The sequence below is a fragment of the Polaromonas sp. P4_H1 genome (assembly GCF_056400945.1).
This window is the reverse complement of sequence record NZ_JBFUKG010000026.1, coordinates 1-41,994: the sequence shown is the minus strand read 5'-3', so window position 1 is coordinate 41,994 and position 41,994 is coordinate 1. Positions and strand designations below refer to the sequence as shown.

Below are 41,994 nucleotides of genomic sequence, written 5' to 3'. Positions count from 1 at the left end.
CCGGCGGCACCACGTTCGGGCTGCCGTCGTAGCTGTAGCTGCCGTTGGCCTGCAGTGTCAGCGTGCCGAAGCTGCCGGCAATGACCGTGTTCACGCCCGTCTGCACCGCCGTCGTGGTGTCGCCTCCGGCCACCCGCACGCCCACCACGCCGCCACCGGCTGCCGCGCCGTCGGCGCCGAACACGTCGTCCGTGCCGTCCGTCAGCACGTTGCCGCCCACCACAGCGCCTTCGGTCACGCTGTTGCTGTTCGAGAAGGCTGTCGGCACATCGTCCACGATGTCCACCGTGATGGTGCTGGTCACCGTGTTGCCGTTGGCATCCGTCGCCTGGTAGGTGAAGGTGTCGCGGTTGTTCTCGGTGTTGGTGCCGTTGTTGGCATCCGGGCTGGTGTCAAAGCGCTGCGTCAGCGTGTAGCTGTAGCTGCCGTCCGGGTTCAGCGTCAGCGTGCCGAAGCTGCCTGCGGCCGGACTCGTCAGCGCGTAGCTGTAGCCGCCTGCGCCGCCGCTGACGTTGCCCACCAGCGTGCCGGCCGCCGTCTCGGCCGTGCTCGACGGGTTGCTGCCCGTGGCCAGCGCCGCTTCGTTGACCGTGATGTCGTCGTTGCTTGCCGCCAGGCCGCTGTCGGTCAGCGTGATCGTCAGCGTCGTCGTGCTCAGGTCGCCGTCGCCGTCCTTGATGGTGTACACRAAGGTGTCGGTCGCACCRGCCGGCGGCACCACGTTCGGGCTGCCGTCGTAGCTGTAGCTGCCGTTGGCCTGCAGGGTCAGCGTGCCGAAGCTGCCGGCAATGACCGTGTTCACGCCCGTCTGCACCGCCGTCGTGGTGTCGCCTCCGGCCACCCGCACGCCCACCACGCCGCCACCGGCTGCCGCGCCGTCGGCGCCGAACACGTCGTCCGTGCCGTCCGTCAGCACGTTGCCGCCCACCACAGCGCCTTCGGTCACGCTGTTGCTGTTCGAGAAGGCTGTCGGCACATCGTCCACGATGTCCACGGTGATGGTGCTGGTCACCGTGTTGCCGTTGGCATCCGTCGCCTGGTAGGTGAAGGTGTCGCGGTTGTTCTCGGTGTTGGTGCCGTTGTTGGCGTCCGGGCTGGTGTCAAAGCGCTGCGTCAGCGTGTAGCTGTAGCTGCCGTCCGCGTTCAGCGTCAGCGTGCCGAAGCTGCCTGCGGCCGGACTCGTCAGCGCGTAGCTGTAGCCGCCGGCGCCGCCGCTGACGTTGCCTACCAGCGTGCCGGCCGCCGTCTCGGCCGTGCTCGACGGGTTGCTGCCCGTGGCCAGCGCCGCTTCGTTGACCGTGATGTCGTCGTTGCTTGCCGCCAGGCCGCTGTCCGTCAGCGTGATCGTCAGTGTCGTCGTGCTCAGGTCGCCGTCGCCGTCCTTGATGGTGTACACAAAGGTGTCGGTCGCGCCGGCCGGCGGCACCACGTTCGGGCTGCCGTCGTAGCTGTAGCTGCCGTTGGCCTGCAGTGTCAGCGTGCCGAAGCTGCCGGCTATGACCGTGTTCACGCCCGTCTGCACCGCCGTCGTGGTGTCGCCTCCGGCCACCCGCACGCCCACCACGCCGCCACTGGCTGCCGCGCCGTCGGCGCCGAACACGTCGTCCGTGCCGTCCGTCAGCACGTTGCCGCCCACCACAGCGCCTTCGGCCACGCTGTTGGTGTTCGAGAAGGCCGTCGGCACATCGTCAATGATCTCGATGGTGATCGCGGCCGGTGCGGAAGTTCCCGTACCGTCCGACGTGGTCAGCGTGAAGACGTCGCTCTCCGTACCGGCGGCATCCGTGGTCGGGCTGGTCAGCTCGTAGGTGTAGCTGGCGACGCCGCCGCTGTAGGCGGTGACCGTCAGCGTGCCGTTGGTGCCGGCGAAGCTCTGGCCCACCAGGCTGCCAATCGCGACGGTGACGCCGTTGATGGTGACGCTCTGGATGTCGTCCAGGCCGTCCGCATCCGATACCGTGAAGGTGCCGGAGGCAAATTCGCTGCTGGCCGCCGCATCGGAACCGATGGCCAGACCAGCCTCGTACACCACGTCGTTGCCGCCTTGATTACCGGGATCGACGGTGATCGTCGGCACGTCGTTGGTGCCGTTGATGGTGATGGTCAGCGTGGCGATCTGCTGATCGCCGTCCGCGTCTGTCATGGTGTAGTTGAAGGTCTCGGTCAGGCTCTCACCGCCATCGAGTGCCTGCACCGCCGGCAAGGTGTTGTCCAGCGTGTAGCTGTAGGTGCCACTGCCGGTGTCGGTAAAGGTGCCGTAGCTGGCCGTGGTGCTCGCCCACGAGACAAAGCTGGTCGGCGTATCCGCACCCGGCTGGCCATTGGCATGCAGGTCGTTGGCCAGGACGTCGCCTGTGATGGCTGCCACGGCGTCTTCGCTGGTGCTGTTGCTGTCATCCACCGCGTTCGGCACATCGTCAATGATCTCAATGGTGATCGCCGCCGGTGCGGAAGTTCCCGTGCCGTCCGACGTGGTCAGCGTGAAGATGTCGGTCTCCGTGCCGGCGACATCCGTGGTCGGGCTGGTCAGCTCATAGGTGTAGCTGGCAACGCCGCCACTGTAGGCGGTGACCGTCAGCGTGCCGTTGGTGCCGGCGAAGCTCTGGCCCACCAGGCTGCCAATCGCGACGGTGACGCCGTTGATGGTGACGCTCTGGATGTCGTCCAGGCCGTCCGCATCCGATACCGTGAAGGTGCCGGAGGCAAATTCACTGCTGGCCGCGGCATTGGAGCCGGCTGCCAGACCGGACTCGAACACCACGTCGTTGCCGCCTTCATTGCCGGGATCGACGGTGATCCTCGGCACGTCGTTGGTGCCGGTGATGGTGATGGTCACATCGGCCAGGTTGCTCAGGTTGGCGCCATCGGTCACCCGGTAGACATCGGGGAAGACCATGTTGATGGTTTCGCCGTCGTCCAGTGCCTGCGCGGCGGCCTGGGTGGCTTCGTTCACCGTGAAGGTGTAAGCGCCTGTCGCGCTGTCGATGACCAGCGTGCCGTACGCATTGGTCACCGTGATCGAGGGGCCGACCACGGACAGGGTCTGGCCGTCTGCATCGGTATCGTTGGGCAGCACGTTGCCCGAGACGGAGATCTGGTCTTCTGTCAGGCTGTTGCTGTCGTCGACCGCCACCGGTGCGTGGTCGTCGTCAATGATGGTCACGGTGGCCGTGTCGTTGATCAGGGTGGCGCCGATCGGGTTGCTCAGGACAATGGTGAAGGTTTCGTTGCCTTCGACCAGGATGTCGCCCACAATGTTCTCGGTGACGAAGAAGCCGATGTAGCCGGCCGGAATGGTGACCGTGCCGGTGGCCGCGCCGTCGAAATAGTCCGCCGGATTGCTCGCGCTGCCGGGCACGATGGTGTAGGTGACCGTCACATCGCTCGTGGAGACCTTGTCCAGGGTGATCAGGAAGGTGACGGCCTTGCTGCCGCCGCCGGAGCCCTCGATCACATCGGCCGCAGAGACCGTGCCCTGGATCATGTCGCCGGTGATGAGGCCGGGGCCGCCCTCGCCGATACCGACCTGCGTGCCCACGGTGACGCCGACGTTGACCGTGGGTGGCAGTGCCTCCTCCGGAATCTGCTGCACATCGGGCTGCAGTTCGGGCGGGACAAAGTTGTACTCGTAGGCCAGCGGGCTCACGCCCTCGGCGATGCGCAGCAACTGCACAAAGGTGCTGCCGCCGTCCACGCCGCCGCCGGGGGCCAGACCCGCCGCCGTGGCCTCGAGTGACTGGTTCAGGTCGGTCCCGCGTTCGAGTGCCTGGATGACGGTGTCGGCCGTGGCCGGGGTGGTGACCGCGCTGTCCTGGGCCGTGGGTCGCTGGTCGGACTCGGCCACGTTGTCATCGAGCCGCACGCTTTGCGCGGGTGCGACCGCCAGATGGTGGCCGTCTTCCATGATGAGCTCGACGCGAACGTCGCCCACGGTGCGCACGGTCTCGCCTTTTTGCAGGGTGTCACCGACCTTGAGCGCGCGGGTCTTGCCCTGCACGTCAACAGCCAGAACGGTGCCATTTCCTGTAATGGCGGCGACGGTAGCGAATTGGGCCATGATGCTCTCCGGTAAAAAAAAGCCTGGGCCCGCGAGCCCAGGTTATCAACATTGATGACCCGAAGAGTAAGGTGGCGTCGCCAGCCCGTCTATTGGACTTAGGTCCATATCTTGGGCTATCCGGTAATAATCCCGCAATTCCGCGACTATGTGGAGCGGCGCTGCCCCGCAGCGCGCCGCATCAAAGCGGGAAGCTGTCGCCGTCGTCGGGCAGCAAATCCAGCCGGTTGGCCAGGCTGGCCCGGGTCTGGCGTCGCTCAAGCAGCTTGGCTTGGGCCGCAGCGGGCAGGTCGGTGAACTGGATCAGCCCCCGGTTGATGAGTACGTCGATCAGATCTTCCAGCACGCGGGCCAGGCCGGCATCGGTCTGGCTCAGTGGATTGGTCTGGCTGGAGACCTCGCGTACAAATTCTTCCACCCCGGGATCAGCCCCATGCACGGCCTCCCAGCCTGCGGCCAGCGCATCTTGCGCGCTCATGGATTGATGGGTCAGTGCGACGATGCGCCCCGCAGCATTGCGACGGCACAGCAGGGCGCTTGCGGGTGGCGGTGTATCAGTCATGACAAGAGCTCCCGCTCAGGGGTCTGCGCCGCGTCGGTGGAGGCGGAAAGGCGCAGCACGAGTTGCAGACGATCGCGCACGCCAAGTTTTTCGAACACCGCACCGAGGTGGGCCTTGACGGTGCGCTCTGAAATGTGCATCAGGGCGGCCACCTCCTTGTTGGAGCGCCCGGCCGAAACAGCCTGGGCCACTTCGGCTTCGCGTGCGGACAATTGGGCCCAGACGTTTTGGCCAGGGGCAGCCGCGGCAGCAGGTGCCGCAGGAAGTCGTGCGAGCGCCGCATGGGTCGAGGCGACCAGGCGACGCATCAGGTCCGGGCCCACCCACAGGCCGCCATGCTCGACGACCAGGGCGACCTCCTGCAACAGCGCAGGCACGGCATAGGCATGGGTGTAGCCGCGCGCGCCCTTGTCGAGAGCGTCAAGGCCTTCGAGTGGATGGGGCAGGCCGGACACCACCACGACAGGCGCCCCAGGCAGGACCTGCAGAATCTCGCGCAGATGTACAGCCCATTGCGCATCGGCGGTGCTGATCCAGACCAGGCTTGTGTTCGCGGGCCGGCCCCGCAAACTGGTCAGCATGGCCGGCGCCTTGTGCACTTGCCCTGCGGGAAACGCCTCGCACCAGCGCTCCGGTACAGGCGCGGCAGGCGTGGTCAGGAACAGGTGCTCGATACTCATCGCTCGCTCAGCGCTCACTCAGTGCGTTGGCTTTGGCACGCAGTACGGGCTTGAGCAAATAAGCCAACACCGATTTCTTGCCAGTGAGGATGTCAACCTGCGCCACCATGCCCGGAATGATGGGGAGGTTCGGACCCAGGCTGGGTTTGTGCGTGCGCACCCGCACGTGGTAGAAGGCGTTGCCTTTTTCGTCAATGACCGAGTCGGCGCCGATGTTGATCACATCCGCCTCCAGGCCACCGTAAATGGAAAAGTCATAGGCGCTGAACTTCACCATGGCCTGCTGCCCGGGCCGCAGAAAGGCAATGTCCTTGGGGGTGATTTGCACCTCCAGAATCAGCGTGTCGTCCAGGGGCACAATCTCAACCACTTCCTTGCCGGGTTGCACCACCGCCCCCATGGTGTTGACCAGCAGGCGCTTGACGGTGCCGCGCACGGGTGACTTGATATCGGCATGCTTGACTTTGTCTTCAAGCGCCCGCCCGCCCTGCGACAGGCTGGCCAGCTTGTTCATGGTCTCCGACAGCTCGCCGCTCATCTGGTTGCGGCTGGTGAGCTGCACTTCCTCTATCTTGCGCGTAGCCTCCAGGATGGACGACTGCACACGCGAGATCTGCGCCGTGGCCTGCTCCCGGTCACCGCGCAGGCGAGCCACGTCGCGCTCGAGGCGCAACACCTCCACTTCAGAGACAGCGCCGGTGGCAATCATGGGGCGTGTGGCATTGAGCTCCTTGTTCATCAGTTCCAGGCTGCGCTCGGCCTGGTCACGGCGGGCAAGGACTTCGTTGAGCTCCTGCTGGCGCTGGGACAGCTGGGCCTGAGATATGTAAAGCTGGGCGCCGATTTCGGCCCGGCGTGATTCATACAGGCGCAACTCCTGCGCGACGATGTCGGGCGCTTCACGTACCAGTTCCGCGGGCGGGTTGAACGGATTGCCCCGCGTCAGGGCCTCCAGCCGCAAGGCCTTGGCCTGGTAAGACAGCTGGGCGGCGCGGCTTTCCTGCATGGTGGAGACAAAGCGCGTCGGGTCCACGCGCATCAGCAGCTGGCCGGCGTCGACCACCTGCCCCTCCTTGACGAGCAGGGCCTCCACCACACCGCCGTCGACACTCTGGATGATCTGCACCTGGCTGGTCGGCACCACGCGGGCCTCGCCGCGGGTGACTTCGTCGAGCTCGGCAAAGTAGGCCCAGATCACCAGCAAGCCCAGGACGCCCGCGGCCAGACGCAGCAGCCGCTTGGCGCGCAAGGGCTCCTGCTGCAGGCGGGCCCAGTCGGCATCGCCTGCCCAGTCGAGCGAGTCCTGCTCCTCAACCGGCGTGAGCCGCTTGACCAGCGGATCGAACGCCTTCTGGCTGGATTTAGTTGACCGGCTGATCCAGTCGCCCAGGCGTTCAAAGGCTTTTTCGCTGAGCCAGGCCATCATGCAGCCTTTCCAACGCGCCCCTGGCGCAGTGCGGTGACCACTTGATCCTTGGGACCGTCGGCCACGATGCGGCCACCGTCCATGACGATGATGCGATCCGCCAGTTCCAGCACCGAGGTGCGGTGGCTGATCAGCACCACGGTCTTGCCGACCGAAAACTCCTTCAGGCGGCGCTTGATATCTTCTTCGCTGGAGTAGTCCATCGACGAGGTGGGCTCGTCCAGCAACAGGATGGGGGGATCGTTGATGACCGCACGCGCAATGGCCACGCCCTGGCGCTGCCCGCCAGACAACGATTCACCGCGCTCGCCGACCAGCATGTCAAAGCCCTGGGGGTGCTGGTTCACCAGCCCGATAATGCCGCCGATTTCGGCCGCCTTCACAATGTCGGCATCTTCTGCCAGCGGTGCGCCCAGGGTAATGTTGTCCCGCAGGCTGCCATAGAACAGCATCACGTCCTGCTGCACGTAGCCGATCTGGCGCCGCAGTTCGGCGGGGTCAAGCTGGCGCAGGTCGACGCCATCCACCAGCACAGCCCCGGTCGTAGGCCGGTACAGGCCCAGAATGAGTTTTTCCAGCGTGGTCTTGCCCGAGCCGATGCGTCCCAGGATGGCCACCCTTTCCCCCGGCTTGATGCTCAATGTCAGGTTGCGCAGCGACGGCGTATCCTGGCCCGGGTAGGAGAAGCTCACATCGCGGAAGTCGATGGCTCCCTTGAGGTGACCACGGCTGATGAAAGTGGTGTCCGCCGGGCGCTCCACGTCGCGCGCCATCATTTCATTGAGCGACGTCAGCGCGGTGGCGGCCGTGTGGTACTGAACCAGCAGGCCCGCCACCTGCCCCACCGGCGCCATGGCGCGAGAGGCCAGCATGGTGCAGGCAATCAGGCCGCCTACGGTCAGCTCGCGTTCGGCAATCACGTAGACGCCGATGATGACGATGACCAGGCTGACGAGTTGCTGCACAAATGCCGAAGTATTGCTGGCGGTGGACGACAGCAAACGCAACTGCGCGCCCACCCGCGCCAGCAACGCCGCGCTTTTTTCCCATTTGCTCTGGATGGCTGACTCGGCGCCCAGGGCCTTGAGGGTTTCGAAGCCCACGAGTCCTTCGATCAGGGTGGCATTGCGCTGCGCCGCCGCGCGGTAAGTGGTTTCTGCCAGTTCGTGCATCCGGCCCTGCACGGCCAGCGCGTACAGCAGCATGATGGCCGCGCCCACGCCGAGGGGAATCAGCATGGGCCAGGAGATCCAGCCAATCACGATCATGAAAATGAGTGCGAACGGCAGGTCAATGAATGCCACCACGGTGGCCGAGCCGATGAAATCCCGCACAGACTCAAACGCCCGCAGGTTGGATGCAAACGAGCCGGCGGAGACCGGCCGCTGCTCCATGCGCATGCCGAGCACGCGCTCCATGATGAAGGCCGACAACTTGACATCGGCACGGCTGCTGGCGAGGTCGACAAACCGGCTGCGCAATGTGCGCAGCACTAGGTCGCTCACCAACATCAACATCAGCCCCAAGGCCAGCACCCACAGGGTTTCAAACGCATGGTTGGGCACCACGCGGTCGTAAACGTTCATCGTGAAGAGGGGCAGGCCGAGCGCAAACAGGTTGGCCAGCAAGGCGGCCAGCAGCACGTCGCGGTAGAGCGGCCGGCTCTCGGCCACGACGCTCCAGAACCAGTGGCCATGACGGCCGGCGCGCACTTCGGGGGCGCGAGCATCAAAGCGCAGGCTGGGTCGTACATAGATGGAGACGCCCGTGTAATCTGTCTCCAGGTTCGCCAGGGGCACCGTCACCGGCGCGTCGCCGAGCTCGGGATAGACCATCCGGGCGGCGCTGCGGTCTTCATTGAAGCCCAGCAGCACGCACGCCTTCTGACCATGCATCAGCACGATGGCGGGCAGCAGGGCATCCTTGAGCCGGTCGAGGTTTTTGCGGACCAGCTGACTGCTGAGCCGGGCACGCCGGGCCGCGCGGACAAACAGGCTGGGCGTCAGGCGCTGATGTTCGGCCGGAAGGCCCGCCATGACGGCGTCACGCGTCAGAACCTCGCCATGGGCTCGCGCAACAATCAGCAAGCAAGCGAGCAACTCATCGTGCGCGGAAAGCACCGCGGACGATTTTCCATCTCCTGAGATCTGGCCACTGGACATTGGTCCTCCCACTCACACCGACACACCTTGTACCAATTTCAGTGTAACAAGATATGTCCAGAGTATCCAGAGGTGTAGCCCGTGTGGCGCAGTGGCCAGAAGCCTGTCGGGCTTGGGGCGCCAAAAGCGCAAATCGCCCCCGAAGAGGACCGTTTTTTGCCGGATTTACAGGCCCATACCGATAGCCCCGCCATGGGGCAAAAAAAACGGGAAAAATGGGGAATATTACCGCTGCGGTCGATTTGCAGCCGACGATTTGCCGACGACTCCCCAGCCCGACAGGGTCCTAGGCGTTGGCTGGTACAGGCACAGGCACTGGTGCGGGCAATAAGGTGGCGTTTATGAGGGCGGCCGGGTCCTCCGCATCAAGCACCTGCGCAGCCCAGACGCTGAGCTTGCCGGCATCAGCCCGCAGGATTTGCTGCTTGACCGCCAGGATGCGCGACGGATGCATGGAAAAGCTGCGCAATCCCAAGCCCAGCAGCAGCCGCGTCATGCCCACGTCGCCGGCCATTTCGCCGCACACGCTGACCCCTTTGCCCTGCGCATTGCATTCCGCGATGGTCCCGGCCACCAGGTGCAGTACCGCCGGGTGACAAGGGTCGTACAAATGCGCCACGGACTCATCCGCCCGGTCTATGGCCAGGGTGTACTGGATGAGGTCGTTGGTGCCGATGGACAGGAAGTCAAAGTATTTGAGGAAGAGCTTGAGCGTGAGCGCCGCAGCTGGAATTTCGATCATGGCGCCCAGGCGCACCGGCCCATACGGCGTGCCCTTGCTGTCCAGTGTGGCGCGTGCGTGGTCAATCAACGCCATGGTCTGGCGAATCTCGGCGCCGTGGGCCAGCATGGGCACCAGCAAATTGACCTGGCCGTGGGCCGCGGCGCGCAGGATGGCACGCAGCTGCGTCAAAAACATCGGCGGGTCGGCCAGGCTCCAGCGAATGGCGCGCAGGCCGAGCGCCGGATTGAGGTGGCTGTCCTGCGCCTTGTCCAGCCGGTCCAGCGGCTTGTCCGAGCCCACGTCGACCGTACGGATGGTCACGGGCAGGCCGTGCATGCCCTCAACGGCCTTGCGGTAAGCCCGGTATTGCTCTTCCTCATCGGGCAGATCGCCACTGCGCCCCATGAACAGGAACTCGCTGCGAAACAGCCCGACGCCCACGGCGCCGGCATTGACAGCACCCACGGTGTCCTCGGGCATTTCAATATTGGCCAGCAACTCCACTTTCTGCCCGTCTATCGTCACGGCGGGGGTGTGCTTGAGCCGGTTCAGCCGCTCGCGCTCCAGCTCGCCCTGGCGCTGCTTGAAGCCGTACTCGGCCAGGATGATGGGCGAGGGATCGACAATCAGCACGCCGGCGTCACCGTCGATGATGACCCAGTCGTCCTGCTCGATCAGCTGGCTGGCGCTGCGCGCGCCGACCACCGCGGGGATGTCCATGCTGCGCGCCACGATCGCCGTATGCGAGGTCCGGCCGCCGACGTCGGTCGCAAAACCGGCAAACAGGCTCTGCTTGAACTGCAGCATGTCGGCAGGGGAGATGTCGTGTGCAATCAGCACCAGGGGCACATCCATGGTGTCGTCCAGCAGCAGCCCCTGCGAATGCTTGCGGCTGGCGCCGGCAGGCCCGACCGGCTGCACCGGTGAGGCCACGCCTTTCATGTAGCGCAACATGCGCTCCACCACCTGCTCCAGATCCGCCTTGCGCTCACGCAGGTACTCGTCTTCCATGTCATCGAACTGGCGGGCGATGATTTCGTACTGCGTGGCTAACGCCCACTCGGCGTTGTAATGGCGCTCGGTGATCCAGTGCTTGACGCCGCTGATTAGCTGCTCGTCCTGCAGCAGCATCAGGTGAACATCCAGCAAGGCAGCCAGTTCGTGCGGCGCATCCGGCGGCAGATCCTGCTGCAGGCGGGTAATTTCTTCCGCAACAGCGTTGCGCGCCAGCCGCGCACGCGTAATTTCTTCAATGGTCTTGCCGGGGTCAATAAAGTAGTGCGCCACATCGGCACGGCTGGACGCCACGAGCACGGCACGGCCAATCGCAATCCCCCGCGACACCGCCAGACCGTGGACTGAAAACGTCATTCAACTCCCCTATTAACAAAGCACAAAGAAAACACAAGACCAAAGAACAAGGGCCCGGTTCAATTCGTGACCTGGCCGACGCAACTGCTGCAACTGATGCAGCAGGCACGATGAAGAGCAACACCCATTTTCGCAGGGCCGCCCCAAGGAACATCAGCCCTTGGGGACATATCCTTACTCGCCCTCGCCGAACTTGTCGGCAATGAGCGCCAGCAAGGCATCCATCGCCGCCTGCTCCTGCTCCCCATTGGTTTCAATGTCCACGGTGCTGCCCAACCCGGCCGCCAGCATCATCACCCCCATGATGCTCTTGGCGTTGACCCGGCGCTCGCCCCGGCTCATCCAGACCTCACAGGGAAAGCTGCCGGCGAGTTTGGTGAGTTTTGCGGATGCCCGGGCATGAAGGCCCAGCTTATTGTTGATGTTCGTGCTGGTCTTGATCATGAGTTCTGCGTACCTGATTTTGCGGCGCGGTGATAGCCACCTGCATCACCCCCTGCGTGGCGCCCACCAGTGCGCGCGCCACCAAAGCATCGAGCGACTCGTGCCGGTAGGACACGGTACGCAGCAGCATGGGCAGGTTGACGCCTGTGATCAGCTTGGAATGGACCCCATCGACCAGTTTTTGCGCCACGTTGCAGGGGGTGGCGCCAAAAACGTCCACCAGCACCAGGGCGTGCGAGGTGCCCAGTTGCTCCAGCATGACGCGGGCCTGGGCCAGCGTTTCTTCGGGCGGCATGTTGGGCTGCACATCCAGCGTCGCAACGCCGGCGGCGTTGTCGGGAAACACATGCAGCATGCACTGGCGCAGGGCGGAAGCCAGCGGAGCATGGGCGATGATGAAAATGCCGTTCATTGGGGTGAATTATCAGCGTTCACACTGAGGAAATACCCATATGAGGCGATACAGCAACATAAAAACACTCCCATGGCCGCCTGAAAACTGGCCACTTCGGTCAGTCCTGCGGCCCTGAATGCGTCAACAGCCAGGCCAATGCTCCATTGCACCACAAACACGCCACCAAAGATCATCAGGTTGTAGGCCGACATGGCGCGCCCGGCCAATGACGCGCTGAAAGCCATGCCCACCGCCGGCTGGGCCAGGCCCAGGGCGCTGGAACTCATGCAAAAAAGAGCCCAGCCCAGCCACCCCGTGCCGCTGCCGGCGAGGATGTTGGCCGCCAGAACCAGCAGGCTGACAGGCACGCCCCAGCCGATCAGCCGATTGGCGCTCCAGCCTCGCCCGACCAGCCAGGGATTGACCATGCCCCAGGCCCAGAAAGTCACCAGCATGGCGGCGTTGATGTAGAAAAGACCCGTGGCCGCCTCCAGCGGCGTGTAGCCGGCCACCCTGACCATCCACGGGCCGGCCCACAGCGTCTGCACCGCCACCAGGCCGCCGTAGTTGAAGAAAGCCAGCGGCGCCATTTTCCGGAAATACCGGCTGCGCCAGACCAAGGCGTAGCTTGCTTCTGCGCCTGCCGTCTCGGGAACCCCGTGGGTTGTGCCGGCATTCTTCTGCCAAGCAGGCACCACCCAGGCGATCACGCCCATGGACAGCAGAATCATCGCCGCCAGAATCCAGAACAGCGGACGCCAGCCGATCAACGGCATCAGCCATTGCACCGGCAGGGTGGAGGCCAGCATGCCGAGCGAGCCTGTCATCAGCATCCAGGAATTGGCACGCAAAACGGCAGGCCCCTCGAACCAGCGGCGGTAGCCCGTGAGCGGGGCCATCAGGCAGGCGCTGACGCCCATGCCGACCAGCACGCGGGCGGCGAACAGCCAGGCAAAGGTGCCCGCCAGCGAAAAGGCCACGCAACCCAGCACGGCCACGCTCAGGAAACACAGGATCACGCGCTTGGGGCCATGGCGGTCCAGCCAGGCGCCCAGCGGCAGCTGCGTGGACGCAAACCCCAGAAAATAGCCCGCACCCAGCAACCCCAGGTCACGTGCCTGCAGGGCAAAGTCCTGGCTCAACACCGGCGACAGCGTGGCCGTGATGGCACGCACCAGCGCAGAACAGAAATAGGCGGCCGCAAAGGCCAGGAACACGATGGCGGCGGTTTTCCTGTCCAGCGGGCGTGGCGCGGCCGGACCAACGGTCGCAGCAGTCGCTACCGCCGTCGATGGCGAGGCATTCTGCGCCCTTGTCATACAGCAGGAGGTCTGGTCCGCATCGTTACATCTTTATCTTGTGGGAGGGTGCTGGCTTCATTCGAACTTGAGGCCTGCGAAAAAAGTCTCCGCCACCTCGGCCGCCGCGTCGCGCTTTGGCGTTGTCGTCCCCGCATACATCACCACCTGAAAGACCTGCGACCCTTGGGCGAAGTAGGCGGCCCGGCCCGTCACGGCGGTCCCGTCGGCACGCTGCCCCTGGGCGCTCACCAGCACGGGTGCGGGCTCCGCAGATGCGCCGGGGAGCTTGAATGAAACGACCTGCGTGACACCCGGGCCGGTTCCGGCACCTGCCGGAGCGGCCTTCATGTTGGCCAGCGTCAGGCTTTGCCACTGGGCCAGAACGGGAGCAGCCTTGGCCGCATCACCCAGGTCTGCCACCGCCACGGCAAAGGTCGCACCGCCGGCATCGCAGCCCAGCATGACCATCATGGTCGGCTGGCCGCCGAGCGGCACGGTTTTTTGCGCCTTGTCGGGCTTGCAGGGCAACAACAGGCTCAGGCGGGTGTTGTCGGGGCGTACCTCGCGCCAGTTGAAGGCGGGGCTGCAGGCCGCCAACGCCATGGCCAGCGCCAGCAACGCCGCCATGGCTGCCATTGAAAAGGTGGGGGTCTGTCGTGGCATCAGGTGCGCTCAGGGCTAGTCTTCGTGGGAGGGTCAGCAAGCATCGCACTTTACAGCCATTCGCGCGCCATCTTGGGGCCGGGTGGTGCGTGGCCTGGCGTGGTTTTAGCGATAACGGCGGGGTAATGCACCACTATGGAGCCATGACGGCACCTGTTTTTGCACCAATCTGGGCACGATGCTTGCTACTTGCACACATGGTTGAAGACACCCTCCTGCCCGAGATGCGCGGCCTGCCCCTGGGGCAAGCGGTGCCGGCCCACCTTCCGGGGGCCGGGCAAGTGATCTGGCGGGACAAGCTCTCGCAGTTGCTGGAATCCACCGGGGAAGGGATTTTCGGCATCGACATGGACGGCCGCTGCACCTTCATCAACCGGGCCGGGGCCGAGCAGCTGGGCTGGCTGCCTGCCGAGGTGCTGGGCCACAACATGCATGAACTGGCGCACCACTCCCATGCCGGCGGTGCACACTACCCCGAGCATCTGTGCCCCATCTTCAACGCCTTTCGCAAGGCCCTGCCCTGCCGCATTGACACCGAGCTGTTCTGGCGCAAAAACGGCAGTGCGTTTGCGGTGGAATATTCTTCCTATCCCATTGTCGAGGGCGGCGTGGTGCAAGGCGCGGTGGTCACTTTCGTCGACATCTCGGCACGCCGCCAGGCCGAGGATGCCCTGCGGCAGGCCCACGCCGTGCTGGAGCAGCGCGTGAGCGAGCGCACCCAGGCGCTGTCGGAAGCCCTGGAGCAGTTGCGCGAACTCTCAGCCTATACCCACAGCGTGCGCGAGGAAGAGCGCACCCGCATCGCACGCGAGGTGCACGACGAGCTGGGCAGCCTGCTGGTCGCGCTGAAGATGGACGTGGGCTGGCTCGACAAGCGCCTGGGCGAACAACAGCAACGCAGCCTGGATGAGGCCCAGGCCATGCGGGAACGCATGCGCAGCAAATGCCAGAACATGGGCCGACTGATTGAGGCGGCCGTCGACAACGTAGGCCGCATCATCACCGACCTGCGTCCCAGCATCCTGGACCACCAGGGCCTGTGGGCCGCGCTCGATTGGCAGGCGCATGAATTTGTGCAGTCCGCCGAACTCGCACTGGACTGGCAGATGGACGTGAACGATGCCACACCGCTGCCGGAGCAGGCGGCCATCGGCATTTTCCGCATCTTCCAGGAAATGCTCAGCAATGTGGGCCGGCACGCACAGGCCAGCCGGGTCGCCATCACCATCCAGGCCACGGCCCGGGACATCAGCATCGCGGTGCAGGACAACGGCAAGGGTGCCGAAGCCGCCGCCTTTGAGGCGGCCAACGCGTATGGCGTGATGGGCATGCGGGAGCGGGCGCGCCATCTCGGCGGCACGCTCGAGATTTCAAGTCAAGTTGGACACGGCGCCCTGTTTCACCTGCATATCCAGCTTCAAAAGCAAAACCAATAGCAATAGCAATAACAAAACTGTTTACCCACCATGAACACCGTGAAAATCCTGATCGGCGACGATCACCGCATCGTGCGCGAAGGCCTGAAACAGGTGCTGGCCGATGCGCCGGAAATCGAAGTGGTGGCCGAAGCGGAAACCGGTCCGGACATCCTGCAGCGCGTCGACGCTCTGGGCGGCGACAGCGGCCTGGACGCCGTGCTGCTGGACATCGCGCTGCCCGACCGCGACGGCCTGGACGTGTTGCAGGCACTGAAGAAAAGCTGGCCCCGGCTGGCGGTGCTGATGCTCAGCACCTACCCGGAAAAGCAGTATGCGGTGCGCTGCATCAAGCTCGGCGCCGCCGGCTACCTGAATAAGAGCGCCAACCCGGACGACATGATTGCCGCGGTGCGCAAGGTGGCCGCCGGCGGCGTCTACGTGTCGGCCATTGCCGCCGAAGCGCTGGCCAGCGCCGTCGGCAACAGCGCCACCAAAACCGGAGGCGGTGGTGGCACCGAATCACTGTCGCACCGCGAGCACCAGGTGTTCCGCCTGCTCACGGCCGGCAAGTCCGTGGGCGAAATTGGTGCACAGCTGAATCTGGCACCCAACACTGTCAGCACCTACCGTGCGCGCATCCTCGAAAAAACCGGCACCCGCAATGACGTGGAGCTGGCTTTGTATGCCGAGCGCCACACCAAAACCGCCCATTTGTAGGGGCGGCCCTACACGGCCTCGAAGACTGCACCGCGTTTTGCGGGTGCAGCGGGCCAAACCACCCCGACGGGCCCGTCCCTTGCATGGAGCATGGCATCTTTACCAACGGGGAACCCGATGTCCACTCGCTTCGATGCCTATGATGCCGACCGACCGCTGATGCTGCGCTGCGCCTGCGGACAGGACCATGCACCGGGCGAGCATGACGCGGCTGCGGCCAGCGCGCAGGAGCTGTCGCACAGCTTCATGGAGGCCAGTCTGGTCAAGGCGCTGTTCCCGGTCGACAGCGTACGCCGCAGCTTCCTGCGGGCGGTAGGCGCCAACACCGCACGCGCGGCGATTGCCTCCGTCTTTCCCATGGGTGCGCTGCAGGCAATGGCGCAAGACCGCGGCCCGCTGGAAAAGAAAGACCTCAAGATCGGCTTCATCGCCATCACCTGCGCCAGCCCGCTGATCATGGCTGACCCGCTGGGTTTCTATAAAAAAGAAGGCCTCAACGTCCAGCTCAACAAGACCGCCGGCTGGGCGCTGATTCGCGACAAGATGATCAACAAGGAGCATGACGCGTCGCACTTCCTGTCGCCCATGCCGCTGGCCATGACCATGGGCCTCGGGTCCAACCAGGTCAACATGAATGTGGCGAGCATCCAGAACACCAATGGCCAGGCCATCACGCTGCACGTCAAGCACAAGAACAACCGCGACCCGAAGAACTGGAAGGGCTTCAAGTTCGCGATTCCGTTCGAGTACAGCATGCACAACTTTTTGCTGCGCTATTACCTGGCCGAGAACGGGCTGAACCCCGACACCGATGTGCAGCTGCGCGTGGTGCCGCCGCCGGAGATGGTGGCCAACCTGCGCGCGGGCAACATCGACGGCTTCCTCGGCCCCGATCCCTTCAACCAGCGCGCGGTCTACGACGAAGTGGGCTTCATCCACATCCTGTCCAAGGACATCTGGGACGGCCACCCGTGCTGCGCCTTTGGCGTGAGCGACGAGTTCATCCAGAAAAATCCCAACACCTTTGCGGCCCTCTACCGCGCGGTGCTGGGCGCCTCCTTCATGGCCAGCCAGCCCAAGGACCGCGACCTGATTGCCAAGGTGATCGCGCCGACGCAATACCTCAACCAGCCGGAAGCCGTTTTGCAGCAGGTGCTGACCGGCAAGTTTGCCGATGGCCTGGGCAATATCAAAAATGTGCCCGACCGTGCCAACTTCGACCCGGTGCCGTGGCAGAGCATGGCGGTCTGGATGCTGACCCAGATGAAACGCTGGGGCTATGTGAAGGGCGACGTCAACTACCGGCAGATTGCCGAGAAGGTGTTCCTGCTCACCGAAGCCAAAAAACAGATGTCGCTGGCCGGCTTCAGGCCGCCGGAAGGCGCCTACAAAAAGTTCAAGGTCATGGGCAAGGAGTTTGACCCCGCCAGGCCGGACGACTATGTGAAGAGCTTTGCCATCAATAAGCTATGAGCCCCCACGGTCGCTCACTGCGTGTAGCTCCCTGCCCCCTCAAGGGGCCGCTGCGCCTGCGGCCCCTGCTTGGTTTTCATTGAAATCCCACGCTCGCTCACTTCTTGTAGCTCCATGAAATCATTAAATCTCAAAGCGGGCTTGGTCTCGCTGCTCATCTTCCTGGCCTTCCTGGGCATCTGGTACACCGCCACGCTGCCTTCGCCGGGCACGCCCGTGGCCAGTACGGCGGGGCTGAGCGCCGAGCAGATCGAATACCAGAAGATGATGGGCAAGGACCCGGGCAACACCAAGACCACCGGATTCCCAACGCTGGGCCAAATGGGCACGGCGATCTGGAAGCAGGTGTCCAACCCGGTGTATGACAACGGCCCCAACGACAAGGGCATCCTGATCCAGCTGGGCCATTCGCTGGCGCGCGTGGGCCTGGGCTTTTTGCTGGCCTGCGCGGTGGCCGTGCCGCTAGGCTTTGTGATCGGCATGTCGCCCCTGCTGCGGCGTGCGTTTGACCCCTTCATCCAGGTGCTCAAGCCGATCTCGCCGCTGGCCTGGATGCCGCTGGCGCTTTACACCATCAAGGACTCGTCCATCTCGGGCATCTTTGTGATCTTCATCTGCTCGGTCTGGCCCATGCTGATCAACACCGCCTTTGGCGTGTCCGCCGTCAAGCGCGAGTGGCTCAATGTGGCCAGCACGCTGGAAGTCAGCCCGCTGCGCAAGGCCTTCCTGGTGATCCTGCCGGCAGCGGCGCCCACCATTTTTACCGGCATGCGCATTTCCATGGGCATCGCCTGGCTGGTGATTGTGGCCGCCGAGATGCTGGTGGGCGGCACCGGCATTGGCTACTTTGTCTGGAACGAGTGGAACAACCTCTCGCTGACCAACGTGATCTTTGCCATTCTCGTGATCGGCATCGTCGGCATGTTGCTGGACCTCAGCTTTGCCCAGTTGCAGAAGATGGTGACGTATGTGGAGTGAAACCGCCTTGCGTCCCGCATCGCACACCGAAGCGGCGAGCCCTCAGAACCCTCAAGCGGCGTCCAGCCCCGCCCAGAAAGAACACAGCATGCAGGGATTCCTCAAAATAGAAAGCTTGAGCAAAGCCTTTGCGCCAGCCAAGCCGGTGTTTGCCAATGTCAGTTTCACCATCGACAAGGGCGAGTTCGTCTGCATCATCGGCCACTCGGGTTGCGGCAAGACCACCATCCTCAATGTGCTGGCCGGCCTGGACAGCGCCACGGCAGGCCACGTCTTCATGGACAACCGCGAGATTGCCGGGCCCAGCCTGGAGCGCGGCGTGGTGTTTCAAAGCCATGCGCTGATGCCCTGGCTGACCGTGCGCAAGAACATCGCGTTTGCGGTGGTGTCCCGCTGGCCTGACTGGACCGCCGCGCAGGTCAATGCCCACGTCGAAAAGTTTGTGGCCATGGTGGGCCTGAGCGCCGCCATCGACAAAAAACCGTCGCAACTCTCGGGCGGCATGAAGCAGCGTGTGGGCATTGCGCGCGCCTTCGCCATCCAGCCCAAGATGCTGCTGCTGGACGAACCCTTTGGCGCACTGGATGCATTGACACGCGGCACGATCCAGGATGAGCTCATGACCATCGTGCGTGAAACGCACCAGACGGTGTTCATGATCACGCACGACGTGGACGAAGCCATCTTGCTGGCCGACCGCATCTTGCTGATGAGCAACGGCACGGAAACCGCGCAAGGCTATGCCCCCGGCCGCATCGCCGAGGAAGTGCGAAACCCGCTGCCGCGCGAGCGCACCCGTGCCGGTCTGCACCACCTGCCGGGCTACTACGAGCTGCGCAACCACATTGTCGATTTTCTCGTCATGCGCGCCAAGGCGCATTGATGCCCGCACCGGCTACCACTACTGCACAACATCCTCACAACCCGTTCACCCCCCTCACCGCCACCTCAAAACCACTTCAAACACAGGAGCCATAAACATGAACCGCAACGACATCACCGAAAAAATCATCACCACCAAGGTTGCCAAGGGCATCACCTGGGAATCGGTCGCCAAAAAGGTGGGCCTCAGCAAGGAATGGGTCACCGCCGGCTGCCTGGGCCAGATGACCTTTGACGACAAGCAGGCCAAAGTCGTCGGCAAAATTTTTGGCCTGACGGCTGAAGAGCAAAAATGGCTGCAGGTCGTGCCGTACAAGGGCTCGCTCCCGACGCCGGTGCCCACCGACCCGCTGATCTACCGCTGGTACGAGATCGTCAGCGTCTACGGCACCACCATCAAGGAACTGATTCACGAAGAATTCGGCGACGGCATCATGAGCGCCATCGACTTCAGCATGGACATCGTGCGCCAGCCCGACCCGAAAGGTGACCGCGTCAACGTGGTGCTGTCGGGCAAGTTTTTGCCGTACAAGACCTATTGATCCTGTCAGCGGAGCCGCAGCCGGCGCGGTGCAATTTTCCGGCGGGCCGCTCCCAAGGAAAATTAGCCCCCTCGGGGGACGGCGTTTACACACAGTGAAAAAGCGTGGGGGCCAGTGAGCTAAAGCTTCGTGGGGTCACCGAGCGTCTTGTTGAGCCGCACCGCTTCTTTGGCGAGGCGGCGCGACAGGACAGCGTTGACTTCATCGCCTTCGCGCAGTTCTCTGGTGGCCATTTCGTACTTGCCGCCGGGCTTTAAAAGCGGGTCCATGCCTGCGAGGCGCTTTCCTCGCCAAAACCCGAACAGCACGCGACTCTCCTCCGCGCGGATGAGCAGCACAGGCCCGTTTGACAGGTAAACCAGGTGGCTCCACTTGATGACTTCAGCCAGCGTGCCGCCGCCCAGGACGGCCACCCGCAATTGCTCCACCGTGGCGCGCTGCCAGCCGGACAGGGCGGCAACATATGCGTCAGGGCTTGAGGCGGGGATGGCCTTCTTCATCATGGCAAGTTTTCGCGTCGCGTCCGTGGATTTTGAGCATCTTATGTCGATGTCGATGTCGCCTGTTGCGCAGTAATTGCAAAATGGCGGCATGACGCTTTACGAGCGCCGGTCAGCGATTCGGATTATCATCAAAATGGCGTGGGGCGGTAGCTCAGCTGGGAGAGCGCTGCGTTCGCAATGCAGAGGTCGTGAGTTCGATCCTCATCCGCTCCACCAGCTTTCAAAGTCGACCGTCCTCAGTCGGCTTTGAAGACTGGTATTCCCCCGCGCCACGGGGTTCCGGCCAGTTCTGCGTTATTGCGTGGTGCTCACAAGGGCGCCGCGCATTCCCACCCTCTCGATCGCCGCCTTGACCAGCCCCTCTGACTTTGCGTTCTCAACGAATTTGCGCGCGTAGGTCATGCCGGGGTCCCGTCCCGTCGGCATCGCCATGGCGTGCGGATCGATGCCAGGCCGACCGTCGAGAACCCGGGAACCGGGCAACTCCTTCGACAATTTGAACAGGATGGGCTTGATGCTGCCCATGACGTCAAATGCCCGCATGAAGGAGACTGCCAGGTCGAAGAACGCCGGACGGCACGCGGGCTCGTCCGTGATCATTACTGGTCGGCCTTGATGTTCGCCTGCTGTGCAATCTTGCGATACTTGTCGATTTCCGCCTTCTGAAAGGCCGCCAGTTCTGATGGCGAATTGCCGATGGCCTCGCTGCCCTGCTCAGCCATGCGCGCTTTGTACTCGGGCGACTGCACGATGCGTGTGATTTCCGTGCTCAGCTTGTCGAGCACGTCCTTCGGCGTCGCGGCCGGCGCCCACACCGCGTTCCACTGGGTGATGTCGAATCCGGGCAGCGTCTCGGCGAGCGCCGGCACGTCCGGCAGCAACGGCACGCGCTTTTGCGTCGTCACCGCCAGGGCGCGCAACTTGCCGGCCTTCAGATGTTGCATCGCCGGCAGCAGCGTGGCAAACCCGCTTGGTGAATGCCCGCCGAGCAGATCGGTGATCAAGGGGCCGGAGCCCTTGTACGGGACGTGCACGATATCGACCTGGGTCAGCATTTTCAGCCACTCGCCGGCGAAGTGATGGACGGAGCCGGTGCCGACCGAACCGAACGTCATCGATCCGGGCTTCGCCTTTGCGACCGCAATGTATTCCTTCAAGGATGTGACGGGCACCGACGGATGCACGACGAGCGCCATCGGGGTCACCGTTGCCAGCGTGATCGGCGCGAAGTCCCTGACGGGGTCGTACGGCATCTTCGGAAAGAGCGCGACATTGAGCGCGACTTCCGCCGAGGCGCTGACCATGATGGTGTAGCCGTCGGGCGGCGCCTTGGCGACGATGTCCGCGCCTATCATGCCGCTCGCCCCGCCGTGGTTCTCGATGACGACCGGCTGGCCCCAGCGTTCGCTGAGCATCTGCGCGATCGGCCGCGCGGTGATGTCGGCGCCGCCGCCCGGTGGGTACGGCACGATCATGCGAATTGCCTTGTTCGGGTAGGTTTGCGCCAACGCCGTCGCGACTGCAAGCGCGAGCAGTGCCGCGCAAATTCGGTGGGTTGTAAGGGGTTTCATTTTCGTTCCTTGGTTGGAATCAACTGGGATCAAGGTGTCGCGGTTCGTCAGGGGGACACGACTTGACGACTTGGATCGCACATGGACTTGCCTCGCGGCGTCAGCTCAGGCAGTCCGGCGTCTCGCGCAGCACGCGACGCGCGAGGTAATTGAAGGTCGCAGCGATGTACTTGGGACTGCCGCGATAGCCACGGGCCTCGCGCGCGAGTTCCGGCTTCACCCGTCTGATCGGTCCCACCGCGCGCGCCATGAGTTGCAGCTTGGCCGCGCGCTCCACGTAGAACGCGAGCACCGCCGCCTCCTCGATCGTCTTCGCCGCGGTCAGCAAGCCGTGGTGCGCGAGCAGCACCGCCTGCTTGTCGCCCAGCGCGGCCGAGATCATCTCGCCCTCCTCGTCGCCGATCGGCACGCCCGGCCACTCGGGCAGATAAGCGCAATTCTCGTACAGCACGCAGGTGTCCATGTGCGACACGATGAGTTCCTCCGCGATCATCGACAGCGCCGAGGCGTGCGGCGGATGGGTGTGCACGATTGCGTGGGTCTCGGGACGGGCGCGATAGATCCACAGATGGAATCGATTCGCGGGGTTGGCCATGCCCTCGCCTGCGAGGACGTTCAAGTCGTCGTCGATCAACAGGATGTTGCTCTCGCGGGCCTCGTCGAAGCCAAGCCCGAAGCGCAGCGTCCAGTAGGTGCCGGGCTTCTCCCCGCGCGTCGAAACCTGGCCCGCGAGCGCGGATTCGTGCCCATCGCGATCGAGGACGCGGCACGCGAGCGCCACCTTTTGTTGCAGCGTCCAGCCGGTCACCTGCACGAACTTGTCCAGATCGGCGCGAAACTTCGCGTCATACTCGGATTTCGGCCGGCCTGCCATGGCGTTCACTGGTGATTCCATAGGGGTGTGCATCGCTGCGCTCCTGGTTGATGGCACTACATCGAAGCTTGGACCCATCCGGCTGCGTTCGCAAATGATCTTTCGGAACGCTTGCCATCGCCGGCCGCGAAGGCTCAAGCCGCGGCGAGATGCGCCAGCAGCTCCTCGATCGCAGGAATGCCGGCCGCACCCCGGTCGCACACCAGGTAGAGCTGCATGCGCGCCCAATCATCGGTGAGCGGCAGCGCGCGCACCTGCAGGAGACCCTCGTACGGCAGAATGTTGGCCGCGGGCATGACCGCGATCCCGAGACCCGCCTGCACCATCGCGCGCATCGCTTCGTAACTCTGCACCTGCATGGTGAATTTCGGCTTGCGCGCGATGCGGGCTGCTGCTGCCAGGGCCCAGCCGCGGATGGCGGTGCCTTGCATCAGCGTGATCAGATCGAACTCGAGCGCGTCCGCGAATGAGAGCGCCCCGCGGCCGGCCAGCGGATGCACCGCCGGCATGACCAGCATGAGAGGAATGCTGCGATAGGGAACGACGTGCAGCCGGTCGGTGGGCTGAAAGTGGCCGATGATACCGATGTCGGCGCTGCCTTGCGCGACGCTTTCGATGATAGGCAGGCTTTGGCCTTCCCCGAGACGAATCTTCACCCCGGGCCGCCGCGCGAGGTGGCTCGCGAGGTCCGCTGCCACGACGACGACGCCGGTCTGATTCGCCAACATCCGGATATCGGGCTGATCGTCCGCGGCAAGCGTGCTGACCGCCCCGGGAATTCGGTCGAGCGTCTTGATGACCTCGCGCGCGTGGCGGGCGAGCGCTTCGCCCGCGACGGTCGGGACGACTCCCGCGTGCTGACGTACGAGTAGCGCGACTCCGAGCCCGGTCTCGAGGTCACCGATGCGTTTGCTCGCCGCCGAAGCGACGATGTGCTCGCACTCTGCGGCCCTTGCGATGCTGCCGTGCTCGATCGCGCTGACAAAGAGCCTTAGCGTGGTGAGGTCGAATCGCACGGATATTAGAGCGTTGGAGCATTCGGGAGGAACAGAAACATACTACTACTACGCACGACTCCTGGCGAACGCCGCGTTAAAAGCTCACCTGCCGACGCCAGGGAACTTGTATCCAGCATCGGAATGATCCAGAGGCTGACTCACCCGGTCGCCACGCCTTGATCGCCAACGCGGAGAATCTGATAACGCAAGCCGGCCTCCTGAAGGCAAAATAGGGGCATGAACTCACTCGACGGCATCCGCGTTCTCGATTTGTCCCGCGTACTCGCGGGCCCCTGGTGTACTCAGACGCTGGCCGACCTGGGCGCCGACGTCATCAAGATCGAGCGCCCGGGCACCGGCGACGACACGCGCACCTGGGGCCCGCCGTTTTTGAAGGACGACCAGGGCACAGAAACGCAGGAGGCCGCCTACTACCTCGGCACCAACCGCAACAAGCGCTCGGTGACCTGCGACATTGCCCGGCCGGCCGGGCAGGCGCTGATACGCGAACTGGCCGCGCATTGTGACGTCTTCGTCGAGAACTTCAAGGTCGGCGACATGGCGCGGTATGGCCTGGACTATGCGTCGCTTAAAAGCATCAACCCGCGCCTGGTGTATTGCTCGGTCACCGGCTTTGGTCAGACCGGCCCCTATGCCGACCGCGCCGGTTATGACTACGCCATCCAGGGCATGGGCGGCCTGATGAGCGTGACCGGCGAGCGGGACGATATTGGCGGCGGGCCGCAAAAGGTCGGCGTGGCCGTGGCCGATTTGATGACCGGCATGTACGCCACGGTGGCCATCCTCGCCGCACTCCGCCATGCCGAAAGAACCGGCGAAGGCCAGCAGGTCGACATGGCGCTGCTCGACACCCAGGTGGCCATGCTGGCCAACCTCAGCGCCAACTACCTGGTGAGCGGCAAGGCGCCGGGCCGCGCCGGCAACGCGCACCAGAACATCGTGCCCTACCAGGTGTTTGAGGTGGCGCCGGCGGCCGACGGCCACAAGGATCACCTGATCCTGGCCGTGGGCAACGATGGCCAGTACGCCAAGTTTTGCGCGGTGGCGGGTCACCCCGAACTGGCCAGCGACCCGCGCTACGCAAAAAACCAGGACCGCGTGCGCAACCGGGCGGTGCTGGTGCCGCTGCTGGAGGCCATCCTGAAAACACGCACCAAGGCCGACTGGCTGGCCGCGCTGGAAGCCGCCAAGGTGCCCTGCGGCGCCATCAACAACCTGGCCGAGGTGTTTGCCGACCCGCAAATCGAGGCCCGCCAGATGGTCACGCACTGGCAGCACCCTGTCAAACATGACCTGCGGCTGGTGTCCAGCCCCCTCAAGCTTAGCGCCACGCCGGTGCGTTGCGACCTGCCGCCGCCGCTGCTGGGCCAGCATACGGAGGAAGTTCTGCGCAGCGTGCTGAACTACTCCGACGAAAAGTTGTCTGAACTTGGAAGAAGCGAGGTGATCTGATGACCCACAATTTTGTTCTGGTGCACGGCGCCTGGCATGGCGGCTGGTGCTGGCGGCGCGTCACCCAGGCCCTGCAGCTCGACCACCACAAGGTCTTCCCTGTGACGCTGACCGGGCTGGGGGAACGTGCCCACCTGCTGTCGCCGTCCATCAATCTGGATACCCACATCGACGACGTGATCAGCGCCATTGAAGTGGAAGAACTCAGCGAAGTGACACTGGCCGTGCACTCCTACGCCGGGATGATAGGCACCGCCGTGGCCGACCGCCTGTCGAAGCGGATCAAACACCTGGTGTACGTCGATGCGGTGCTGCCCAAACCCGGCGAAAGCTGGAGCAGCACGCAGTCAGCGGCCACGCAGCAGCAGCGCCTGACGGCGGCGCAGGCCTCGACCCGGTTCAGCTTTCCGCCGCCCGATCCGGAAGTGTTTGGCCTGCATGACGCCGACCGCGAATGGGTGAAACGCCGCCAGACACCGCACCCCGGCAACACCTACCAGGCACCGCTGAATTTCGACATGCAGCGCGTCGCCGCCGTGCCACGCACCTACGTGAGCTGCACACAGCCGGCACTAGCCACGATTGACCCCAGCCGCCTGCGCGCGAAAGATCCGAAATTCTGGAACGGCGCCTGGCTGCCCAACTCGAAATTCGTCGAGATCCAGACCGGCCACGACCCCATGATCAGCGACCCGCATGCGCTGACGAAAATCCTGCTGGACTGCGCCGCTTGACGCGGCTCGTCAGCACAGCTGGCGGGAACAAAGACTTTGCCAAATCGACGGCAACGGTAGTAGCATTGCTCGTGGACTGCTTTCGTTGGAAGAGTTGATCCCCATGCCAAAAGACCATAGAGACCATAGAGACCATGGCGCCAATGTGCGCAAACAAGCGGGGGGAGTCCATCACCTCATTGCGGCAGGCCGCCTTTGATGCCTGCCGGCTTCAAACTTGGACAGCTCGTGCAATGAGCGCTGACTACACGCGCTGACTACGCGCAGTAGTCTCCACCCCTGGCGCCATCACAGCACGTCAGGGTTCGGTCCCACTGACCTGCCGGGAGGAACCATGGCGGACGATCCGATGTATCACGATGGAATGCGGCGTCTTCAGGAGGTGCGCGAAACACAGCCCCTGGCGGACCGCCTGGAGCAGGTGACCGTTCGCGCGGCGTTTACCGGGGAAGACCGTGCGTTTATCGAGCGTTGCCCCATGTTCTTCATCGCCACAGCTGACGCCGACGGTCATCCCGACTGCTCTTATAAAGGTGGCTTGCCAGGGTTCGTGCGCGTCCTCGACGATCGCACCCTTGCCATTCCTGATTACGATGGCAACGGAATGTACAGGTCTTGGGGAAATGTTCTGGTCAACCCCCATATCGGGCTCCTGTTCCTGGACTTCGAAAACCCGAAGCGACTTCGGGTGAATGGCACGGCGCAGGTCAGCGAAGATGACCCCTTGCGCACCGAGTACCCGGGCTCGGTGTTCATCGTTCGCGTCACGGCAACGCGCATCTTTCCGAACTGCCCTCGCTACATCCACAAGATGCAACTTGTCGACTACTCGGTCTACGCACCCAAGTCAGGGTACACGCCGCCAGTTCCCGCGTGGAAGACGTTTGATGCCTTTCGCGATGCCCTGCCGGCTCGCGACCGTCCAGACGGCGAGAAAGAGGGAGGCCCCTGAAGGCCGACTTCATCAGTCCCCGACTGCAAATCACCCTACGACAGCGCCCCAAACACCTTCTGCAGCACGGCGCTGCCGGTATCCACCGGGGCTTGGCGGACTTTCTTTTCTTCTTCCCCAATGATCAGGTGTAGGCCATCGAACGAATTGCCCATGGGCCCTACTCCACGAACAGCGTGACCGGGGATTCGAGAAACCCGCGCAAGGCCTGCACGAACCTGGCCGCATCCACGCCGTCGACCACGCGGTGGTCAAACGACGACGACAGGTTCATCATCTGCCGCGCCACCACCGCGCCGCCGCGCATCACCGGCCGCTCCACGATGCGGTTGACACCGACGATGGCCACTTCGGGATAGTTGATCACCGGTGTCGAGACGATGCCGCCCAGGGCGCCCAGGCTGGTGAGGGTCAGCGTCGAGCCGGTGAGTTCGTCGCGTGTGGCCTTGCCGGCACGCGCGGCTTCGGCGAGACGCGCCACTTCTGCCGCGCTGGACCACAGATCTCTGGCCTCGGCATGGCGCAGCACCGGCACCATGAGGCCGGCCCCGGTCTGGGTGGCAATGCCGAGGTGCACCGCGCCATGGCGCGTGACCACGCCGGCCTCGTCGTCAAACCGCGCGTTGACCTGCGGAAACTCGCGCACGGCCAGCACCACGGCGCGCACCAGCAGGGGCAGCAGCGTCAAGTGGCCGCGCTGCGCCCCCCACTGCGCATTCAGCCGCGCCCGCAGCGCCTCCAGTTCGGTGACATCGACTTCTTCGACATAGGTGAAGTGCGGGATGCGGCGTTTGGACTCCTGCATCTTCTGCGCGATGCGGCGGCGCAGGCCCACCACCGGCACCCGCTCCTCATCGTGGCGCTGTACTGGGCCCACGCCGGGCGGTGTTGCCAGTTCATGCGCGGCTCCATGCGCGGCGACGTAGGCCTCGAGGTCGGCCTGCATGATGCGGCCACCCGCACCACTGGCAGCTACCTGCTGCAGGTCGATGCCGAGCTCCCAGGCGCGCCGGCGCACGGCGGGTGAGGCGATGGGCCGTTCGCTCCTTCCCTCTCTGGGGGAAGGTTGAGATGGGGGCTGGCCCGCCTGCGTCGCTTGCGCTGCTTGCGGCGGCGGCCCCCACCCCGGCCCTCCCCCGGAAGGGGAGGGAGAAACAGCCTCGTCCCCCGCCACTTCAATGCGGATCAGTTCCGCCCCCACCGCCAGCACCTGGCCGACCGCGCCGCCCAAAGCCAACACTTGACCCACCACAGGCGACGGGATCTCGACCGTGGCCTTGTCGGTCATCACGTCGGCCAGCGCCTGATCCTCGGTCACGCGGTCGCCAGCCTTCACATGCCAAGCCACCAGTTCGACCTCGGCAATGCCTTCGCCGAGGTCGGGCACCTTGATGACGTGGACGCCCATGCTATGCCTCCATGGCCCGTTTGAACGCCGCGCCCACGCGCGCCGGGCCGGGGAAGTAGGCCCACTCCTGCGCATGCGGATAGGGCGTGTCCCAGCCGGTCACGCGTTCAATCGGCGCTTCGAGGTGGTAGAAACAGTGCTCCTGCACCAGCGCCACCAGCTCGGCGCCGAAACCGCTGGTGCGCGTGGCTTCGTGCACCACCACGCAGCGGCCGGTCTTTTTCACCGACGCCACCACGGTCGGCAGGTCCATGGGCCAGAGGCTGCGCAGGTCGATTATCTCGGCGTCAATGCCGCTCTCCTGCGCCGCCGCCTGCGACACGAAGACCATGGTGCCGTAGGCGAGCACCGTCAGGTCGGCGCCCGGGCGGAACACCGTGGCCGACTCCAGCGGCACGGTGTAGTAACCCTCGGGCACTTCGCCCAGCGGGTGCCCGGTCCAGGGCACGGCCGGCCGGTCGTGGTGGCCGTCAAACGGGCCGTTGTACAGGCGCTTGGGCTCCAGAAAAATCACCGGGTCGTCGTTCTCGATGCAGGCAATCAGCAGACCCTTGGCGTCATAGGGGTTGGACGGCATCACCGTGCGCAGTCCGCAGACATGCGTGAACAGGGCCTCCGGGCTTTGGCTGTGCGTCTGCCCGCCGTAGATGCCACCACCACAGGGCATGCGGATGGTCATGGGCGCTGTGAAGTCGGCGGCCGAGCGGTGGCGCAGCCGCGCCGCCTCGGACACGATCTGGTCGGAGGCCGGGTAGAAGTAGTCGGCGAACTGGATTTCGACCACCGGGCGCAAGCCATAGGCCGCCATGCCGACAGCCGCGCCGACTATACCGCCTTCTGAGATAGGCGCGTCGAACACGCGCGAGCGGCCGTACTTCGCCTGCAGGCCGTCGGTGCAGCGGAACACGCCGCCAAAATAACCCACATCCTGTCCGAACACCACGACATTGCCGTCACGCTCCAGCATCACGTCCATCGCCGAGCGCAGCGCCTGGATCATGGTCATCTGCATGGTCAGGCCTCCTGCCTGGGGTTGTCCATCTCACCCTTGAGCAGTTGTTCGCGCTGCCGGCGCAGGTGTTCCGGCATGTCCTTGTAGACATCCTCGAACATCGCCGCCGCGCCGGCCAGGTGGCCGTCGGCCAGCGAGCCGTAGCGCTCGGCTTCCTTCAGCGCCGTGCTCACCTGGGCTTCCAGCTCCTTCTGCGTGGCTTCGTGCTCCTGCTCGGTCCATGCACCTGTGCGCATCAGGTGTGCCTTGAGCCGCGCGATCGGATCGCCCAGCGGGAAGTGCGCCCAATCGTCGACGGGGCGGTAGCGGGAAGGGTCGTCCGAGGTCGAGTGCGCCCCGCCGCGGTAGGTGACCCACTCGATCAGCGTCGGCCCCAGATTGCTGCGCGCACGCTCTGCAGCCCACAGCGAGGCGGCATAGACAGCGAGGAAGTCATTGCCATCCACGCGCAACGAGGCAATGCCGCAGCCGACACCACGCGCCGCGAAGGTGGTGGCCTCGCCGCCGGCAATCGCCTGGAAGGTGGAGATCGCCCACTGGTTGTTGACCACGTTCAGGATCACCGGTGCGCGGTACACGTGGGCAAAGGTCAGCGCGGTATGAAAGTCGGCTTCGGCGGTGGCGCCATCGCCAATCCAGGCCGAGGCTATTTTTGAATCGCCCTTGATCGCCGACGCCATGCCCCAGCCTACGGCCTGGATGAACTGCGTGGCCAGGTTGCCCGAGATGGTGAAGAAGCCGGCCCGCTTGTAGGAGTACATGACCGGCAACTGCCGCCCCTTGAGCGGATCGCGTTCGTTGGACATCAGCTGGCAGATCATCTCGACCATGTCGATGTCGTCGCGCGCCAGCAGCAGGCCCTGCTGGCGGTAGGTGGGAAAACACATGTCGCCGGGCTGCAGCGCCAGCGCTTGCGCGGTGGCAATCGCCTCCTCACCCAGGCACTGCATGTAGAACGAGATTTTTTTCTGCCGCTGCGCGATCAGCATGCGGGCGTCGTAGATGCGCGTCTTCATCATGGCCCGCAACCCGGTGCGCAAGCGCTGCGGCTCCACCGGCGGAACCCAGGGCCCGACCGCGCGGTCGTCGTCATCCAGCACCCGCACCAGGCTGTAGGCCAGGTCGCTGGTGTCGGCGGGGGAGGCATCCACGGGCGGGCGCCGCACCGCGCCGGCCGGTGACAAATGCAGATAGGAAAAGTCGGTCTCGTGGCCGGGGCGCCCCGAGGGCTCCGGCACATGCAGACGTAGTGTTTGGTTCTTGTTCATCCGCGTCACCTGAAACACATCGTAGTCCTGTGCCGCTCAGGGTGCAAACCAGCGGAGGTGTTTGCCCAAGCGGTTCATCCTTTTGGGGGATGCGGCCCTTGCCAGACGCGGCTATAAGTGATGTACTTGCAGACGACTTCGGTCATGGCGCCCTGGCTGCCGCCATGACCCCCCGCTTGCTGTTCGTATCAGGCCAGAGAGGCGTGATGGAGCCGACGCCCCCCTGCCATGCTCCACGGGCTCCCGAAAATTCGCAGGAGATCCTCATGAAAAGCACGCTTGCCGCATTGTCTGCAACACTGGTCCTTGCCGGCCTGGCAGCGCCTCCGGTCTGGGCGCAATCGGGTAGCCAGCACATGATGATGATGCCGGATGAAATGAAATGGGCGGATATCCCTTCGTTGCCTCCGGGCGCGAAGATATCCGTGCTCGAAGGCCCGCTCGGTGAAGCAGTCCCGGTGACCTTCCGCATCAAATTCCCGGGGAACTACCAGATACCTGCCCACTGGCATCCCGGGATTGAGCATGTCACGGTGATCTCCGGAACCTTCAATATGGGAATGGGGGACAAACTGGACAACACGAAAACGATGGCGCTGTCAGCCGGTGGTGTCGCCATCATGCAGCCCAAGACGCCTCACTTTGCCTGGACCAAAGACGAAACCATTGTGCAGGTCCACGGCGTGGGGCCGTGGGGGGTTACCTATTTGAATCCGGCAGACGACCCGCGGAAGAAATAGCAAAGTAGCAGGAGCAGCAATAGCGCTTCTCCGCTTTGCCCTGCGATGGGGACTCTTGGCGGGCGGCGCCTGTCTGTCTTTCATTAGGAGGCTCCCAAGCTGCCCTCTCCTTTTGATGGCGGCTGTCGTTCCCCTTCACGCTGCGCAAGACCTGTTGGCCAACCGCCGGGGCCGGGTGTGGCCTTACTTCATCGCGCCAAACACCTTCTTCAGAATCTCGCTGCCGGTCCCCACGGGATCCTGGCGGATTTTCTTTTCCTCTTCACCGATGATGAGGTACAGGCCATCCAGCGTCTTGCCAGTGACGTACTGCTGGATGTTGGCGTCCTCTTTTTTGACCAGGCCGAAGCCGGCGGCCTTGCCGGCGACCTCGTTGTACTTGTTGGCCAGACCGACCTTTTCGGTGGCTTTGGTCACCACGGGCAGGAATTTCACGCCCAGCGGGGCACGCGTTTTTTCGGCAAAGAAATTGGTGACCGAGGTTTCGCCGCCCTGCAGGATGTTTTTGGCGTCGGTCACGCTCATGGCCTTGACAGCGCCAACCAGCAAGTCCTTGCCCATGGGCACGGCGGCCTCGGCTGCGCGGTTGATGGACACCACCAACTCGTCAATGCGCTTGCCCTGACCGAAGGTTTTGAGCAGTTTCGACGCGTCTTCAAGGTAACCAGGCAAAGGAATGCGAACTTTTGGGTTGCCGAGGAATCCATCCGTCTTGCCCAGCAGGGCTACGGCCGCCAAGGCGCCCCTCTCGAGGGCGGTTTTCAGGCCGCTGCTGGCCTCGGCATTGGTCAGATCGCCCAGCGAAAGCGCATGGGCCTGCTGGTAGGTGGCCAGTATCAGCGTGCCCAGCGCGCTGACGCCGGCCTGGTTAAAATTACGACGCAACATGGTGAGAACCTTCCTGATGAAACGTATTTCCGTCCTGGCAGTATGCCGCATGGCACTGGCTGGCGCAGCTGTTGCCGCGGCACTTGCCGGCTGCAGCGGCACCCAAACCGCGCCGGAGTCCACCTTCGTATTGCTGGACGGCAGCAAGAAAACCACGGCCGACCTCAAGGGCAGGGTCACCCTGGTCAATTTCTGGGCCACCAGTTGCGTGACTTGCGTGGCCGAGATGCCCAAGGTCATTTCGACCTATAACAAATACAAAAGCCAGGGCTACGACACGCTGGCCGTGGCCATGAGTTATGACCCGCCCAGTTATGTTGTCAATTACACACAGACGCGCCAACTCCCCTTCCAGGTGGCGATAGACAACACAGGCGCCGTGGCCAAGGCCTGGGGCGATGTGCAGCTCACGCCCACCACTTACCTGGTGAACAAGCGCGGCGAGATCGTCAAGCAATATGTGGGCGAGCCGGATTTTGCGGCGCTGCACCAGTTGATTGAAAAGTTGCTGGCTGAAACCTGACCCCGTCCAGGCCGAAGTTCCGGCGCTAACAAAGCAAAGAAAAAGGCCAATTTCGCGGGAAATTGGCCTTTTCTTGTTGTTCCGGTGAAGCGCGGGCTTTCACAGAAAAAGCTGACCCGGCAAGGGCCAGCCTTCACGCACAGTTCACTCCTTGCGGAAAGCGTCGTGGCAGGCCTTGCAAGAGCCACCCACGGCAGCCACGGCGGTCTTGATTTGATCGATGTTGCCGGTTTTGCTGGCGGCCGCCAGCTTGACCATCTCGGCCTGCGTTTTTTCTGATGCGTCCTTGAACTTGGCCGGCTCTTTCCAGATTTCCGGCTTGGCCTTGGTTTCGCCCTTGTCCGTGTCGGCCATAAAAGCGGCCCAAGGCAGCTTTGACAGGTAAGCTGCCGTTTCGGCGCTCTCTGCCGCTACCTTGGCATCAAAAGGCGTGCGGCCACTGGCCATGCTGGCGACGCGGCTAAAGTTTTGCTGCATCACGAACAGGGCGTTCTTGCGATATTTGATGGCATCTTCAGGCTTGGCAAACTGGGCAGAGGCCGGTGCGGCCAGGGCGAACAGGGTGGCGGCAACAGCGGCGCAGGCGAAAATTTTCATTGTTTTCATTTTCCTCGTGGTTCTTGACTGACAGGGGTGACTGGCGGCTTGTCGACAAACCGCCAACCTGCTGGAGTTTAGCCAAGCCTGATAAGTTCCACAGGAACTTCGGCGCCCTGGGAAAACCATGCTCGCGGGTTAGGACCTGTTATTTCAGACACATCCCGCAATCACCGGGCGTAAACCGGATTACTTGTTGCGAAAAGCGTCGTGACATGAGTTGCAGGTGTCAGCGGTGGCCGCGAAAGCGGTTTTCAAGGCGTCGAGGTTGCCCGTTTTGGCGGCAGCGGCCAGCTTGGCCGTTTCAGCCATCAGCTTCTCGTTGGTTTCCCTGAATTTGGCCTGCTCGGTCCAGATTTCAGGCTTGGCCTTGGTGTTGCCGCCTTTGTCAGTGCCCGGCATGAAGCCAGCCCAGGGCAGTTTGGACATGTCGGCAACGATCTCGGCATTGTCGGCCGCCACGGCGGCATCGAATGGTGCTTTGCCCGACGCCATGGCTCCGATGCGGGTGACATGCTGGTTCATGACAAACATCGCGCTCTGGCGGTATTTGATGGCATCTTCCGGTTTGGCAAACTGCGCGGCGGCCGGAGCGGCCAGGGCGATCAGCGTGGCCGCGGCAGCGATACAGGTTAAAGCTTTCATGTTGTGCCTCGTGGGAGTTTTTGAACATGCACCGACCGGCAACGCTATTTGGCTTGTTGCCAAGCTGCTAGAGCGTGCGGCGGCCCATGAGTTCCCCAGGAACTAATGCACCGCGGGAAAACACCAACCGGTCGGCCATCGTCCGGCAGGCAACCCGCACCTCTCAGCCCTGATATAAAGCAACCCATTACAAACGAGGAATGCGCATGTCCAACAACAACAACAAAAGCCTGAACAGGGTGCGGGTCTGGGATTTGCCAACGCGGCTTTTCCACTGGGCGCTGGTCGTCTGCGTGATTGGCCAGGCGATCACCGGCACCATCGGCGGCAACGCCATGCTCTGGCACTTTCGCCTCGGCTATGCCGTGCTGGCGCTGCTGCTGTTTCGCATCATCTGGGGCCTGGTGGGCGGGCGCTGGTCGCGCTTTGGCGCTTTTATCTATACGCCCCAAAGTGTCATCAACTACCTCAAGGGGCAAGGCCAGCCCGAGCACAGCGTGGGCCACAGCCCCATTGGTGCCGGATCGGTTTTTGCCATGCTCGGGTTTCTGCTGATGCAGGTGGGCAGTGGCCTGCTCAGCGACGATGAGATCGCCTTTGCCGGGCCGCTGACGCGCTTTGTGTCAAACGCCACCGTCAGCCTGGCGACCAGTTACCACAAGAACATTGGCAAATGGGTGCTGCTGGCGCTGGTGCTGCTGCACCTTTTGGCCATCATTTTTTACCTGCGCCGCAAAAACAAGCTGGTGAGCGCCATGCTGCACGGCGACAAGGAGCTGGTGATGCCCGCACCACCCTCGCGTGATGACACGGTCTCACGCGTGTCAGCGCTGCTGATTCTGGCCGCGTGCGCGGCTGTGGCGTATTGGGTGTCCAGCCTGTCGGCACCTGCGTTCTGAGGCAGGGACCGCAAACCGGGATCAGCCTGGTTCGCGGCAAACGGCGCTACACTGGTTATCGATTTTCCGCCGCCGACGCCGTGCAACCACCTTCCATCCAGTTCATCACGCCGGTCACGCCCGACCAGCTGGCCACGACCCGGCTGATCTTCACCGAGTACGCGGAGCAGTTGGGCATCGATTTGTGCTTCCAGGGATTCGAGGCTGAGCTGGCCGATTTGCCGGGCGCCTACGACGCGCCGCAAGGGGTGCTGCTGCTGGCCCTGGTGGACGGCGAGGTCGCCGGCTGCTGCGCATTGCGCGCCCTTGACGCCGTGGACTACCCCAATGCCGCCGAGATGAAGCGCCTGTATGTGCGCAAGGCGTTCCGGCGCTTCGGCCTGGGCCGCCAGCTGGCCGAGGCGGTACTCGATGCGGCGCGCGCGGCGGGCTACCACAGCGTGCTGCTGGATACGCTGGATGACATGGAGTCGGCCCGCGCCCTGTATACGGAGTTGGGCTTTGCGGAGATTCCGCCGTACTACCACAACCCGATTGCGGGTGCGCACTACCTGAAGGTCGACCTCTGAGCCGGCTCGGCTTCAAGGCCCATGAATCATGATTTTGCAGCTATTGAATAAATAGCAATATCGGCGATGCCCGGTGGCCCGCGCCCACCTGCCGCGGTCGCTTCCCGGGAGACATTAAAAAGCCACCGTTCTCGCGAACGGTGGCTTTTCTCCGGAATCGGCGAGCGTCAGGCCTTGGCTTGCGCCAGCAGCGTGGCCGCATCGCTGACTTCAAACTTGCCGGGGCCTTCGACGTTGAGGCTCACCACCTTGCCATCTTTGACCAGCATGGAGTAGCGGTTGCTGCGCAGGCCCATGCCGCGCGCCGTGAGGTCCAGCGTCAGACCGGTCGCCTTGGCAAAGTCTGCACTGCCGTCGCCCAGCATGCGAACCTTGCCGTCCGTCTTCTGGTCGCGCGCCCAGGCGCCCATGACAAACGCGTCGTTCACGCTCACACACCAGATTTCATCGACGCCGGCAGCCTTGAACTCGGCCGCCTTCTCGACATAACCCGGCACATGCTTGGCCGAGCAGGTGGGGGTGAAAGCACCTGGCAGTGCGAACAGGGCAATGGTTTTGCCGGCGGTGGCCTTGGCTACATCGACCGGGTTGGGGCCAATGCTGCAACCATTGCCTTCAACTTCGGAAAATTCCATCAGCGTCGCTGCCGGAAGGGTGTCGCCTACTTTGATCATGGAGTGCTCCTGGTTGGGTATAAAACGGATGTGATTCTAGGACGGAAACAAAAACGGCTCACATTGTGAGCCGTTTCTGATGACTTGCAGTCAAAGCCTGAAGGGGTCCAGACTTAGACGGCAGCGGCCTTCTCCACCAAACGGGTCACAACCCAGTTTTTGGTCTTGGAAATAGGACGGCTTTCGGTGATCTCGATCACGTCGCCCGTGTGGTACTCGCCCTTTTCATCATGCGCGTGGTACTTGCTGGACAGGGACACGATCTTGCCGTACAGCTCATGCTTGACGCGGCGCTCAACCAGCACGGTCACGGTTTTGGCGCGCTTGTCGCTGACCACCTTGCCGATCAAGGTGCGCTTGAGGGATTTTTTAGCTTCCGTCATTTTTTGGCTCCTTGCTTGACGATGGTCTCGGCCAGGATGGTCTTGGCGCGAGCGATGCTGCGACGCGTGGAACGCAGCGTGGAAGTGTTGGTGAGTTGCTGCGTGGCTTTTTGCATACGCAGGCCAAAGTGGGCTTTTTGCAGCTCTTTGACTTCGGTTTTCAGGCCGGCAACGTCTTTTTGGCGCAGTTCAGTAGATTTGGTCATTGTCATTTCCCCTTACTGGCCGATCATGCGGCTGACGAAGGTGGTGCGCAGCGGCAGCTTGGCGGATGCCAGGCGGAACGCTTCGCGGGCCAGCTCTTCAGGCACACCGACGATTTCAAAAACGATCTTGCCGGGCTGGATTTCAGCCACGTAGTACTCCGGGTTACCTTTACCGTTACCCATACGCACTTCAGCAGGCTTTTGGGAAATCGGCTTGTCCGGAAAGACACGGATCCAGATACGGCCGCCACGTTTGACGTGACGGGAAATCGCACGGCGTGCGGCTTCAATTTGACGAGCAGTGAGCCGACCACGGTCGGTGCACTTCAGGCCGAAGTCACCGAACGCGACCGAGTTACCCCGGGTTGCGACGCCGGTGTTGCGGCCTTTTTGCTCTTTGCGGTATTTTCTGCGAGCGGGTTGCAGCATGGTTTTTCTCCGTTATTCCGACCGATTACTCGGTCTTGGTACCGTCAGCTGCTGCAGCTGGCGCGGCTTTGCGTACGCGCTTAACGGTAGTTTTCGGGGCGTCGCTACCAGGGGTAGCTTCGGCCGGTTTGTCGCTGCCATCGGCGGGCGCCGTATTGGTGCCGCCGGCCGGTGCGCGCGGTGCACGGGCACCACGTGGAGCAGGACGGTCAGAACCAGGACGGGCGTCACGACGCGGGCCGCGAGGCTTGCGCTCTTCGTCAGAAGGAGCGGCATCCAGTTTGGCGCCAGGTGATTCGCCACGGCCCAGCGTGTCGCCTTTGTAGACCCAGACCTTGACGCCGATCACACCATAGGTGGTCTTGGCTTCAGAGGTGCCGTAGTCGATGTCGGCGCGCAGGGTGTGAAGCGGCACGCGACCTTCGCGGTACCACTCGCAACGGGCGATTTCAATGCCATTGAGGCGGCCCGACGACATGATCTTGATGCCCAGGGCACCCAGACGCATGGCGTTTTGCATGGCGCGCTTCATCGCACGGCGGAACATGATGCGTTTTTCAAGCTGTTGCGTGATGCTGTCAGCGATGAGCTTGGCATCAATTTCAGGCTTGCGAACTTCTTCGATGTTCACGGCGACCGGCACGCCCAGCTGGCGGCTCAGTTCTTTCTTGAGGTTCTCGATGTCCTCGCCCTTTTTGCCGATCACGACGCCCGGACGTGCCGAGAAAATCGTGATGCGGGCATTCTTGGCGGGGCGCTCGATCAGAACGCGCGAAACCGCAGCGTTCTTCAGCTTGGCCTTGAGGTACTCGCGCACCTTGATGTCTTCTGCCAGCATGCCGGCAAAATCACGGTTGCTTGCGTACCAGCGGCTGGCCCAGTTGCGGCTAACTGCGAGGCGAAACCCGGTTGGGTTGATTTTTTGTCCCATATCCTGCTGCCTTTAGTTGCCAACCACCACGTACACATGGCACGTGGGTTTGCTGATGCTGTTGCCGCGGCCTTTTGCGCGCGCAGAAAAACGCTTGAGCGTGGCGCCTTGTTCGACGTAAATGGTTTTCACCTTCAACTCGTCGATATCGGCACCATCGTTGTGTTCAGCGTTGGCGATGGCGGACTCAACCACCTTCTTGATGATTCCAGCAGCTTTTTTCTGCGTGAAATTCAGGATGTTGAGTGCTTGATCCACTTTCTTGCCGCGAATCAGGTCAGCGACCAGGCGGCCTTTGTCGACCGACAGACGAACGCCCCGGAGGGTTGCACGTGTTTCCATGGTCTTTCCTTATTTCTTCACAACTTTTTTATCAGCTGGATGACCTTTGAAGGTGCGAGTCAATGCAAACTCGCCCAGCTTGTGGCCCACCATCTGATCGGTGATGTAGACAGGCACGTGCTGCTTGCCGTTGTGAACGGCAATGGTCAGGCCGATGAACTCGGGCAGGATCATGGAGCGACGCGACCAGGTCTTGATCGGCTTTTTGTCCTTGTTGGTAACGGCCTTGTCGGCTTTGGCTACCAAATGATGGTCGACAAACGGACCTTTTTTGAGTGAACGTGTCATGGGTTAGCCTTACTTCTTGCGACGCGAAACAATCATCACTTGCGTGCGCTTGTTGTTGCGGGTGCGGTAGCCCTTGGTCAGGTTACCCCATGGGTCGACAGGATGACGGCCTTCGCCGGTCTTGCCTTCACCACCGCCGTGCGGGTGGTCAACCGGGTTCATCACCACACCGCGAACGGTCGGGCGAATACCCATCCAGCGCTTCACACCGGCCTTGCCGAGACGGCGCAGGCTGTGTTCTTCGTTGGCGACTTCACCGATGGTGGCGCGGCATTCGATGTGGATCTTGCGAACTTCACCGGAGCGCATACGCACCTGGGCGTAGGTACCTTCGCGGGCCAACAAGGTTGCAGAGGTGCCGGCGGAACGGGCGATTTGCGCGCCCTTGCCGATTTGCATCTCGATGCAGTGAATCGTCGAACCGACAGGAATGTTGCGGATCGGCAGGGTGTTACCCACGCGAATCGGCGCTTCCGAACCACTGATCAGCGTGGCGCCGACTTCAAGGCCGCGAGGGGCAATGATGTAGGTGCGCTCGCCGTCGGCGTAGCAGAGCAATGCAATGTGGGCCGTGCGGTTGGGGTCGTACTCGATACGCTCGACCTTGGCCGGAATGGCGTCCTTGTTGCGTTTGAAGTCCACTACACGGTAGTGATGCTTGTGACCACCGCCCTTGTGGCGAACCGTGATGTGCCCGTTGTTGTTACGGCCGGACTTCTGGAATTGTGGCTCCAGCAGCGGCGCGTAAGGCTCACCCTTGTGCAGGTGATCCCGGGAGATCTTCACCATGCCGCGCATACCCGGCGAGGTGGGTTTCATTTTAATGACAGCCATTACGCAGACTCCCCACCGAGGTTGAGCTCTTGACCTGGCTTGAGCGTCACGTAGGCCTTGCGAATGTTGTCGCGGCGGCCCACGGATTTGCCAAAGCGCTTGGTCTTGCCTTTGATGTTGAGGACGGCAACTGACTGGACGTCCACTTTGAACATCAGCTGCACAGCAGCCTTGATTTCAAACTTGGTAGCGTCCTGCAGCACCTTGAAGGTCACGGCATTGGTCTTGTCTGCGATCATCGTGGCCTTTTCAGACACGATGGGAGCGACCAGAACCTGCATCAGGCGGCCTTCGTCGAATTTGGTTTTGGAGTTCACGGCGCTCATGCGAACATCTCCTTGAGTTGGTCCATGGCAGCCTTGGTGACCAGAACCTTCTTGTAGTGAACCAGCGACACCGGATCGGCGTAACGGGGCTCAACCACGAGGATGTTCACCAGGTTGCGGGAAGCCAGGTACAGGTTTTCATCAACCACATCAGCGATGACCAGCACCGAGTTGAGGTTCATAGCCTTGAACTTGTCAGCCAGGACTTTCGTCTTGGGTGAATCCACAGCCAGGGAATCAACCACAGCCAGGCGGCCTTCGCGCGCCAGTTGCGAGAAGATCGATGCCATGCCGGCGCGATACATCTTCTTGTTGATTTTCTGCGTGAAGTTTTCATCAGGCATGTTCGGGAAGATACGACCGCCGCCGCGCCACAGTGGCGAAGACGTCATACCAGCACGTGCACGACCGGTTCCCTTTTGCTTAAAAGGCTTCTTGGTCGAGTGACGGACCTGCTCACGGTCCTTCTGGGCCCGGGTACCCTGGCGGGCGTTGGCCTGGAAGGCCACGACCACCTGGTGAATCAGGCTTTCGTTGTATTCGCGACCAAACACGGTATCAGGCACGTCCACTTTGGACGAAGCCAGACCTTGGTCATTCAGGAGTTCGACCTGCATCAGTTCGCTCCTTTAGCAGCGGTGGTGGGCTTGGCTTTGATCGCGGCACGAACCGTGACAAAACCGCCCTTGGAACCAGGCACAGCGCCGCGAATCATCAGCAGTTGACGGGCTTCGTCAATGCGCACGATGTTCAGGTTTTGCGTGGTCACGGTGACGTCGCCCAGGTGGCCCGTCATGCGTTTACCAGGAAACACGCGACCGGGATCCTGCGCCATACCGATGGAGCCGGGAACGTTGTGCGAACGGCTGTTACCGTGCGACGCGCGTTGCGAGCTCATGTTGTGGCGCTTGATGGTGCCGGCGTAGCCTTTACCAATGGAGGTGCCCTGCACGTCCACCAGCTGGCCCACAGCAAACACGTCGGCTGCAGGCACAACGGTACCGGCGGCGTATTTGCCTGCGACGTCAGCCGTCACGCGGAATTCTTTCAGGATTTCACCAGCTTCAACGCCTGCTTTCGCAAGGTGGCCGGCGGCCGGCTTGGTCACGCGCGATGCTTTGCGCGCGCCAAATGCCACTTGGAGGGCATCGTAGCCGTCATTTGCTTCGGTTTTAACCTGGGTCACGCGGTTGTTCGATACATCCACCACGGTAACAGGAACTGTGTCCCCATCATCCGTAAACAGACGCATCATGCCAACTTTGCGGCCCAGCAACCCGAGGGAGTTGCTCAGACTCATGATGTGTTCTTTCGTAACTTTCACCGCTGCGACTTCAATTGGCCGCAGACGTTTTAACGTGAAAGACTGTTAATAAAACCGTCCGATCCATGCAAGCAAGAAGCCAACATACAAAGGACAGCCCAAGAGTATAGCCCAGGTCGCCAAAAATGGCAAACCCGGGCAAAAACCTGTCGATTTGGGATCTGGCTTGTGGCCGAAACCCCGATTTTTTGCTTACTGCAGCTTGATTTCGACGTCCACGCCGGCTGGCAGATCGAGCTTCATCAACGCGTCCACGGTTTTATCCGTGGGGTCAACGATGTCCATCAGGCGCTGGTGCGTACGGATTTCCAGCTGGTCGCGGCTCGTCTTGTTGACGTGGGGCGAACGCAGGATGTCAAAACGCTTCATGCGGGTTGGCAGGGGCACGGGGCCCTTGACAATCGCGCCGGTGCGCTTGGCAGTATCAACGATTTCAGCTGCCGACTGGTCGATCAGCTTGTAGTCAAACGCCTTCAGGCGGATGCGGATTTTTTGCTTGGTGGCCATGGTAATTCCTTAAAGGTTTGCAGGATTACGCAATGATCTTGGCCACAACGCCGGCGCCAACGGTCTTGCCGCCTTCGCGGATGGCAAAGCGCAGGCCTTCTTCCATGGCGATCGGGTTGATCAGCTTGACGGTGATCGACACGTTGTCGCCTGGCATGACCATTTCCTTGCCTTCTGGCAACTCGATCGCGCCCGTCACGTCCGTCGTGCGGAAGTAGAACTGGGGGCGGTAGTTGTTGAAGAAGGGCGTGTGGCGGCCGCCTTCGTCCTTGCTCAGCACGTAGATCTCGCCGGTGAAGTGC

47 protein-coding genes, 1 tRNA gene and 1 pseudogene are annotated in these 41,994 nt (G+C 62.9%); 14 read left to right on the top strand and 35 right to left on the bottom strand.

Annotated elements, in window-relative coordinates; all coding sequences use genetic code 11:
* The 10 genes from AC1DS5_RS24000 to AC1DS5_RS23955 form a co-directional block, all read right to left on the bottom strand.
* Positions 1-4,057, bottom strand: a 4,057-nt coding sequence (locus AC1DS5_RS24000; RefSeq protein ID WP_477720749.1) for a retention module-containing protein, incomplete at its 3' end; no start/stop codon positions are given.
* 181 nt (positions 4,058-4,238) lie between these two features.
* Complete coding sequence (locus AC1DS5_RS23995; RefSeq protein ID WP_477720748.1) at positions 4,239-4,619, bottom strand: hypothetical protein; 381 nt, start codon at positions 4,617-4,619, stop codon at positions 4,239-4,241.
* Positions 4,616-5,299 (bottom strand): response regulator transcription factor, encoded by a 684-nt coding sequence (locus AC1DS5_RS23990; protein WP_477720747.1) that lies wholly within the window; start codon positions 5,297-5,299, stop codon positions 4,616-4,618. The genes AC1DS5_RS23995 and AC1DS5_RS23990 overlap by 4 nt, the downstream gene beginning before the upstream one ends.
* A 7-nt stretch (positions 5,300-5,306) precedes the next feature.
* Entirely contained in the window at positions 5,307-6,725 is a 1,419-nt protein-coding gene (locus tag AC1DS5_RS23985) for an HlyD family type I secretion periplasmic adaptor subunit (protein ID WP_477720746.1), read from the bottom strand.
* A complete protein-coding gene (locus tag AC1DS5_RS23980; RefSeq protein WP_477720745.1) occupies positions 6,722-8,887 on the bottom strand; it encodes a type I secretion system permease/ATPase in 2,166 nt (721 codons plus the stop codon). The genes AC1DS5_RS23985 and AC1DS5_RS23980 overlap by 4 nt, the downstream gene beginning before the upstream one ends.
* Positions 8,888-9,173: 286 nt before the next feature.
* Positions 9,174-10,982, bottom strand: a complete 1,809-nt coding sequence (ptsP, locus tag AC1DS5_RS23975; RefSeq protein WP_477720744.1) for a phosphoenolpyruvate--protein phosphotransferase — start codon at positions 10,980-10,982, stop codon at positions 9,174-9,176.
* Positions 10,983-11,156: 174 nt separating this feature from the next.
* Positions 11,157-11,426: an HPr family phosphocarrier protein gene (locus tag AC1DS5_RS23970; RefSeq protein WP_477720743.1), complete on the bottom strand. Its 270-nt coding sequence runs from the start codon at positions 11,424-11,426 to the stop codon at positions 11,157-11,159.
* Complete coding sequence (locus tag AC1DS5_RS23965; RefSeq protein ID WP_477720742.1) at positions 11,395-11,838, bottom strand: PTS sugar transporter subunit IIA; 444 nt, start codon at positions 11,836-11,838, stop codon at positions 11,395-11,397. Before AC1DS5_RS23965 ends, AC1DS5_RS23970 begins: the two co-directional genes overlap by 32 nt.
* On the bottom strand, positions 11,835-13,139 hold the full coding sequence (locus tag AC1DS5_RS23960; protein WP_477720741.1) for an MFS transporter: 1,305 nt from the start codon (positions 13,137-13,139) through the stop codon (positions 11,835-11,837). The genes AC1DS5_RS23965 and AC1DS5_RS23960 overlap by 4 nt, the downstream gene beginning before the upstream one ends.
* Positions 13,140-13,196: 57 nt before the next feature.
* Positions 13,197-13,784, bottom strand: a complete 588-nt coding sequence (locus AC1DS5_RS23955; RefSeq protein WP_477720740.1) for a hypothetical protein — start codon at positions 13,782-13,784, stop codon at positions 13,197-13,199.
* A 197-nt stretch (positions 13,785-13,981) separates the two neighbouring features.
* On the opposite strand from AC1DS5_RS23955, the gene AC1DS5_RS23950 reads away from it, so the two are divergent.
* The 6 genes from AC1DS5_RS23950 to cynS all read left to right on the top strand — a co-directional run bounded on the left by AC1DS5_RS23950 (position 13,982) and on the right by cynS (position 19,794).
* Positions 13,982-15,220 carry a sensor histidine kinase gene (locus AC1DS5_RS23950; protein ID WP_477720739.1) on the top strand — a complete coding sequence of 413 codons (1,239 nt, stop codon included), beginning with the start codon at positions 13,982-13,984 and terminating at the stop codon, positions 15,218-15,220.
* A gap of 30 nt (positions 15,221-15,250) precedes the next feature.
* Positions 15,251-15,919, top strand: a complete 669-nt coding sequence (locus AC1DS5_RS23945; RefSeq protein ID WP_477720738.1) for a response regulator — start codon at positions 15,251-15,253, stop codon at positions 15,917-15,919.
* 117 nt (positions 15,920-16,036) lie between these two features.
* Positions 16,037-17,392 (top strand): CmpA/NrtA family ABC transporter substrate-binding protein, encoded by a 1,356-nt coding sequence (locus AC1DS5_RS23940; protein ID WP_477720737.1) that lies wholly within the window; start codon positions 16,037-16,039, stop codon positions 17,390-17,392.
* A 114-nt stretch (positions 17,393-17,506) separates the two neighbouring features.
* Positions 17,507-18,370, top strand: a complete 864-nt coding sequence (gene ntrB, locus AC1DS5_RS23935) for a nitrate ABC transporter permease (protein WP_477720736.1) — start codon at positions 17,507-17,509, stop codon at positions 18,368-18,370.
* Positions 18,360-19,253, top strand: a complete 894-nt coding sequence (locus tag AC1DS5_RS23930) for an ABC transporter ATP-binding protein (protein WP_477720735.1) — start codon at positions 18,360-18,362, stop codon at positions 19,251-19,253. Before ntrB ends, AC1DS5_RS23930 begins: the two co-directional genes overlap by 11 nt.
* Before the next feature lie 97 nt (positions 19,254-19,350).
* Positions 19,351-19,794, top strand: a complete 444-nt coding sequence (gene cynS / locus AC1DS5_RS23925; protein ID WP_477720734.1) for a cyanase — start codon at positions 19,351-19,353, stop codon at positions 19,792-19,794.
* 119 nt (positions 19,795-19,913) lie between these two features.
* Here the strand turns inward: cynS and AC1DS5_RS23920 are convergent, their stop codons facing one another.
* Positions 19,914-20,297: a DUF1801 domain-containing protein gene (locus AC1DS5_RS23920; RefSeq protein ID WP_477720733.1), complete on the bottom strand. Its 384-nt coding sequence runs from the start codon at positions 20,295-20,297 to the stop codon at positions 19,914-19,916.
* 140 nt (positions 20,298-20,437) lie between these two features.
* Here AC1DS5_RS23920 and AC1DS5_RS23915 point away from each other — a divergent pair.
* Positions 20,438-20,513: transfer RNA gene (locus AC1DS5_RS23915), tRNA-Ala, on the top strand.
* 78 nt (positions 20,514-20,591) lie between these two features.
* Here the strand turns inward: AC1DS5_RS23915 and AC1DS5_RS23910 are convergent.
* The 4 genes from AC1DS5_RS23910 to AC1DS5_RS23895 form a co-directional block, all read right to left on the bottom strand.
* Positions 20,592-20,897: a hypothetical protein gene (locus AC1DS5_RS23910; RefSeq protein ID WP_477720732.1), complete on the bottom strand. Its 306-nt coding sequence runs from the start codon at positions 20,895-20,897 to the stop codon at positions 20,592-20,594.
* Positions 20,897-21,868, bottom strand: coding sequence for a Bug family tripartite tricarboxylate transporter substrate binding protein (locus AC1DS5_RS23905; RefSeq protein WP_477720731.1), 972 nt, complete (start codon positions 21,866-21,868; stop codon positions 20,897-20,899). The genes AC1DS5_RS23910 and AC1DS5_RS23905 overlap by 1 nt, the downstream gene beginning before the upstream one ends.
* Before the next feature lie 100 nt (positions 21,869-21,968).
* Complete coding sequence (locus AC1DS5_RS23900; protein ID WP_477720750.1) at positions 21,969-22,742, bottom strand: aldolase; 774 nt, start codon at positions 22,740-22,742, stop codon at positions 21,969-21,971.
* A gap of 134 nt (positions 22,743-22,876) precedes the next feature.
* The gene (locus tag AC1DS5_RS23895) at positions 22,877-23,758 is read right to left on the bottom strand and encodes a LysR family transcriptional regulator (RefSeq protein WP_477720730.1); all 882 of its coding nucleotides are present in this window, start codon (positions 23,756-23,758) and stop codon (positions 22,877-22,879) included.
* A gap of 219 nt (positions 23,759-23,977) precedes the next feature.
* On the opposite strand from AC1DS5_RS23895, the gene AC1DS5_RS23890 reads away from it, so the two are divergent.
* From AC1DS5_RS23890 to AC1DS5_RS23880, 3 genes are all read left to right on the top strand, one after another.
* Positions 23,978-25,213: a CaiB/BaiF CoA transferase family protein gene (locus AC1DS5_RS23890; protein WP_477720729.1), complete on the top strand. Its 1,236-nt coding sequence runs from the start codon at positions 23,978-23,980 to the stop codon at positions 25,211-25,213.
* Complete coding sequence (locus AC1DS5_RS23885) at positions 25,213-25,947, top strand: alpha/beta fold hydrolase (protein ID WP_477720728.1); 735 nt, start codon at positions 25,213-25,215, stop codon at positions 25,945-25,947. The genes AC1DS5_RS23890 and AC1DS5_RS23885 overlap by 1 nt, the downstream gene beginning before the upstream one ends.
* Before the next feature lie 334 nt (positions 25,948-26,281).
* On the top strand, positions 26,282-26,899 hold the full coding sequence (locus AC1DS5_RS23880; protein WP_477720727.1) for a pyridoxamine 5'-phosphate oxidase family protein: 618 nt from the start codon (positions 26,282-26,284) through the stop codon (positions 26,897-26,899).
* Positions 26,900-26,934: 35 nt separating this feature from the next.
* Here AC1DS5_RS23880 and AC1DS5_RS23875 read toward each other — a convergent pair.
* From AC1DS5_RS23875 to AC1DS5_RS23860, 4 genes and pseudogenes are all read right to left on the bottom strand, one after another.
* Positions 26,935-27,051 (bottom strand): annotated as a pseudogene (locus tag AC1DS5_RS23875) (DUF4197 family protein); the annotation flags it as partial.
* An 8-nt stretch (positions 27,052-27,059) separates the two neighbouring features.
* The gene (locus tag AC1DS5_RS23870) at positions 27,060-28,307 is read right to left on the bottom strand and encodes a dihydrolipoamide acetyltransferase family protein (protein WP_477720726.1); all 1,248 of its coding nucleotides are present in this window, start codon (positions 28,305-28,307) and stop codon (positions 27,060-27,062) included.
* Position 28,308: 1 nt separating this feature from the next.
* Positions 28,309-29,319 carry an alpha-ketoacid dehydrogenase subunit beta gene (locus AC1DS5_RS23865; protein ID WP_477720725.1) on the bottom strand — a complete coding sequence of 337 codons (1,011 nt, stop codon included), beginning with the start codon at positions 29,317-29,319 and terminating at the stop codon, positions 28,309-28,311.
* 2 nt (positions 29,320-29,321) lie between these two features.
* Positions 29,322-30,587 carry a thiamine pyrophosphate-dependent enzyme gene (locus tag AC1DS5_RS23860; RefSeq protein WP_477720724.1) on the bottom strand — a complete coding sequence of 422 codons (1,266 nt, stop codon included), beginning with the start codon at positions 30,585-30,587 and terminating at the stop codon, positions 29,322-29,324.
* Positions 30,588-30,853: 266 nt separating this feature from the next.
* Here AC1DS5_RS23860 and AC1DS5_RS23855 point away from each other — a divergent pair, with 266 nt between their 5' ends.
* The gene (locus AC1DS5_RS23855) at positions 30,854-31,327 is read left to right on the top strand and encodes a cupin domain-containing protein (RefSeq protein ID WP_477720723.1); all 474 of its coding nucleotides are present in this window, start codon (positions 30,854-30,856) and stop codon (positions 31,325-31,327) included.
* Between the two features lie 183 nt (positions 31,328-31,510).
* On the opposite strand, the gene AC1DS5_RS23850 is transcribed toward AC1DS5_RS23855, so the two are convergent.
* On the bottom strand, positions 31,511-32,215 hold the full coding sequence (locus AC1DS5_RS23850; RefSeq protein ID WP_477720722.1) for a DUF4197 domain-containing protein: 705 nt from the start codon (positions 32,213-32,215) through the stop codon (positions 31,511-31,513).
* A 16-nt stretch (positions 32,216-32,231) separates the two neighbouring features.
* On the opposite strand from AC1DS5_RS23850, the gene AC1DS5_RS23845 reads away from it, so the two are divergent.
* Positions 32,232-32,738, top strand: a complete 507-nt coding sequence (locus AC1DS5_RS23845; protein WP_477720721.1) for a TlpA disulfide reductase family protein — start codon at positions 32,232-32,234, stop codon at positions 32,736-32,738.
* Between the two features lie 144 nt (positions 32,739-32,882).
* Here the strand turns inward: AC1DS5_RS23845 and AC1DS5_RS23840 are convergent, their stop codons facing one another.
* On the bottom strand, positions 32,883-33,335 hold the full coding sequence (locus AC1DS5_RS23840) for a c-type cytochrome (RefSeq protein ID WP_477720720.1): 453 nt from the start codon (positions 33,333-33,335) through the stop codon (positions 32,883-32,885).
* 189 nt (positions 33,336-33,524) lie between these two features.
* Positions 33,525-33,980 (bottom strand): c-type cytochrome, encoded by a 456-nt coding sequence (locus AC1DS5_RS23835; RefSeq protein ID WP_477720719.1) that lies wholly within the window; start codon positions 33,978-33,980, stop codon positions 33,525-33,527.
* 206 nt (positions 33,981-34,186) lie between these two features.
* Between AC1DS5_RS23835 and AC1DS5_RS23830 the strand changes: the two genes are divergently transcribed.
* Positions 34,187-34,879, top strand: coding sequence for a cytochrome b/b6 domain-containing protein (locus tag AC1DS5_RS23830; protein ID WP_477720718.1), 693 nt, complete (start codon positions 34,187-34,189; stop codon positions 34,877-34,879).
* 80 nt (positions 34,880-34,959) lie between these two features.
* Positions 34,960-35,448: a GNAT family N-acetyltransferase gene (locus tag AC1DS5_RS23825; RefSeq protein WP_477720717.1), complete on the top strand. Its 489-nt coding sequence runs from the start codon at positions 34,960-34,962 to the stop codon at positions 35,446-35,448.
* A gap of 167 nt (positions 35,449-35,615) precedes the next feature.
* Here the strand turns inward: AC1DS5_RS23825 and AC1DS5_RS23820 are convergent, their stop codons facing one another.
* From AC1DS5_RS23820 to AC1DS5_RS23760, 13 genes are all read right to left on the bottom strand, one after another.
* Complete coding sequence (locus tag AC1DS5_RS23820; RefSeq protein WP_477720716.1) at positions 35,616-36,122, bottom strand: redoxin family protein; 507 nt, start codon at positions 36,120-36,122, stop codon at positions 35,616-35,618.
* A gap of 113 nt (positions 36,123-36,235) precedes the next feature.
* Entirely contained in the window at positions 36,236-36,505 is a 270-nt protein-coding gene (gene rpsQ / locus AC1DS5_RS23815) for a 30S ribosomal protein S17 (protein WP_011481237.1), read from the bottom strand.
* Positions 36,502-36,711 carry a 50S ribosomal protein L29 gene (gene rpmC, locus AC1DS5_RS23810; protein ID WP_011481236.1) on the bottom strand — a complete coding sequence of 70 codons (210 nt, stop codon included), beginning with the start codon at positions 36,709-36,711 and terminating at the stop codon, positions 36,502-36,504. The genes rpsQ and rpmC overlap by 4 nt, the downstream gene beginning before the upstream one ends.
* A 12-nt stretch (positions 36,712-36,723) precedes the next feature.
* Positions 36,724-37,140, bottom strand: a complete 417-nt coding sequence (rplP, locus tag AC1DS5_RS23805; RefSeq protein WP_011481235.1) for a 50S ribosomal protein L16 — start codon at positions 37,138-37,140, stop codon at positions 36,724-36,726.
* A 25-nt stretch (positions 37,141-37,165) separates the two neighbouring features.
* Complete coding sequence (rpsC, locus tag AC1DS5_RS23800) at positions 37,166-38,071, bottom strand: 30S ribosomal protein S3 (protein WP_011481234.1); 906 nt, start codon at positions 38,069-38,071, stop codon at positions 37,166-37,168.
* A gap of 12 nt (positions 38,072-38,083) precedes the next feature.
* Positions 38,084-38,413 (bottom strand): 50S ribosomal protein L22, encoded by a 330-nt coding sequence (gene rplV, locus AC1DS5_RS23795; RefSeq protein WP_007866508.1) that lies wholly within the window; start codon positions 38,411-38,413, stop codon positions 38,084-38,086.
* Between the two features lie 9 nt (positions 38,414-38,422).
* On the bottom strand, positions 38,423-38,701 hold the full coding sequence (gene rpsS, locus AC1DS5_RS23790) for a 30S ribosomal protein S19 (protein WP_011481233.1): 279 nt from the start codon (positions 38,699-38,701) through the stop codon (positions 38,423-38,425).
* A 9-nt stretch (positions 38,702-38,710) separates the two neighbouring features.
* Positions 38,711-39,535 (bottom strand): 50S ribosomal protein L2, encoded by an 825-nt coding sequence (gene rplB, locus AC1DS5_RS23785; RefSeq protein WP_011481232.1) that lies wholly within the window; start codon positions 39,533-39,535, stop codon positions 38,711-38,713.
* Positions 39,535-39,861: a 50S ribosomal protein L23 gene (rplW, locus tag AC1DS5_RS23780; protein ID WP_011481231.1), complete on the bottom strand. Its 327-nt coding sequence runs from the start codon at positions 39,859-39,861 to the stop codon at positions 39,535-39,537. The genes rplB and rplW overlap by 1 nt, the downstream gene beginning before the upstream one ends.
* Complete coding sequence (rplD, locus tag AC1DS5_RS23775; RefSeq protein WP_011481230.1) at positions 39,858-40,478, bottom strand: 50S ribosomal protein L4; 621 nt, start codon at positions 40,476-40,478, stop codon at positions 39,858-39,860. The genes rplW and rplD overlap by 4 nt, the downstream gene beginning before the upstream one ends.
* Positions 40,478-41,161 (bottom strand): 50S ribosomal protein L3, encoded by a 684-nt coding sequence (rplC, locus tag AC1DS5_RS23770; RefSeq protein WP_011481229.1) that lies wholly within the window; start codon positions 41,159-41,161, stop codon positions 40,478-40,480. The genes rplD and rplC overlap by 1 nt, the downstream gene beginning before the upstream one ends.
* A 216-nt stretch (positions 41,162-41,377) precedes the next feature.
* A complete protein-coding gene (rpsJ, locus tag AC1DS5_RS23765) occupies positions 41,378-41,692 on the bottom strand; it encodes a 30S ribosomal protein S10 (RefSeq protein ID WP_007838118.1) in 315 nt (104 codons plus the stop codon).
* A 25-nt stretch (positions 41,693-41,717) separates the two neighbouring features.
* On the bottom strand, positions 41,718-41,994 hold a 277-nt coding region (locus AC1DS5_RS23760; protein ID WP_477651471.1), incomplete at its 5' end, for an EF-Tu C-terminal domain-related protein.

Bases quoted from the DNA above. Each gene is read 5' to 3' on its own strand.
- AC1DS5_RS23885 (WP_477720728.1), top strand. From the start codon at position 25,213: ATGACCCACAATTTTGTTCTGGTGCACGGCGCCTGGCATGGCGGCTGG.
- ntrB (WP_477720736.1), top strand. From the start codon at position 17,507: ATGAAATCATTAAATCTCAAAGCGGGCTTGGTCTCGCTGCTCATCTTC.
- rpsC (WP_011481234.1), bottom strand. From the start codon at position 38,071: ATGGGACAAAAAATCAACCCAACCGGGTTTCGCCTCGCAGTTAGCCGC.
- rplW (WP_011481231.1), bottom strand. From the start codon at position 39,861: ATGAGCGCCGTGAACTCCAAAACCAAATTCGACGAAGGCCGCCTGATG.
- AC1DS5_RS23840 (WP_477720720.1), bottom strand. From the start codon at position 33,335: ATGAAAATTTTCGCCTGCGCCGCTGTTGCCGCCACCCTGTTCGCCCTG.
- AC1DS5_RS23980 (WP_477720745.1), bottom strand. From the start codon at position 8,887: ATGTCCAGTGGCCAGATCTCAGGAGATGGAAAATCGTCCGCGGTGCTT.
- AC1DS5_RS23930 (WP_477720735.1), top strand. From the start codon at position 18,360: ATGTGGAGTGAAACCGCCTTGCGTCCCGCATCGCACACCGAAGCGGCG.
- AC1DS5_RS23995 (WP_477720748.1), bottom strand. From the start codon at position 4,619: ATGACTGATACACCGCCACCCGCAAGCGCCCTGCTGTGCCGTCGCAAT.
- AC1DS5_RS23830 (WP_477720718.1), top strand. From the start codon at position 34,187: ATGTCCAACAACAACAACAAAAGCCTGAACAGGGTGCGGGTCTGGGAT.
- AC1DS5_RS23905 (WP_477720731.1), bottom strand. From the start codon at position 21,868: ATGAAACCCCTTACAACCCACCGAATTTGCGCGGCACTGCTCGCGCTT.
- rpmC (WP_011481236.1), bottom strand. From the start codon at position 36,711: ATGACCAAATCTACTGAACTGCGCCAAAAAGACGTTGCCGGCCTGAAA.
- rplD (WP_011481230.1), bottom strand. From the start codon at position 40,478: ATGCAGGTCGAACTCCTGAATGACCAAGGTCTGGCTTCGTCCAAAGTG.
- rplV (WP_007866508.1), bottom strand. From the start codon at position 38,413: ATGGAAACACGTGCAACCCTCCGGGGCGTTCGTCTGTCGGTCGACAAA.
- rplC (WP_011481229.1), bottom strand. From the start codon at position 41,161: ATGAGTCTGAGCAACTCCCTCGGGTTGCTGGGCCGCAAAGTTGGCATG.
- AC1DS5_RS23910 (WP_477720732.1), bottom strand. From the start codon at position 20,897: ATGATCACGGACGAGCCCGCGTGCCGTCCGGCGTTCTTCGACCTGGCA.
- AC1DS5_RS23955 (WP_477720740.1), bottom strand. From the start codon at position 13,784: ATGCCACGACAGACCCCCACCTTTTCAATGGCAGCCATGGCGGCGTTG.
- ptsP (WP_477720744.1), bottom strand. From the start codon at position 10,982: ATGACGTTTTCAGTCCACGGTCTGGCGGTGTCGCGGGGGATTGCGATT.
- cynS (WP_477720734.1), top strand. From the start codon at position 19,351: ATGAACCGCAACGACATCACCGAAAAAATCATCACCACCAAGGTTGCC.
- rplB (WP_011481232.1), bottom strand. From the start codon at position 39,535: ATGGCTGTCATTAAAATGAAACCCACCTCGCCGGGTATGCGCGGCATG.
- AC1DS5_RS23920 (WP_477720733.1), bottom strand. From the start codon at position 20,297: ATGATGAAGAAGGCCATCCCCGCCTCAAGCCCTGACGCATATGTTGCC.
- AC1DS5_RS23845 (WP_477720721.1), top strand. From the start codon at position 32,232: ATGAAACGTATTTCCGTCCTGGCAGTATGCCGCATGGCACTGGCTGGC.
- AC1DS5_RS23890 (WP_477720729.1), top strand. From the start codon at position 23,978: ATGAACTCACTCGACGGCATCCGCGTTCTCGATTTGTCCCGCGTACTC.
- AC1DS5_RS23960 (WP_477720741.1), bottom strand. From the start codon at position 13,139: ATGACAAGGGCGCAGAATGCCTCGCCATCGACGGCGGTAGCGACTGCT.
- AC1DS5_RS23965 (WP_477720742.1), bottom strand. From the start codon at position 11,838: ATGAACGGCATTTTCATCATCGCCCATGCTCCGCTGGCTTCCGCCCTG.
- rpsQ (WP_011481237.1), bottom strand. From the start codon at position 36,505: ATGACGGAAGCTAAAAAATCCCTCAAGCGCACCTTGATCGGCAAGGTG.
- AC1DS5_RS23880 (WP_477720727.1), top strand. From the start codon at position 26,282: ATGGCGGACGATCCGATGTATCACGATGGAATGCGGCGTCTTCAGGAG.
- AC1DS5_RS23870 (WP_477720726.1), bottom strand. From the start codon at position 28,307: ATGGGCGTCCACGTCATCAAGGTGCCCGACCTCGGCGAAGGCATTGCC.
- AC1DS5_RS23850 (WP_477720722.1), bottom strand. From the start codon at position 32,215: ATGTTGCGTCGTAATTTTAACCAGGCCGGCGTCAGCGCGCTGGGCACG.
- AC1DS5_RS23990 (WP_477720747.1), bottom strand. From the start codon at position 5,299: ATGAGTATCGAGCACCTGTTCCTGACCACGCCTGCCGCGCCTGTACCG.
- AC1DS5_RS23820 (WP_477720716.1), bottom strand. From the start codon at position 36,122: ATGATCAAAGTAGGCGACACCCTTCCGGCAGCGACGCTGATGGAATTT.
- AC1DS5_RS23865 (WP_477720725.1), bottom strand. From the start codon at position 29,319: ATGCAGATGACCATGATCCAGGCGCTGCGCTCGGCGATGGACGTGATG.
- AC1DS5_RS23950 (WP_477720739.1), top strand. From the start codon at position 13,982: ATGGTTGAAGACACCCTCCTGCCCGAGATGCGCGGCCTGCCCCTGGGG.
- AC1DS5_RS23970 (WP_477720743.1), bottom strand. From the start codon at position 11,426: ATGATCAAGACCAGCACGAACATCAACAATAAGCTGGGCCTTCATGCC.
- AC1DS5_RS23945 (WP_477720738.1), top strand. From the start codon at position 15,251: ATGAACACCGTGAAAATCCTGATCGGCGACGATCACCGCATCGTGCGC.
- AC1DS5_RS23860 (WP_477720724.1), bottom strand. From the start codon at position 30,587: ATGAACAAGAACCAAACACTACGTCTGCATGTGCCGGAGCCCTCGGGG.
- AC1DS5_RS23900 (WP_477720750.1), bottom strand. From the start codon at position 22,742: ATGGCAGGCCGGCCGAAATCCGAGTATGACGCGAAGTTTCGCGCCGAT.
- AC1DS5_RS23835 (WP_477720719.1), bottom strand. From the start codon at position 33,980: ATGAAAGCTTTAACCTGTATCGCTGCCGCGGCCACGCTGATCGCCCTG.
- AC1DS5_RS23985 (WP_477720746.1), bottom strand. From the start codon at position 6,725: ATGATGGCCTGGCTCAGCGAAAAAGCCTTTGAACGCCTGGGCGACTGG.
- rpsS (WP_011481233.1), bottom strand. From the start codon at position 38,701: ATGACACGTTCACTCAAAAAAGGTCCGTTTGTCGACCATCATTTGGTA.
- AC1DS5_RS23940 (WP_477720737.1), top strand. From the start codon at position 16,037: ATGTCCACTCGCTTCGATGCCTATGATGCCGACCGACCGCTGATGCTG.
- rpsJ (WP_007838118.1), bottom strand. From the start codon at position 41,692: ATGGCCACCAAGCAAAAAATCCGCATCCGCCTGAAGGCGTTTGACTAC.
- rplP (WP_011481235.1), bottom strand. From the start codon at position 37,140: ATGCTGCAACCCGCTCGCAGAAAATACCGCAAAGAGCAAAAAGGCCGC.
- AC1DS5_RS23855 (WP_477720723.1), top strand. From the start codon at position 30,854: ATGAAAAGCACGCTTGCCGCATTGTCTGCAACACTGGTCCTTGCCGGC.